The organism is Streptomyces sp. BJ20, assembly GCF_022869105.1.
GTDB lineage: Bacteria > Actinomycetota > Actinomycetes > Streptomycetales > Streptomycetaceae > Streptomyces > Streptomyces griseoincarnatus.
In genome coordinates this window covers 3987177-4043052 of sequence record NZ_CP094918.1, presented here as the reverse complement: position 1 = coordinate 4043052, position 55876 = coordinate 3987177, and the positions used below count along the sequence as shown (strand labels likewise).

At 73.4% G+C, this 55876-nt stretch carries 56 protein-coding genes and 3 pseudogenes (1 of these 59 running past the window's edge); 38 read left to right on the top strand and 21 right to left on the bottom strand.

Annotated features, from left to right (window positions below; translation table 11 throughout):
* The 3 genes and pseudogenes from ctaD to MTR79_RS18010 all read left to right on the top strand — a co-directional run.
* Positions 1 to 1260, top strand: the 3' portion of a protein-coding gene (ctaD, locus tag MTR79_RS18020) for a cytochrome c oxidase subunit I (protein WP_244791273.1). The gene continues 456 nt to the left of window position 1, outside the view; the window shows 1260 of its 1716 coding nt (coding positions 457–1716); its start codon lies off the left edge, out of view; the stop codon is at positions 1258 to 1260.
* Positions 1260 to 1634, top strand: coding sequence for a hypothetical protein (locus tag MTR79_RS18015; protein WP_189364708.1), 375 nt, complete (start codon positions 1260 to 1262; stop codon positions 1632 to 1634). Before ctaD ends, MTR79_RS18015 begins: the two co-directional genes overlap by 1 nt.
* 73 nt (positions 1635 to 1707) lie before the next feature.
* Positions 1708 to 1856: pseudogene (locus tag MTR79_RS18010) on the top strand (AraC family transcriptional regulator); the annotation flags it as partial.
* Positions 1857 to 1892: 36 nt separating this feature from the next.
* On the opposite strand, the gene MTR79_RS18005 reads toward MTR79_RS18010, so the two are convergent.
* A complete protein-coding gene (locus MTR79_RS18005) occupies positions 1893 to 2393 on the bottom strand; it encodes an N-acetyltransferase (protein WP_189364709.1) in 501 nt (166 codons plus the stop codon).
* 183 nt (positions 2394 to 2576) lie between these two features.
* Here MTR79_RS18005 and MTR79_RS18000 point away from each other — a divergent pair, with 183 nt between their 5' ends.
* The gene (locus tag MTR79_RS18000) at positions 2577 to 3155 is read left to right on the top strand and encodes a DNA starvation/stationary phase protection protein (protein WP_048458699.1); all 579 of its coding nucleotides are present in this window, start codon (positions 2577 to 2579) and stop codon (positions 3153 to 3155) included.
* A gap of 59 nt (positions 3156 to 3214) precedes the next feature.
* Here MTR79_RS18000 and MTR79_RS17995 read toward each other — a convergent pair whose 3' ends face one another.
* The 3 genes from MTR79_RS17995 to MTR79_RS17985 form a co-directional block, all read right to left on the bottom strand.
* Positions 3215 to 4357, bottom strand: a complete 1143-nt coding sequence (locus MTR79_RS17995; RefSeq protein ID WP_189364710.1) for a polyprenyl synthetase family protein — start codon at positions 4355 to 4357, stop codon at positions 3215 to 3217.
* A 150-nt stretch (positions 4358 to 4507) separates the two neighbouring features.
* On the bottom strand, positions 4508 to 6067 hold the full coding sequence (locus MTR79_RS17990) for an SDR family oxidoreductase (RefSeq protein ID WP_244791271.1): 1560 nt from the start codon (positions 6065 to 6067) through the stop codon (positions 4508 to 4510).
* A 145-nt stretch (positions 6068 to 6212) separates the two neighbouring features.
* Positions 6213 to 8378: an FUSC family protein gene (locus MTR79_RS17985; protein WP_244791269.1), complete on the bottom strand. Its 2166-nt coding sequence runs from the start codon at positions 8376 to 8378 to the stop codon at positions 6213 to 6215.
* A gap of 254 nt (positions 8379 to 8632) precedes the next feature.
* Between MTR79_RS17985 and MTR79_RS17980 the strand changes: the two genes are divergently transcribed.
* Entirely contained in the window at positions 8633 to 9784 is a 1152-nt protein-coding gene (locus MTR79_RS17980) for a DUF3103 family protein (RefSeq protein WP_244791267.1), read from the top strand.
* 152 nt (positions 9785 to 9936) lie between these two features.
* Positions 9937 to 10404 carry a universal stress protein gene (locus tag MTR79_RS17975; protein ID WP_244791265.1) on the top strand — a complete coding sequence of 156 codons (468 nt, stop codon included), beginning with the start codon at positions 9937 to 9939 and terminating at the stop codon, positions 10402 to 10404.
* A gap of 126 nt (positions 10405 to 10530) precedes the next feature.
* Here MTR79_RS17975 and MTR79_RS17970 read toward each other — a convergent pair whose 3' ends face one another.
* Positions 10531 to 11109: a TetR/AcrR family transcriptional regulator gene (locus MTR79_RS17970; RefSeq protein ID WP_244791264.1), complete on the bottom strand. Its 579-nt coding sequence runs from the start codon at positions 11107 to 11109 to the stop codon at positions 10531 to 10533.
* A 90-nt stretch (positions 11110 to 11199) separates the two neighbouring features.
* On the opposite strand from MTR79_RS17970, the gene MTR79_RS17965 reads away from it, so the two are divergent.
* Positions 11200 to 12240 (top strand): zinc-binding dehydrogenase, encoded by a 1041-nt coding sequence (locus MTR79_RS17965; RefSeq protein WP_244793224.1) that lies wholly within the window; start codon positions 11200 to 11202, stop codon positions 12238 to 12240.
* Between the two features lie 19 nt (positions 12241 to 12259).
* On the opposite strand, the gene MTR79_RS17960 is transcribed toward MTR79_RS17965, so the two are convergent.
* Positions 12260 to 13777 carry an MFS transporter gene (locus MTR79_RS17960; protein ID WP_244791262.1) on the bottom strand — a complete coding sequence of 506 codons (1518 nt, stop codon included), beginning with the start codon at positions 13775 to 13777 and terminating at the stop codon, positions 12260 to 12262.
* A gap of 304 nt (positions 13778 to 14081) precedes the next feature.
* Here MTR79_RS17960 and MTR79_RS17955 point away from each other — a divergent pair, with 304 nt between their 5' ends.
* The 4 genes from MTR79_RS17955 (at position 14082) to MTR79_RS17940 (ending at position 17213) form a co-directional block, all read left to right on the top strand.
* Positions 14082 to 15152 carry a sulfite oxidase gene (locus MTR79_RS17955; protein ID WP_244791260.1) on the top strand — a complete coding sequence of 357 codons (1071 nt, stop codon included), beginning with the start codon at positions 14082 to 14084 and terminating at the stop codon, positions 15150 to 15152.
* A 40-nt stretch (positions 15153 to 15192) separates the two neighbouring features.
* Positions 15193 to 16152: a Rieske (2Fe-2S) protein gene (locus tag MTR79_RS17950; RefSeq protein ID WP_244791258.1), complete on the top strand. Its 960-nt coding sequence runs from the start codon at positions 15193 to 15195 to the stop codon at positions 16150 to 16152.
* Between the two features lie 91 nt (positions 16153 to 16243).
* Entirely contained in the window at positions 16244 to 16540 is a 297-nt protein-coding gene (locus MTR79_RS17945) for a hypothetical protein (RefSeq protein WP_244791256.1), read from the top strand.
* Positions 16524 to 17213 (top strand): phosphodiesterase, encoded by a 690-nt coding sequence (locus tag MTR79_RS17940; protein WP_244791254.1) that lies wholly within the window; start codon positions 16524 to 16526, stop codon positions 17211 to 17213. The genes MTR79_RS17945 and MTR79_RS17940 overlap by 17 nt, the downstream gene beginning before the upstream one ends.
* A gap of 9 nt (positions 17214 to 17222) precedes the next feature.
* On the opposite strand, the gene MTR79_RS17935 is transcribed toward MTR79_RS17940, so the two are convergent.
* From MTR79_RS17935 to MTR79_RS17920, 4 genes are all read right to left on the bottom strand, one after another.
* Positions 17223 to 17909, bottom strand: a complete 687-nt coding sequence (locus tag MTR79_RS17935) for a hemerythrin domain-containing protein (RefSeq protein WP_244791252.1) — start codon at positions 17907 to 17909, stop codon at positions 17223 to 17225.
* Entirely contained in the window at positions 17906 to 18061 is a 156-nt protein-coding gene (locus MTR79_RS17930) for a hypothetical protein (protein WP_189364720.1), read from the bottom strand. The genes MTR79_RS17935 and MTR79_RS17930 overlap by 4 nt, the downstream gene beginning before the upstream one ends.
* A 106-nt stretch (positions 18062 to 18167) precedes the next feature.
* The gene (locus MTR79_RS17925) at positions 18168 to 18701 is read right to left on the bottom strand and encodes an SRPBCC family protein (protein WP_114875827.1); all 534 of its coding nucleotides are present in this window, start codon (positions 18699 to 18701) and stop codon (positions 18168 to 18170) included.
* A 93-nt stretch (positions 18702 to 18794) separates the two neighbouring features.
* Positions 18795 to 19673, bottom strand: a complete 879-nt coding sequence (locus MTR79_RS17920) for a PhzF family phenazine biosynthesis isomerase (protein WP_244791250.1) — start codon at positions 19671 to 19673, stop codon at positions 18795 to 18797.
* A 182-nt stretch (positions 19674 to 19855) separates the two neighbouring features.
* Here MTR79_RS17920 and MTR79_RS17915 point away from each other — a divergent pair, with 182 nt between their 5' ends.
* Complete coding sequence (locus tag MTR79_RS17915; RefSeq protein ID WP_189364723.1) at positions 19856 to 22174, top strand: FdhF/YdeP family oxidoreductase; 2319 nt, start codon at positions 19856 to 19858, stop codon at positions 22172 to 22174.
* Between the two features lie 67 nt (positions 22175 to 22241).
* A complete protein-coding gene (locus tag MTR79_RS33625; RefSeq protein WP_280518339.1) occupies positions 22242 to 23357 on the top strand; it encodes a hypothetical protein in 1116 nt (371 codons plus the stop codon).
* Between the two features lie 273 nt (positions 23358 to 23630).
* On the opposite strand, the gene MTR79_RS17905 is transcribed toward MTR79_RS33625, so the two are convergent.
* A complete protein-coding gene (locus MTR79_RS17905; RefSeq protein WP_189364725.1) occupies positions 23631 to 24242 on the bottom strand; it encodes a TetR/AcrR family transcriptional regulator in 612 nt (203 codons plus the stop codon).
* A 95-nt stretch (positions 24243 to 24337) separates the two neighbouring features.
* On the opposite strand from MTR79_RS17905, the gene MTR79_RS17900 reads away from it, so the two are divergent.
* Entirely contained in the window at positions 24338 to 25087 is a 750-nt protein-coding gene (locus MTR79_RS17900) for an SDR family oxidoreductase (RefSeq protein WP_244791248.1), read from the top strand.
* 75 nt (positions 25088 to 25162) lie between these two features.
* Here MTR79_RS17900 and MTR79_RS17895 read toward each other — a convergent pair whose 3' ends face one another.
* Entirely contained in the window at positions 25163 to 26026 is an 864-nt protein-coding gene (locus MTR79_RS17895; protein WP_114872709.1) for an SDR family NAD(P)-dependent oxidoreductase, read from the bottom strand.
* A 176-nt stretch (positions 26027 to 26202) separates the two neighbouring features.
* Between MTR79_RS17895 and MTR79_RS17890 the strand changes: the two genes are divergently transcribed.
* The 6 genes from MTR79_RS17890 to MTR79_RS17865 all read left to right on the top strand — a co-directional run bounded on the left by MTR79_RS17890 (position 26203) and on the right by MTR79_RS17865 (position 30678).
* Positions 26203 to 27099: a helix-turn-helix transcriptional regulator gene (locus MTR79_RS17890; RefSeq protein WP_244791246.1), complete on the top strand. Its 897-nt coding sequence runs from the start codon at positions 26203 to 26205 to the stop codon at positions 27097 to 27099.
* 81 nt (positions 27100 to 27180) lie between these two features.
* On the top strand, positions 27181 to 27360 hold the full coding sequence (locus MTR79_RS17885; protein ID WP_244791244.1) for a hypothetical protein: 180 nt from the start codon (positions 27181 to 27183) through the stop codon (positions 27358 to 27360).
* A 185-nt stretch (positions 27361 to 27545) separates the two neighbouring features.
* Complete coding sequence (locus tag MTR79_RS17880; protein ID WP_244793222.1) at positions 27546 to 28643, top strand: serine hydrolase domain-containing protein; 1098 nt, start codon at positions 27546 to 27548, stop codon at positions 28641 to 28643.
* Positions 28644 to 28692: 49 nt separating this feature from the next.
* Complete coding sequence (locus MTR79_RS33715) at positions 28693 to 29052, top strand: patatin-like phospholipase family protein (protein ID WP_348538705.1); 360 nt, start codon at positions 28693 to 28695, stop codon at positions 29050 to 29052.
* A 209-nt stretch (positions 29053 to 29261) separates the two neighbouring features.
* Positions 29262 to 30083 (top strand): nucleotidyltransferase domain-containing protein, encoded by an 822-nt coding sequence (locus MTR79_RS17870; RefSeq protein WP_189364730.1) that lies wholly within the window; start codon positions 29262 to 29264, stop codon positions 30081 to 30083.
* Positions 30084 to 30204: 121 nt separating this feature from the next.
* Complete coding sequence (locus MTR79_RS17865; protein ID WP_163041508.1) at positions 30205 to 30678, top strand: SRPBCC family protein; 474 nt, start codon at positions 30205 to 30207, stop codon at positions 30676 to 30678.
* A gap of 89 nt (positions 30679 to 30767) precedes the next feature.
* Here MTR79_RS17865 and MTR79_RS17860 read toward each other — a convergent pair whose 3' ends face one another.
* Both MTR79_RS17860 and MTR79_RS17855 read right to left on the bottom strand, forming a co-directional pair.
* A complete protein-coding gene (locus tag MTR79_RS17860) occupies positions 30768 to 31259 on the bottom strand; it encodes a hemerythrin domain-containing protein (protein WP_102638380.1) in 492 nt (163 codons plus the stop codon).
* Between the two features lie 171 nt (positions 31260 to 31430).
* Positions 31431 to 31538, bottom strand: a pseudogene (locus MTR79_RS17855) (N-acetyltransferase); the annotation flags it as partial.
* Positions 31539 to 31579: 41 nt separating this feature from the next.
* On the opposite strand from MTR79_RS17855, the gene MTR79_RS17850 reads away from it, so the two are divergent.
* The gene (locus MTR79_RS17850) at positions 31580 to 31861 is read left to right on the top strand and encodes an ATP-binding protein (RefSeq protein WP_348538704.1); all 282 of its coding nucleotides are present in this window, start codon (positions 31580 to 31582) and stop codon (positions 31859 to 31861) included.
* Here MTR79_RS17850 and MTR79_RS17845 read toward each other — a convergent pair.
* Positions 31844 to 33136, bottom strand: a complete 1293-nt coding sequence (locus tag MTR79_RS17845; protein WP_244791239.1) for an MFS transporter — start codon at positions 33134 to 33136, stop codon at positions 31844 to 31846. The genes MTR79_RS17850 and MTR79_RS17845 overlap by 18 nt on opposite strands.
* Before the next feature lie 316 nt (positions 33137 to 33452).
* Here MTR79_RS17845 and MTR79_RS17840 point away from each other — a divergent pair, with 316 nt between their 5' ends.
* Complete coding sequence (locus MTR79_RS17840; RefSeq protein WP_244791237.1) at positions 33453 to 34844, top strand: APC family permease; 1392 nt, start codon at positions 33453 to 33455, stop codon at positions 34842 to 34844.
* Positions 34845 to 34859: 15 nt separating this feature from the next.
* Here MTR79_RS17840 and MTR79_RS17835 read toward each other — a convergent pair whose 3' ends face one another.
* Positions 34860 to 35369: a DinB family protein gene (locus MTR79_RS17835; RefSeq protein WP_189364731.1), complete on the bottom strand. Its 510-nt coding sequence runs from the start codon at positions 35367 to 35369 to the stop codon at positions 34860 to 34862.
* 156 nt (positions 35370 to 35525) lie between these two features.
* Here MTR79_RS17835 and MTR79_RS17830 point away from each other — a divergent pair, with 156 nt between their 5' ends.
* The 3 genes from MTR79_RS17830 (at position 35526) to MTR79_RS17820 (ending at position 39054) form a co-directional block, all read left to right on the top strand.
* A complete protein-coding gene (locus tag MTR79_RS17830) occupies positions 35526 to 37301 on the top strand; it encodes an MOSC and FAD-binding oxidoreductase domain-containing protein (RefSeq protein ID WP_244791235.1) in 1776 nt (591 codons plus the stop codon).
* 203 nt (positions 37302 to 37504) lie between these two features.
* Complete coding sequence (locus tag MTR79_RS17825) at positions 37505 to 38476, top strand: sporulation protein (RefSeq protein WP_189364733.1); 972 nt, start codon at positions 37505 to 37507, stop codon at positions 38474 to 38476.
* Positions 38477 to 38598: 122 nt separating this feature from the next.
* Positions 38599 to 39054 (top strand): TerB family tellurite resistance protein, encoded by a 456-nt coding sequence (locus MTR79_RS17820; protein ID WP_244791233.1) that lies wholly within the window; start codon positions 38599 to 38601, stop codon positions 39052 to 39054.
* A gap of 63 nt (positions 39055 to 39117) precedes the next feature.
* Here the strand turns inward: MTR79_RS17820 and MTR79_RS17815 are convergent, their stop codons facing one another.
* The gene (locus tag MTR79_RS17815; RefSeq protein WP_189364735.1) at positions 39118 to 40062 is read right to left on the bottom strand and encodes a M56 family metallopeptidase; all 945 of its coding nucleotides are present in this window, start codon (positions 40060 to 40062) and stop codon (positions 39118 to 39120) included.
* Positions 40063 to 40068: 6 nt separating this feature from the next.
* Positions 40069 to 40458, bottom strand: coding sequence for a BlaI/MecI/CopY family transcriptional regulator (locus MTR79_RS17810; RefSeq protein WP_102637182.1), 390 nt, complete (start codon positions 40456 to 40458; stop codon positions 40069 to 40071).
* Between the two features lie 214 nt (positions 40459 to 40672).
* Here MTR79_RS17810 and MTR79_RS17805 point away from each other — a divergent pair, with 214 nt between their 5' ends.
* Positions 40673 to 41248 (top strand): TerD family protein, encoded by a 576-nt coding sequence (locus tag MTR79_RS17805; protein ID WP_048459697.1) that lies wholly within the window; start codon positions 40673 to 40675, stop codon positions 41246 to 41248.
* 28 nt (positions 41249 to 41276) lie between these two features.
* Positions 41277 to 41516: a twin-arginine translocase TatA/TatE family subunit gene (locus MTR79_RS17800; RefSeq protein ID WP_189364736.1), complete on the top strand. Its 240-nt coding sequence runs from the start codon at positions 41277 to 41279 to the stop codon at positions 41514 to 41516.
* Positions 41517 to 41545: 29 nt separating this feature from the next.
* Here the strand turns inward: MTR79_RS17800 and MTR79_RS17795 are convergent, their stop codons facing one another.
* From MTR79_RS17795 to MTR79_RS17785, 3 genes and pseudogenes are all read right to left on the bottom strand, one after another.
* Positions 41546 to 41899: a GNAT family N-acetyltransferase gene (locus MTR79_RS17795; protein WP_244793220.1), complete on the bottom strand. Its 354-nt coding sequence runs from the start codon at positions 41897 to 41899 to the stop codon at positions 41546 to 41548.
* Positions 41860 to 41991, bottom strand: a pseudogene (locus tag MTR79_RS33620) (DUF5959 family protein); the annotation flags it as partial. The gene MTR79_RS17795 and the pseudogene MTR79_RS33620, both read right to left, overlap by 40 nt.
* Positions 41992 to 42086: 95 nt before the next feature.
* Positions 42087 to 44159: an NPCBM/NEW2 domain-containing protein gene (locus tag MTR79_RS17785; protein WP_244791231.1), complete on the bottom strand. Its 2073-nt coding sequence runs from the start codon at positions 44157 to 44159 to the stop codon at positions 42087 to 42089.
* A gap of 423 nt (positions 44160 to 44582) precedes the next feature.
* Here MTR79_RS17785 and MTR79_RS17780 point away from each other — a divergent pair, with 423 nt between their 5' ends.
* From MTR79_RS17780 to MTR79_RS17730, 11 genes are all read left to right on the top strand, one after another.
* The gene (locus MTR79_RS17780; protein WP_244791229.1) at positions 44583 to 45863 is read left to right on the top strand and encodes an ABC transporter substrate-binding protein; all 1281 of its coding nucleotides are present in this window, start codon (positions 44583 to 44585) and stop codon (positions 45861 to 45863) included.
* Between the two features lie 112 nt (positions 45864 to 45975).
* Positions 45976 to 46803 carry a sugar ABC transporter permease gene (locus MTR79_RS17775; RefSeq protein WP_348538759.1) on the top strand — a complete coding sequence of 276 codons (828 nt, stop codon included), beginning with the start codon at positions 45976 to 45978 and terminating at the stop codon, positions 46801 to 46803.
* Entirely contained in the window at positions 46803 to 47651 is an 849-nt protein-coding gene (locus tag MTR79_RS17770; RefSeq protein WP_244791225.1) for a carbohydrate ABC transporter permease, read from the top strand. The genes MTR79_RS17775 and MTR79_RS17770 overlap by 1 nt, the downstream gene beginning before the upstream one ends.
* Positions 47648 to 49744 carry an alpha-galactosidase gene (locus MTR79_RS17765; RefSeq protein ID WP_244791223.1) on the top strand — a complete coding sequence of 699 codons (2097 nt, stop codon included), beginning with the start codon at positions 47648 to 47650 and terminating at the stop codon, positions 49742 to 49744. The genes MTR79_RS17770 and MTR79_RS17765 overlap by 4 nt, the downstream gene beginning before the upstream one ends.
* A 59-nt stretch (positions 49745 to 49803) precedes the next feature.
* On the top strand, positions 49804 to 50577 hold the full coding sequence (locus MTR79_RS17760; RefSeq protein WP_189364741.1) for a glucose 1-dehydrogenase: 774 nt from the start codon (positions 49804 to 49806) through the stop codon (positions 50575 to 50577).
* A gap of 40 nt (positions 50578 to 50617) precedes the next feature.
* Positions 50618 to 51355, top strand: a complete 738-nt coding sequence (locus MTR79_RS17755; RefSeq protein WP_189364742.1) for a FadR/GntR family transcriptional regulator — start codon at positions 50618 to 50620, stop codon at positions 51353 to 51355.
* A complete protein-coding gene (gene dgoD / locus MTR79_RS17750; RefSeq protein WP_189364743.1) occupies positions 51352 to 52497 on the top strand; it encodes a galactonate dehydratase in 1146 nt (381 codons plus the stop codon). The genes MTR79_RS17755 and dgoD overlap by 4 nt, the downstream gene beginning before the upstream one ends.
* Positions 52498 to 52499: 2 nt before the next feature.
* Positions 52500 to 53321 (top strand): hypothetical protein, encoded by an 822-nt coding sequence (locus MTR79_RS17745; RefSeq protein WP_244791220.1) that lies wholly within the window; start codon positions 52500 to 52502, stop codon positions 53319 to 53321.
* A gap of 73 nt (positions 53322 to 53394) precedes the next feature.
* Positions 53395 to 54027 (top strand): bifunctional 4-hydroxy-2-oxoglutarate aldolase/2-dehydro-3-deoxy-phosphogluconate aldolase, encoded by a 633-nt coding sequence (locus MTR79_RS17740; RefSeq protein WP_244793218.1) that lies wholly within the window; start codon positions 53395 to 53397, stop codon positions 54025 to 54027.
* Positions 54024 to 54893, top strand: coding sequence for an SMP-30/gluconolactonase/LRE family protein (locus tag MTR79_RS17735; protein WP_244791218.1), 870 nt, complete (start codon positions 54024 to 54026; stop codon positions 54891 to 54893). Before MTR79_RS17740 ends, MTR79_RS17735 begins: the two co-directional genes overlap by 4 nt.
* 50 nt (positions 54894 to 54943) lie before the next feature.
* A complete protein-coding gene (locus tag MTR79_RS17730) occupies positions 54944 to 55873 on the top strand; it encodes a sugar kinase (RefSeq protein ID WP_244793216.1) in 930 nt (309 codons plus the stop codon).
* Positions 55874 to 55876 lie beyond the last annotated feature (3 nt).

Genomic DNA, 55876 nt, shown 5'->3' with positions numbered 1-55876 from the left:
CCGCTCAGCGGCGGCGAGCGCACCCCGCAGGAGGGCGGCGACCTGTGGATCATGGGCCTGGCGCTGTCCGGCTTCGGCACGATCCTCGGCGCCGTCAACTTCATCACCACGATCATCTGCATGCGCGCGCCCGGCATGACGATGTTCCGGATGCCGATCTTCACCTGGAACGTGCTGCTCACCTCCGTGCTGGTGCTGCTGGCGTTCCCGGTCCTGGCGGCGGCGCTGTTCGCCCTGGAGGCGGACCGCCGCTTCGGCGCGCAGATCTTCGACCCGGGGAACGGCGGGGCCCTGCTGTGGCAGCACCTCTTCTGGTTCTTCGGCCACCCCGAGGTCTACATCCTGGCGCTGCCGTTCTTCGGCGTGGTCACCGAGATCATCCCGGTGTTCGCCCGGAAGCCGATCTTCGGCTACATGGGACTCGTCGGGGCGACCATCACCATCACCGGCCTCTCCGTCACGGTGTGGGCGCACCACATGTTCGCCACCGGCGCGGTGCTGCTGCCGTTCTTCTCCTTCATGAGCTTCCTCATCGCCGTGCCGACGGGCGTGAAGTTCTTCAACTGGATCGGCACCATGTGGAAGGGCAGTCTGTCCTTCGAACCACCGATGCTGTGGGCGGCCGGCTTCCTCGTCACGTTCCTCTTCGGCGGTCTGACGGGCGTGCTGCTGGCGTCCCCGCCGATGGACTTCCACGTCCACGACAGCTACTTCGTCGTCGCCCACTTCCACTACGTGCTGTTCGGCACGATCGTGTTCGCGATGTTCGGCGGATTCAGTTTCTGGTGGCCGAAGATGACCGGCACCATGCTCGACCACCGTCTGGAGAAGGTGCACTTCTGGACGCTGTTCGTCGGCTTCCACACCACCTTCCTGATCCAGCACTGGCTGGGCGCCGAGGGCATGCCCCGCCGCTACGCCGACTACCTCGCCGCCGACGGGTTCACCACCCTCAACACGGTGTCCTCCATCGGCGCCTTCCTGCTCGGCCTGTCGACGCTGCCCTTCCTCTACAACGTCTGGAAGACCGCACAGAAGGGCGAGAAGATCGCGGTGGACGACCCCTGGGGATACGGGCGTTCGCTGGAGTGGGCCACCTCCTGCCCGCCGCCCCGGCACAACTTCGTCACCCTGCCCCGCATCCGCTCCGAGTCGCCCGCCTTCGACCTGCGCCACCCGGCGCTGGCCGGCGTCGACCAGGCGGAGAACACCGGGCAGCGCGACGTCATCGACCCCGGCGGCCACAAGGGCGACCGCTGATGCCGCGGTCGTGGTCCCGTCGCGGCCACGCGCACGACGCCTCGGCCGTCATGGCCGAGGCGGAGGGCATCGTGATGGCGCGCTCCCACATCGCCGAGGCACGCCGGGAGGCGGAGGCGCTCTGCGCCGACCTGCCGTGGCTGACCACCGGACAGGCGGAGGACCTCACACGGCACTACGTGGACCGGCGCATCGACCTCACCCGGCAGATGCTCCGGACCACGGTGCGCCGCGCCGACGAACTGCGCCGCGAGTACGAGGCGCGGTACGCCGAACTGCGCGGCGCGCTGCTGAGACGTCACGTGGCCTGGGCGTCCGGCCTGCTGGCCTGCGCCACCGGGATCAACGGGGCGCTCTGGCTGTTCACCCGCTGACCCCGGCCGGTCCGCCGGCCGCGGAGCCGCGCGCCGTCGCCGGCCGGCCGTCTGCCGCCTCGCCGGCCGCGGGCCGGCACAGCCCCGGAAACAGATCCGGCTCCAGAAGGCCCCGCTGCTGCCCGCCACACGCCTGGGCGACGGACCGCCGTCGGACGGCGCGTGGGCTACGACAACCCCTCCCCGTTCAGCCGGGAGGACCGGCGCCCGCTCGGCGCACCCGACCGGACAGGAGCCCGTGGCCCTGACGCCCTGACCTCAGGCGAGGTCCGGCAGCTTCAGCCATTCCTCCCAGGTGAGGTCCCGGCCGATGAAGCGGGGCCGCTCGAACGGCCAGTCCTCGGCGATCCACCGCGGGACGAACGCGTCCAGCGCCCGCTCCAGGGGGCCGTCCACCTCGTCGTCCACCACCCACCAGGAGATCTCGGCGTCCGCGCCCTCCTTCTCCGGCGGGTCGATGTAGACGCAGCCGCGCAGCGCGGTGCGCTCCGGGTTCTCGATCGTGTAGTTGAAGGACTCGTGCGCCTCGATCTCGGCCGCGTGCCGCTCGAGGTCGGCGAGGTTCGCCTCGTACGTCATCGTGGCCGAGGGCCAGCCCCAGGCCGGGCCGAAGACGGACCACAGCCGCTCGCGCGACCCCATCACCGCCGGGTAGTCCAGCGGCGCGTCGGCGCCGGCGATCGGGCGCAGCCGATGTCCCGCACCGCCGGGGACGTCGACGTGCAGGGGGTGGACGAAGTCACGCGGAAGCCAGCTCATGGGCGGGAGCCAACCACGCGCCGTCCTCGCACGGCAAAGCAATATGCGAGCGGGCCCCGAGCACCGCGGTCCGCTGCTCCAGACCGGTGAGACGCGCGGGGGTGCGCGAGGGTGAACCGCGCAAACGGCGGACGAACCGCTTATCTGGAGGTCCGAGCATCGGACGATCGCAAGGAGCCTCTCGTGCCGTCACAGCAGGACGACCCCTCATACACCGTGCCGGGCCTGAGCACCCAGGACAGCGGACGGATCATCGAGCTGTTGCAGATGCGACTGCACGCCCTGAACGACCTCCATCTGACCCTGAAGCACGTGCACTGGAACGTCGTCGGACCGCACTTCATCGCCGTGCACGAGATGATCGACCCTCAGGTCGACAAGGTGCGGGGCATGACCGACGACATCGCCGAGCGGATCTCCACCCTCGGCGGCGAGCCGGACGGCACCCCCGGCGCGCTGGTCGCCGCCCGCTCCTGGAACGACTACTCCATCGGCCGGGCCGAGGCGATCGAGCACCTGGGCGCGCTCGACCTCGTCTACACGAACCTCATCGAGGACCACCGGGAGGCGATGCGGGAGACCGAGGAGGCCGACCCGGTCACCCAGGACATGCTCATCGAGCAGCTGCGCGGCCTGGAACTGTTCCAGTGGTTCGTCCGCGCCCACCTGGAGTCCAGCGGCGGCAAGCTGAGCACGCGCGGCGCCACCACCGAGACCGGCGCCGCGGACCAGGCCGCCGAACAGGCCCGCCGCCAGCCCTGACCCGCACCCGGTCGGGCGGCCCGCCACGCTCCCGTCCAGGCCGTGGCGGGCCGCCCGCCTCACACCGCTTCCCGCACCTTCGGCGCCCTGATGCCCGACGCGCGGGCGACCAGCGCGGCGAACTCCCGCCGCACCACGGCGTCCGCGTCCGTCTCGCCGAAGTGCCGCAGAGCCGTGTCCGCCAGCTTGGCGATCTTCGCCTCCACCATGTCCCGGGCGCCCGTCCGCTCCAGCGCGGCCCGCACCCCCTCCACGGCGCGCTCCGGAAGCGCGGGACCGGCGGGGGAGAGGAGCGCCACGGCCTCCTCGTCGCCGGTCGCCCGGCCCATCTCCAGGGCCACGGCCAGCAGATACGTGAGTTTGCGGGCCCGCAGGTCGTCGCCCACCGGCTTCCCGGTCAGCGCCGGATCGCCGAAGGCGCCCAGCAGGTCGTCCCGCAGCTGGAAGGCGAGCCCCGCGCACCGGCCGGCCGCCCGCAGCGCCGCCGTCACCGCCTCGTCCGCCCCGGCCAGCGACGCGCCCAGGGCCAGCGGTCGTTCCACCGTGTAGAGCGCGCTCTTGAGCGTCGCGATGGTCAGCGCCTCGTCGACACCGGACGCGCCCGCCGCCTGCGCCTGGAGGTCGCGGTACTGCCCGGCCACCATCTCCTCGCGCATCGCCCGCCACTCCCGGTACAGCCGGGGTCCGTTGGGGGTGGCGAGCGCGATCTCCGTCATCAGGTCGTCCGCCCAGGCCAGGGCCAGGTCACCGGCGAGCACCGCCGCCGAGTGCCCGAACGACTCGGCGCCGCCCGTCATGCCCTCCGCCCGGTGCATCCGCGCCAGGTCGACGTGCATCGAGGGCGCCCCGCGCCGCAGATGGGACCCGTCCATCACGTCGTCGTGCACGAGCGCGCACGTCTGCACCAGCTCGAGCGCCACGCCCGTCCGCAGCAGCGGACCGGGGTCACCCGTGCCGCCCCCGGCGCGCCAGCCGCACCAGGCGAACGCCGTGCGCAGCCGCTTCCCGCCGCGCCGGGCGAACGCGGAGACACGGCCCGCCACGTCCCGGGCGAACACGGCGTCGAGGTCGTACGCCTCCGACATCCGCTCGTCCAGCACCTCGCCCAGGACCCGCCCCACGGCCCTGGTGGCGGCGTCGGCGGTGAGCGGTCCACCGGCCCGCTCCGCCGGTTCCTCCGTCGCCGACCGCAGTTCACGCATGCACAGCCCCTTTACGTCGTCCGTCGCCCGCACGCTCGCGTCCGCCCCCGGGTACCCGCGATGGAGCCGGATGACCTTCCCCGGTTCCCGCGACGGCCCGGACCGTCGCGCCGACGTGTACGCGAAGCGCCTCCGGCGCGGGCCCGGACATCAGCGGCGGACGCCCTTGCGCAGCCGGCGGGTCCGCCGACTGCCCGGCCCTTCCGCGCCCTCGGCCGCCGCAAGGGCGATGTTCCGGGCCATCCCCCCGAACACGAGGGCGTGGAAGGGCGACACCGACCACCAGTACGCGTGGCCCAGCAGACCCCGCGGGTGGAACAGGGCGCGCTGCCGGTACCGGGTGCGGCCCGCGTCGTCCGTGTCCACGCGCAGCTCAAGCCAGGCCAGGCCGGGCAGCCTCATCTCGGCGCGCAGCCGCAGCAGCCGCCCCGGCTCGATCTCCTCCACCCGCCAGAAGTCGAGCGAGTCGCCCGCCCGCAGCCGGTGCGGGTCACGCCGTCCACGGCGCAGCCCCACCCCGCCGACGATCCGGTCGAGGCGCCCGCGCACCGCCCACGCCAGCGGGAAGGAGTACCAGCCGTGCTCACCGCCGATGCCCTCGATCACCTTCCACAGCGCCTCCGGCGACGCGCGCACCACCTGGTCCCGTTCGTCGCGGTAGAGACTGCCGCCCGCCCACCGGGGGTCGGTGGGCAGCGGGTCGCTCGGCGCGCCCGGCACGGAGGCCGACGACCAGCGGGTGGCGACCTGCGCCTCCCGTACCCGGGCCAGCGCCAGCCGCAGCGCCTCGTCGAACGGCAGGGGCCGGCCGGGGGCGTCGGGCAGGTACCGCGCGATGTCGTGCTCGCGGCACACCACCTCGTGGCGCAGCGACTCGGTGAGCGGCCGGGCGATGGCGGCGGGCACCGGCGTGACCAGCCCGATCCAGTGGCTCGACAGCCGGGGAGTGAGCACCGGCACCGGCACGACGACCCGCCGCCGCAGCCCGGCGACGGCGGCGTAGCGCTGCATCATGTCCCGGTACGTCAGCACGTCCGGGCCGCCGATGTCGAAGGCCCGGTCGACGTCGGGCGGCATCGTGGCCGAGGCGACCAGGTAGCGCAACACGTCGCGCACCGCGATCGGCTGGATGCGGGTGTGCACCCAGCTCGGGGTGACCATCACGGGCAGCCGCTCGGTCAGATAGCGCAGCATCTCGAACGACGCCGATCCCGAGCCGATGACGACGGCGGCCCGCAGCACGGTCGCGGGCACCGGCGAGTCCAGGAAGATCCGCCCCACCTCGGCGCGGGACCGCAGATGCGGCGAGAGGGTCTCCTCCGGCACCCCGTACGGGGTGAGTCCGCCCAGGTAGACGATCCGGCGCACCCCGGCCGCGTGCGCCTGCTCGGCGAACGTGCGGGCGGCGCGGCGGTCGGTGTCCTCGAAGTCCGCGCCGCTGCCGAGGGCGTGCACCAGGTAGTACGCGACGTCGACGTCCTTCATCGCCCCGGCGACGGACGCGGCGTCGGTGACGTCGCCGCGCACCGTCTCGACGTCCGGCGCCCAGGGATGGTCGCGCAGCTTGTCGGGGGAGCGGGCCAGGCAGCGGACCCGGTGACCGGCCTCCAGCAGGTCGGGGACCAGGCGTCCGCCGATGTAGCCGGACGCCCCGGTGACCAGGCAGTGCAGCCCCGTCCCGGTCCCTTGCCCCTGCCCGTCCACGGTCATCCCTCCGCACGCCTCGACGCGACACCTGCGTCGATCCTCACCGCACACGCCCGCCGCCGCGCGCTGTCGGGCGCCGCAAGGGTCGGAGTCGGCAGGCGGGAGGCGTCGTGGCGTGGGGCCGTACGGGTGACCGGGCGGACCGCCGTCACCGGGAGCCCTCCACCGTGCCGCCCGGCCCGACGGCCGCCGTCAGGTCGGAGGCGAGGGCGTGCAGCCACACCTCCACGTCGACCAGATGAGACACGGACGGCGCCGGAAGCCGCGTCAGGACCCCCGGCGGCAGCGGGGCGACCCGTACCGTCACGCTGTCGGCCGGGAAGTGTGCCGCCCGCAGCGTCGCCGACACCACCTCGTCCGTCGCCTCCCGCGCCCAGGACGCCGCGTCCGACGGCCACGCCGTCCCCCGCGACCAGGGCAGCCAGTAGGTGCCGACCAGCACGCGGGAGCCGTGGTTGAGCGCGGCCAGCCAGTCGGCCCCGGCGTCCGCCGCGCGCCGGGGCGGCGGCTCGGTGCGCAGCTGAGCGTACGAGGCGTGGGCGGTGCGCCAGTACCGCATGGCCCGCCGCAGGGCCGCGGCCGCGTCGGCGCGGGTGTCGGGCGCGGAGTGCCCGGCCGCCGCCCGCTCCACGGTGACCCGGATCAGCGGCGCGGTGGCCCGGAACAGGGCGGCGGCGCTGCGCCGCATCTCGCCCCGGGCGCCGGCGGGCCAGGCCAGCACCCCGCACACCAGCCCGATCGCACTGCCCGTCAGCACGTCGACGATCCGCGCCGCCGCCAGCTCCCACGTCACCGGGGCGATCTGCGCGAACGCCGTGGACACCACCAGCGTGAACAGCCCCTGTCCCCAGGCGGGCCCGCCGACGGGCCCCACCGAGAAGGCCACCAGCATCATCGGCACCAGCAGCGCCGCGTAGACCTCGGTCACGTCCCCGGCCGAGATCAGCAGCGCCCCCGCCGCCAGCGACCCGACCAGCGTCCCCACCGCCGCCGACCGCACCGCGGACCAGGTGGCGCCCGCCGTGGTGCGGCCCAGCGTCAGCATGCCCAGCAGCACCCAGAAGCCGTGCGACAGGTCCAGCGACCCCGCCACCAGCCGCGCCAGCGCCAGCCCGGAGGCCGTGCGGACCGCGTTCTGGAACACGACGGAGCGCGGGGTGAGGTGGTCGGCGATCCGCACCCACCACAGCCGGGGCGTGGACGCGCCCGCGTACCAGAACTGCTCCAGCGGCAACCCGGGCATCGAGCGGCGCGGCCCCGTCGCCAGGGCGACCGCCGCGCTCACCGTCACGGCGGACACCGCGGCGGCCAGCAGGGTCGACTGGCGCCGCAGCAGCGCATGCGGGTCCTCGCGCAGGTCCGGGGGCACGCCCCGTACGGCCGCGTACTGCGCGATCATCTCCTCGACCCTCTCGGGGCCGGAGGGAGGGCGGGTGCCGCGCAGCGCGGCGGCCTCGTCGGCGCAGGCCGTGGCGAGACCGCGCAGCAGCATGGCCGACGGCAGGTCGGCCGGCGGGCGCAGCAGCGGGGCGAGGACGGCGAGCAGGTCGAGGAACCTGCGGGTCGCGTAGCCGGCCTGGGCCAGCGCGCGGTCCTTGGCCCCGGCCCCGGTGGGCCGGCAGCCGGCCGCCGTCCGGGAGAAGCGCAGCTCCCGGCCCGCCGCCCGCAGCCGTTCGGCCGTCTCCCGGCCGTCGGCGCCGCCTCGCGGCAGGTCGCGCAGTGTGCGCGCCGCGAGGCCGAGGCCGTCGGCGACCCGGCTGCGGTACGACGTCTGCTCGGGCTCCGGCAGCAGCAGCCACTCGCAGAGCATCGTCAGCGTCGCGCCGACGGCCAGCCCGGCCAGGCGGTCCCCCAGCGTCCCGGGCGCGTACGGCGGGAAGCAGGCCAGGATGTAGCAGAGCTGGAGCGCGGGGGCGACACCCGTCGCCCGGGGCCCGATCGAGGCGCCCGTCACCAGCACGAACCCCACGAGCAGCATGCCGAGCGTCGCCGACCAGGTCGCCGCCGCCAGATACGTGCCGAGCGTGATCAGCACGGCGGCGGCCGGCACGGCGCGCAGCACGCTCCCGGCGCGGCGGCGCCCCGCGCCGGGGAGCGGCGAGAGCAGCCCGAACGCGACGGGGATGAACAGCGTGTACAGCGCGAACACCGGCCGGTCCAGCAGGTGGACCGCGGGGTAGAACCCGGTGACGGCGGCGACCGTGACGCGGACCGCGCGCCGCGCCGCGCCCACGGACTCGGCCCGTGACGACGGCGTCGGCAGCAGAGTCCGCCAGGAACGCGCGTGCCCCTCGGGGCGTCCCCGGTGCCACATGGCGCACCATCCTGCCGGGACACGGACGCCGCTGCTCGCGGGCCGCACCGGCGTCCGCGGCGGGACCGCCCGACCGGCCGACCGCGGCGGAACCGCGCCCGACTCCGGCGCGCGGGCCCTCTTGCGCGTCTGTCATGGCACCGTCATCATCGCTACTCGTGGGTATCTACCCGCATAGATCCCCCGCACGGTCACACCCGCGAGCTCCACACGCAGTGCCCTGTCGACCACTCGTCCCAGGAGGCTCGATCCACGTGAGACCCCGTCACCTCCGCCGCCGCGGCACCCTCGCCGCCGCGGCGACGACCCTGGCCGTCCTGTGCGCCGGCCAGACCCTCGCCGCCCCGCAGGCCGCCGCCGCACCCGCCCCCGCGGCCACCCGGGAAGCCCGCACCTCGACCGCGTCCGAGGTCCACGCGACCGAGGACACGGCCGCGCGGGCGATCGCCGCCGCGCTCACCGACCCCGCCTGGCGCGCCCGCGTCCGCCAGGCGGCCCTGACCTCCGACGAGGTCGCCGTCACGGCCCTCGCCGACGGCGCCCTCCGGACCGCCCTCGCCACGGCCGACCGCCGGATCGCCGCCGCCAAGGGCCTCGCTCCCGACGTCGGTCCGCTGCTGCGGCTGCGACTCGGCGACCCGTCGATGCGCGGCGCGCTCACCGCCGGGACGGAACCCTGGGTGGCGGCCGCCACCTCGGACGACGGCCCCGTCACCGCGTACGACAGCAAGGGCCGGGCCCACACGCTCGACGCCCGCAAGGCCCCCGCGCGTCCCGTGTACGTCGTCGACATCGACGGCTCCCGCGCCCTGGCCGCGGGCCTGGACGTCCTCCACGAGGAACTCGCCCGGCGCGGCGTGCGGTCCGCCGACCCGGGGCCAGAGTCGAAGCAGGCGCGCACCTCGGCCGCCGCCGCGGGCTTCTGGACCACGCGCATCACCGCGGTATCCCTCACCGACGACCAGGAGCCCTGGATCAAGGGCGACGCCGAGATCTACACCCTGGTCACCGGCTTCGGGCACGACGGCAAGGTGCGGGTCGACCCGGTCGACATGCCGTATCTCGACAACGACGGCACCGTCTACCGGCCTCAGCAGATCCTGGTCAACTGGTCGTCGTACAAGTACGACCTGGCCGACGCCGTGATGATGGAGGAGGACGGCTCCACCAACTACCGCGACCTCGCCAAGGCCATCGCCGCCGTCCTGCTCACCGTGACCGACCAGGGTGCCTACGTCCCGCTGGTGAACGCGGTGCTCGACGCGATCCCGGACGACTGGTGGACGGACGACCCGGACTACGTCGACTCCTGGTACACCCTCGCCCGCGCCGACAACGGCACCCGGTACGGGGCGCGCGGCAACGGCTGGATGACCCTGGAGCCGTACTTCGTGCAGGAGCTCTGACCCCTCGGGACCTCGCGGCGGGATCCCTCCGCCGTGCGGCCCCGCTGCCCCGTCCGGACCCGCTGGGCTCGGCATCCGGCGCTTGCCCGCCGGATGCTGGGGCCGGGGGCGCGCGCCGGCCGCCCCGTGGCCGTCGGGCGTGAGGAGAGACCGTGGAGGATCAGGGCCGGGTCGTGGTCGGGGTGGACGGCTCGCCGTCGTCACGGGAGGCGCTGCGCTGGGCGGCCCGTCAGGCCGCGCTCACCGGCGGGACGGTGCTGGCGCTGACCTCCTGGGACTACCCGCAGTACCACGGCGCCCTCGGCTGGCTGCCGCCGTCGAGCGGTGACGAGGAAGCCCTGGAGACCAGGGCGCGGGAGGACCTGACCCGGTGCGTCGAGGAGACGCTGGGCGCGCACCCGTCGGTGGACGTCCGCACCGAGGTGCTGTACGGGACACCGGCCAGCGTGCTGCTGCGCGCGGCCCGTGACGCGTCCCTGCTCGTGGTCGGCAGCCGCGGTCTGGGCGGTTTCGCCGGTCTGCTCCTCGGCTCGGTCGCCCAGCACTGCGTGCAGCATGCCGCCTGCCCGGTCGTCGTGGTCCGCGAGGACACGGTCACCGGCGTCGGCGAGGAGGCCTGAGCGCCGGGTCAGGTCACCCGCGTACGGCCGCCCGCACCAGCTCCCGGGGGCGGTCCGCCCGGTTTTCGTGGTCCGCGAGGAAAACCGCCATCGGCGTCGGCGAGGAGGCCTGAGCGCCGGGTCAGGTCACCCGCGTACGGCCGCCCGCACCAGCTCCCGCGCCAGATCCGCGGCCGCCGCGACCGTCCCGAGGGACAGGGGCGCGGTGGCCACCGCGCCCTCGTGCAGCACGAACAGCCGGGTGGCGAGCGCGGCCGGGCCGTGGCAGCCGGCCTCCGTGGCCAGTGCCTCGAACAGGCCCCGTAGCCACCGCTTCTGGTCTGCGGCGACGCGGTGTCCCGGGTGCTGCGGATCGGGCAGCTCGGCCAGGGCGTTGAGGAACGCGCAGCCCCGGGTGTGCGTCGACGTCCAGCTCCGCAACGCCTCGAACGGCGCGGCGACCGCATCCTCGGCACTGCCGCTCGCGGCGACGGCCGCGCGGACCTCCGACCGCCAGCGCCGGTCGCGCTCGGTGAGGTAGGCCGCCACGAGGTTGTCCTTCGACCCGAAGCGGTTGTACAACGTCCGCTTGGTCACGCCGGAGTGCTCGGCGATCAGATCCACGCCCACCGCCGTGATGCCGCGCTCGTAGAACAGCTCCTCGGCCGCGTCGACGATGCGACGCCCGGCCGGCGTCAGGGGAGGAGCGTCACTGCCGCTGTCCATGGGCACGGACCTTCACTGATCGGTGTACGGTGGAACGAGAGGTATACAGATCAGTATACCCGTGAGGAGGTGAGGACCTTGTCCGAGCACATGCGCGCGGTACGCATCACACGGCACGGCGGACCCGAGGTGCTGGAGGTGACCGAGGTGCCGGTGCCCGTCCCGGGAGCCGGCGAAGCGCTGGTGCGGGTCGCGGCGGTGGCCCTCAACAACACCGACCTGTGGACCCGCGAGGGCGCCTACGGCCGCCCCGGCGACCCGGAGGCCCGCTCGGGCTGGCGCGGACCCGTCGTCTTCCCCCGTATCCAGGGCGCCGACGTGGCCGGCCGGGTCGAGGCCGTGGGCCCCGGCGGCGACACAGGTCTCGTCGGCCGCCGCGTGGTGGTCGACCCGGCGCTCTACGACGGCGACGGCCCCGACGCCCACCCGGTGGGCCTGATGGGCAGCGAACGCGACGGCGGCTACGCCGACTTCGTCGTCGCCCCGCTCGAGCGCCTGCACGACGTCACCGGTTCCCCGCTCACCGACGACCAGCTCACCTCGCTGCCCACCGCCTACGGCACGGCGCTCGGCATGATCGAACGCGCCCGGGTACGTGAGGGGGAGACCGTCCTGGTGACGGGCGCGTCCGGGGGCGTAGGGCTGGCGGCGGTGCAGATCGCCCAGGCCCGGGGCGCCCACGTGGTCGCCGTCAGCAGCGGCCCCAAGACCGACGCCGTGCGCGAGGCGGGTGCGGACGCCGTCGTCGACCGGGCGGGGGACGTCGTCGCGGGGATCCGCGCCGCCGTGCCCGAGGGCGTCGACGTCGCGCTGGACGTCGTCGCCGGTGACCTGGTGAGCGAGGCGGTGCCGCTGCTGCGCGAGGGCGGACGCTGGGTGATCGCCGGGGCGCTCGGCGGCTACCGGGTGACCCTGGACGTACGCCGCCTCTACCTGCACAACGCACAGGTGATCGGCTCCGCGATGCACACACCGGCCCACTTCGGCCTGCTCATGGACATGGCGCGGCGGGCCGCCGTCGAACCGGTCGTCGCCGCCGCCTACCCGCTGGACCAGGCGGCACGGGCACAGGAGGAACTCGCCCGCAGGGAACACGTCGGCAAGATCGTCCTGCACCCGGGCGCGCGGTGACGCGCTGAACCGGCCGGGGTCAGAGCGACCGGGAGTGCACCGGGCTGTTCGCGACCTCCTCCGGGCACGCCCCGTGCGCCGCGCGGCTGCGCCGGTCGCGCAGCCAGTCGTACGCCGCCAGGGCCAGCGACGTCGACATCGTCGCCAGGGCCACGCCCAGCGCCACGAAGAGGGCCACCTGGAAGTCGTCGCTGTGGCTGAGCACCATGTAGAAGAGGCCCGGCAGGGCCGCCGTCCCCACCGCCGCGCCGAGCCGCTGCCCCGTCTGCAGGGCGCCGCCCGCCGCGCCGGCCATCCGCACCGGCACGTCCCGCAGCGTCAGGGTGATGTTCGGCGACACGACGAACCCGCCGCCGATGCCGCCGACGAACAGGGCGGGCGCGGCGAACCAGGGCGCGTGGTCCAGCGGCGCGAACCGCAGCAGCAGGGCTGCCGTGCCGAGGCCCACGATCACACCGGTGAGACCCCACACGGTGAGCCCGCGCCCGAACCGGTCGACCAGCCGACCGGACATCACCGCCGCCCCCGCCGAGCCGATGGCGAACGGTGTCACGGCGAGCCCCGACTCCAGCGGCGAGTAGTCCAGCCCGTTCTGGTAGAACAGCGCGAAGACCAGCCAGACGCCGCTGAAGCCGATGAAGTACAGGGTGCCGACACCCGCGCCGATGGCGTAACCGCGCACGGTGGTGAACAGGCGGGGGTCCAGCAGCGGCGTCGCCCCCCGGGCCAGCAGCCGCCGCTGCCGCCGGACGAACACGGCGAGCACCGCCGCGCCGACCGGGAACAGCCACCACAGCCGGCTCAGCCCGCCCGACTCCGCCTGCACCAGCGGATACATGAACGCCAGGACGCCCAGACCGAGCAGCAGCACACCCGGCCCGTCCACATGGCCCCGCCCCGACTTCCGGGTCCGCGGCAGCAGTCGGCGGCCCAGCAGCACGGCGAGGACGCCGATGGGCACGTTGACGTAGAAGATCCAGCGCCAGCCCTGCATGCCGTCGGCCAGGGCGAGGATCGCTCCGCCGACGATCGGCCCGGAGGCGGAGGAGATGCCGACGGTCGCGCCGAAGTAGCCGAACGCCCGGCCGCGTTCGGCGCCGCGGAACATCTGCTGGATCAGCGCCGAGTTCTGCGGCGCCATGAAACCGGCCGCGAGGCCCTGGGCGAGACGGGCCACGACCAGCAGGGTGATGTCGGGAGCGGCGCCGCAGGCCGCGCTGAACAGCACGAAGCCGCACAGGGCGAGCAGGAAGATCTTCCGCCGGTCGAGCGCGTCACCGAGCCGGCCCGCCGTGACGAGGGCGAGGGCGAAGGTGAGTGCGTAGCCGGACACCACCCACTGCACCTCGGCGGGGGAGGCTCCCAGGTCGCGCTGCACGGTGGGCAGCGCGACCGCCACGATCGTGACGTCCAGCAGGCTCATGAAACCGGCGACCAGGGTCACCCAGAGCGCCCGCCAACGGCGCGGGTCCGGCTCGTACGCGTCCCCCTGGACACCGGGCTGCCGGTCCCCCGACCCTGACGCCGACGCTGTCACACGCAGTCCTCTCGCACCGCCCGGCAGGCCGCACGGCCCACAAGGCGCACGGCTCGAACAGGGCGAACATGTTCCCCGGCCGGGCCCGGCGCACACCCGGCATTCCGTAAAAAGGGCACAGGGGTGTCCGCGCCCGCGGGCCCGCGGTCAGCCTCCGGTGCTTCCGCGCACCACCAGCCGGTGCGGGACGGAACGTCGGCGGGGGCACGTCGTAGCGCGGGCTGTGGACGCGGTCGGCCAGGCACTGCAGGGCCCGCGCCGCGTGACCGGGCGCGTCCCCGGCCACAGGCGGACAATCACGACCATGGGCATGTGGGGCAAGCGCGACGACATGGTGGTCCACGGCCGGGAGCCGTTCAACGCGGAACCGCCCGGAGCCGCGCTCGCCCGCGCCGCGGTCACGCCCAACGACATGTTCTACAGCCGCAACCACGGCCCCGTACCCCGCCTCGACCCGGCGGACTGGCGGCTCGTGGTGGACGGCCTGGTGGCGCGCCCGCTGACGCTCTCCCTCGATCACCTGCGATCCCGCTTCGACGCCACCGAGGCGACCGTCACCCTCCAGTGCGCGGGCAACCGGCGCGCCGACCTGACCGTGGTCCGCCCCGTCCCCGGGGAGACGCCGTGGGGACCGGGCGGCCTCTCGACCGCCCGGTTCCGCGGGGCGCGCCTCGCCGACGTCCTCGCCCACGCCGGTATCGCCCCGGAGGCCGCCCACGTCGCCTTCCAGGCACCCGATGTCTCCCCGTCGGCCGCCCCGCCCCAGCCGTACGAGGTGTCGGTTCCGCGCGACCGCGCGCTGGCCCCGGACGTGCTCCTGGCCTGGGCGATGAACGGCGCCCCGCTGCCGGCCGTCCACGGCGCGCCCCTCCGGGTGGTCGTGCCGGGCTGGATCGGCGCCCGCAGCGTCAAATGGCTCACCCACGTCACCGCGCGCATCACCCCCTCCGACGGCTACTTCCAGGCCACCGCCTACCGACTCCCGCCGACCGGCGACGACCCCGAGGGCGTCGCCCTCGGCCCGCTGCCGCTCAACTGCGCCGTCCTCACCCCGTCCGACGGCGCCGTCCTGCCGCGCGGCCCGGTCGAGGTCACCGGGTACGCCCTCGCCGGCGAGGGCCGCACCGTCGCCCGCGTCGAGGTGTCCACGGACGGCGGCCGCGCCTGGTCCCGCGCCGCGCTCGATGCGCCCGCCGGGCCGGGGGCGTGGCAGCGGTGGCGCACCAGCCTCGACCTGCCGCCCGGCGACGCGAGCGTGCTGGCCCGCGCGTGGGACTCCTCCGGCGCGGGCATGCCGGAGTCCCCGGCCCAGATGTGGAACCCGAAGGGATACGCCAACCATGCCTGGCCCCGCGTGCGGCTGCGCGTACGCTGACCGTTTGTTTGTCCGCGGCGCGTGGGGAAACTCAGCGCCCATGAGCAAGAAGCCTGGGCGTCGCCTCCTCGGACAGAACCGGATGCTGTGGCTGCTGGACGCGCTGGAGCGCGATCCCGGCCGTGACCAGCTGATCGACACGCTCGGCCGGCGCGTACGCGCGCTGCCGCTCGGCCGTGTCCGGGGCGTGCTCCACGGCACGTGGCTCGGCCACCCCGTGCACCCCATGTCCATCCACCTGCCCATCGGCAGCTGGATGTCGGCCGCCGTGCTGGACCTCAAACCCGGCCGGTCCCGGCAGGCGGATCTCCTGGTGGCCCTGGGGCTCGCCGGGGCTGCCCCCGCCGCTCTGTCGGGCCTCGTCGACTGGGCGGAACTCCGCCGGGAGCAGCAGCGCGTGGGCCTGGTCCACGCCTGGGCCAACACCGCCGCCGTGGGCCTCTACGGCGCCTCCCTCGTGATGCGTCTCAGCGGCAAGGGCGCGAAGGGACGCGCCCTCGGCTACCTCGGGCTGACCGCGGTCGGCGTCGGCGGCCTGCTCGGCGGCCATCTGGCGTACCGGCAGGCGGCGGGCGCCAACCACGCCGAGGAGGTGCCGCACGTCGTGCGCGACGGCTGGCACCGCGTCGGCGGCGTCGACGAGTTCCCGGTCGGTGAGGCCGTGCGGTGCGTCGTGGACGACGTGCCGGTGCTGGTGGTGCGGGAGAGCGGCGGGGAGGTCCACGCTCTCGCCGAACGGTGCAGCCACCTGGCGGGACCGCTGTCCGAGGGCACGGTCGCCGACGGCTGCGTCCGGTGTCCCTGGCACGGCAGCGTCTTCCGCCTCTCCGACGGCTGGAACGTCGGAGGGCCCGCCACCGCGCCCCAGCCCGCCTTCGACACCCGGGTGGTCGACGGGCGCGTCGAGGTGCGACTGCCCCTGCACGAGGTGCCGGAGGCGCCCTACGGCAGCGACGCGCTCACGGAGACCTCCGTCGACGGGCACCGGCCCTCGCGGTGAGCGCCCGCGGGGAGAGGCGGCCGTGTCACCGCGCCCGGCGCGGAAACCCGGCGCCGCACGGTGACGGCCGGTGACGAGTGGGAGGCAGTCGATGAAGAGGGCGCTGTGGCACACCGCCGACGACCCGGCCCGCACCGGGCGGCCGGCTCGTCGGACTTTTCGGCCGCCGCTCCGGCGGGGAGGGAGTGCTGCGCCGGCCCTGTACTGGGAAGGCGTCGACAAGCTGTCCGCCGCCGGGGAGATCTCCACCGCCCACCTGGCCACCCACTCGGTGTCCCTGGACGACGCCCCCACCGCGTACGACATGTCCGAACACAAGACCGACGGCTGCGTCCGCGCGGTCATCCGCCCGGGAATCCGAGGGACGTTCCGTGTCGCGTGTGCGTGACACCGCCTACCGGGCCGCCGAACGGGTGGCCCGGTGGCGGGAGGCGCCCGCCGTCCATCCCACCGGCGTGCTGTGCTCCGGCACCCTGCACGTGGTGGGCCGCGGGGAACGGTTCTGGGGCGAGCCCTGGCTGGACCGGCACGCCTCCTATCCGGCCATCGTGCGCTGGTCCCATGCCCTGGGCACGCCCGGACGGCTGCCGGACGCGCTCGGCCTGGCCGTCCGCGTCGAGGACGCGGGCGGACCGGACCGGCCGCTCGACCTGCTGTTCACGTCCAGCGGCGACGGCCGCCTCGGCCGCCATGTGCCACTGCTCCGCCCCGATGCGCTCACCGGGGCGTACTCCACCCTGCTGGCCTACCGGACGGGGGAGTGCGAGCGGGTGCTCGCCGCCTTCCCGATGCTTGACCCGCCGCACACGCCGCGACCGACGTTGTGGCAGGAACTCGCCTGCCGTCCCGTCCTGTTCCGGCTGTGCGCCGCCGCGAGCGACGAGCCCTGGCGGCCGTTCGCGTCGCTCACCCTCGAAGCGGTGCACCCCGCACCGGCGGAGGCCACGGTGTCCTACGACCCCGTCGCCAACAGCCTGCCCGGCCTGCGACCCGCCGGCCGCCTCAACCGGTTGCGCGACGCCGCGTACGCGGGCTCCCGCCGGGGGCGCGGCGCCCTGTGATCCGTTGTCTCAGCCGTGCCGGCGGGCGGACCGCACCGCCAGGACGACCGCGCCTCCCGCGGCGACACCGGCTGCCGCCAGGGAGGCGCGGCGCGCGGCCGGGCCGCTGCCCGGCGCGAGGTCCCGCAGCCGGTCGAAGGCGCTGAGCGGCACGCCCCGCAGCGCGTTGCCCGGCGGACGCCGGGGCACGCCGGGGTGCGGCCGGGTCGGGGCGGTCGCCCGTACGGCCTCCCACGCGGCGCCGATACGCCGCAGCTTGCGGTCGTCGAACGCGGTCCGCAGCCGCGGCAGCAGCTCGTCCTCCTCGTCGCGGATGTCCTGACGGATCAGCGCGAACGCCTGCCGGATCCACTCCGCGCGCCGGGGGTCGTCGGGGAAGCGTTCGATCCGCGCGACGAGGTCGTTGACCGCCTGGTGCTCCGCCTCGACCTGGCGGGTCAGCTCCTCCCCGTCGGGCGAGACGCGCCGCAGCAGCGGCCACAGCACGGTCTCCTCGGCGAAGGCGTGGGAGAAGACCAGCTGGACGATGTCCATCCACAGTGCGTCGAGCTCGCCGGGCGGGAGGTCCTCGGAGAGGCAGCGGTTCATCATCGCGTCGAGCCGTGCGTGGTCGCGGCGCTGGCGCATCAGGATGCTGTCGTCCCCGCCGAGCGCGTCGGCGTCCTGTTCGGAGATCGACACGGCGGGCGCGGTCACGGCCGGTCCCCGGACGTGCTCCCGGAGTCCTGGCCGTCGGCGCCGCCAGGCGTCTCCTGGTCCCTGGTCCCGTCCTCCTCCGGCGGGACGTCCCTCTCGCCCGTCTCCTGCTCCAGCGGGTGGGTGAGGTCCTTGTCGTCAGGGGTGTTCATGGTCGCTCCTCATGTCGGCTCCGGGCGCCGGGTTCCCCCGGAGGGCCGGACCGCGCACCCCGGCACGTGCTTTTTCGCGGCTCCCGCGGGCCTTCGCGCCCGCGCTTCAGCCGACCGGCCAGCCCGCCACCCGGCTCCTCGGCGGCTTCTCCTCCTGGGGCCACACCTGCCCCTTGCGGATGACGCCGCGCCAGGCGCCGGACTCCTGGCCCACCCCTTCGATGAACTGCTTGAAGCGGCCCAGCTCGGACCGGATCAACCGCGGCGTCAGCGGCGTCCGGTGCAGCAGATGCCGCCGCGTGGGCCGGGCCACGGACCGCAGGCGCACCACGATCTCCGTGCGGTTAGGGGCGAGGGCGCGGAAGGCGACCTCGCCCCGGTGCCCGGTCCAGCGGCCGAGGCCCTGCCACGCGATCAGCTCGTCGGGACGCTGTTCGACGACCTCCGCCATGTACGTCCGGGTCGCCCAGCCGGATCCGATCTCCCACCGGGTGAGGTTCGGGCGGAGCTGCTCGACGCCCCTCACCCAGCGCATGAAGCGGGGGAAGGTCTTGAACTGGGTCCACTGGTTGTAGGCGGTGTGCACGGGAACGGCGACCTCGATCGCCTCTTCGACGGACTGCGCGGCTGCTGCTGGCATGGCCCCACCTGTCGTTCGGGTTTCTCCCTCAGTGTGCCCCGCCTGCCGCACCGCTACCACGCGTGTCCACGCGGCCGCCCGCCGCGCCCGCCGTCAGCCGATGTGTACGCCCGCGCCGCTCACCCGCACCCGGGGGTCGCCCGCCCGCAGGGTCACCGTGAGTTCGCCGGGACGCCCCAGGTCCTCGCCCTGACGCAGCGTGAGCACCGCGTCCTCGGGCACCAGGCCCAGCTCACGGGCGTACCCGCCGAACGCGGCGGCCGCCGCCCCCGTCGCCGGGTCCTCGACGACTCCGCCCACGGGGAACGGGTCCCGCACGTGGAACAGCGTCGGCGACTCCCGCCACACCAGCTGCACGGTGGTCAGGTCCAGACGGTGCATCAGCGCTTCGAGACGCGCGAAGTCGTAGTCCAGGTCGGCCAGACGGGCGCGGGTGGCCGCCGCCAGCACCAGATGGCGGGCGCCGGCGTACGCGACACGCGGCGGGAAGGCCGGGTCGAGGTCGGCAGCGGGCCAGTCCAGCGCGGACAGCGCCTCCGCCAGGTCGGCTTCGGCGACCTCCTCGACGTGCGGCTCGACGCTGGTGAGCGTGGCCCGCAGCGTGCCGTCCTCCGCCGCCGTCACCTCGACGGGCACCGGTCCGGCCTGTGTCGCGAACAGCAGCGGCCCCGGACCCTGCCGCTCGGCGAGCGCGACGGCGGCCGCCACGGTCGCATGCCCGCAGAACGGCACCTCGGCCTTGGGACTGAAGTAGCGGATCCGGTACGTCCGTCCCTCGGGACCGTCCAGCCCTTCCGGCGGGCCGGTGAGAAAGGCGGACTCCGAGTACCCGAGTCCGGCGGCGACGGCCAGCATCTCCCCGTCGTCCAGCGCACTGGCGTCCAGCACCACCCCGGCGGGGTTGCCGCCCGCGGGGTCGCTGGAGAAGGCGGTGTAACGCAGCACCTCGGGCCGCGAGCCGTTCGTTGTCATACGCCCGACAACGCGGGCGGAGATCGTGATGTTCCCCCGGCCGCCGAAGGGGAACCCGAGGCCCGCGCTTCCTCCTGGCCGCCCGGCGGCCGGGGCCACCCCATCGGCGGAAGATCATGTGGCCGCCCTCCTGCGGGAGCGTGAGACTGGAGGGCGTCCGCGTGTCCGGTGAAGGAGAGTCCATGCCCGAGCGGCCCGACGACGGTTCCCAGGAGCGGCTCACCGTGACACCGCCCAAGAAATGGGCCACGGGAGCGCCCGCGGTGATGCACGCGCTGGAGTACTCCCTCGAGCAGACCACCCCCGTGCGCACCGGACAGACGCTGCTGACCATGAACCAGGTCGACGGCATCGACTGTCCCGGCTGCGCCTGGGCCGACCCCGCCCCGGGACACCGGCACCGCAACGAGTACTGCGAGAACGGCGCCAAGCACATCAACGACGAGGCGACCACCCGCCGGATCAGCCGCGACTTCTTCCGTGAGCACCCGGTGTCCGAGCTCGCCCGCCGCTCCGACAAGTGGCTGAACGACCAGGGCCGGCTCACCGAACCCATGGTCAAGCGGCCCGACTCGGACCACTACGAACCGATCAGCTGGCACGACGCGTTCGGCCTGCTCGCCCAGGAACTCACCTCCCTGGACTCGCCCGACGAGGCCGTCTTCTACACCTCCGGCCGCGCCAGCAACGAAGCCGCCTTCGTGCTCCAGCTGTTCGCCCGCGCCTTCGGCACCAACAACCTGCCCGACTGCAGCAACCTCTGCCACGAGTCCAGCGGCTACGCCCTGCACGAGACCCTCGGCACCGGCAAGGGCACGGTCAGCCTCGAGGACATGCACCACGCCGACCTGATCTTCGTCGTGGGACAGAACCCGGGCTCCAACCACCCCCGCCAGCTCACCGCCCTGGAGGAGGCCAAGCGCAACGGCGCCCGCATCATCGCCGTCAACCCGCTGCCCGAGGCCGGGCTGCTGCGCTTCAAGAACCCCCAGAAGCCGCGCGGCATCATCGGCCGCGGCACCCCCATCGCCGACCGCTTCCTGCAGATCCGCGTCGGCGGCGACCTCGCCCTGTTCCAGGGCCTCAACCGGCTGCTCCTGGAGGCCGAGGACGCCCGCCCCGGCACCGTGCTCGACCACGACTACATCCGGAACAACACCGAAGGGTTCGAGGCGTTCGCCCGGCACATCCGCTCGGTCGACTGGGACGACGTCGTCGCGGCGACCGGCCTCACCCGCCAGGAGATCGAGCAGGTCCGCGACGAGGTGCTGCGCTCCGAACGCGTCATCGTCTGCTGGGCGATGGGCATCACCCAGCACAAGCACGCGGTGCCCACCATCCGCGAGTTCGTCAACTTCCTCATGCTGCGCGGCAATCTGGGCCGGACGGGCGCCGGAGCGTGCCCCGTGCGCGGACACAGCAACGTGCAGGGCGACCGCACCATGGGCATCTGGGAGCAGATGCCGGACTCCTTCCTCGACTCCCTGCAGGAGGAGTTCGGTTTCGACCCGCCCCGCCACCACGGATTCGACTCCGTGAACGCCATTCGCGCGATGCTCGAGGGCCGTGTCAAGTTCTTCCTCTCCCTCGCCGGCAACTTCGTCCGCGCCGCACCCGACAGCATGGTCACCGAGGAGGCCCTGCGCGCCTGCCGGCTCACCGCCCACATCTCCACGAAGCTCAACCGGACGCACACCGTCTGCGGCCGCACCGCGTTGATCCTGCCGACCCTCGGCCGCACGGAACGGGACGTGCAGTCCGGCGGCGAGCAGTTCGTCACCGTGGAGAACTCGATGAGCGAGGTCCACACCTCGCGCGGACGACTTCAGCCGGCCTCCCCGCTGCTGCTCAGCGAGGTCGCCATCCTCTGCCGCCTCGCGCACCGCACCATCGCCGGGCGCGGCCCCGACATCCCCTGGTCCGTGTTCGAGTCGGACTACGGCGAGATCCGCGACCGCATCGCCAACGTCGTGCCGGGGCTGCACGACTTCAACCGCCGCGTGATGCGCCCCGGCGGCATCCGACTGCCGAACGCCGTCAACGAGGGCGTGTTCCACACCGAGGTGGGCAAGGCCCGGTTCACCCGCAACGAGCACGAGGCGCCCAGCGTCCCCGACGGCCACCTGCTGTTGCAGACGCTGCGCTCCCACGACCAGTGGAACACCGTGCCCTACACGGACGACGACCGCTACCGGGGCATCCACGGCAGCAGGCGCGTCGTCCTCGTCAATCCCGACGACCTCACCGGGCTGGGCCTCGCCGACGGGGACCGAGTGGACCTGGTGGGTGTGTGGAAGGACGGCGCGGAGCGGCGCGCCGACGGCTTCACGATCGTCGCGTACCCGACGAAGACCGGGACGGCGGCCGCCTACTACCCGGAGACGAACGTCCTGGTGCCCCTGGACAGCGTCGCCGACGGCAGCAATCAGCCCGCGTCGAAGAGCGTGATCGTCCGTCTGGAGCCCGCGCCCCGGCCGGCCCCGGTCTCCGTCCCCGGCTGACCGTGCGGCGGCGCGCTGCCCGCCGCAGGATGGGAAGGCGGGGGCCGGCGACCCGGGAGGTGCGGTGATGGGCGACAACGCGGACGACGCCGAATACGACGACTCCGAGTACGACTACTCCGAGTACGGCGACGTCGAGGACGACGACGGCGGCGCGGCCGAGGTCGAGGCAGCCCACGAGGCGGGTGACGAGGAGACCGTCCCCCGGCCTCCGGCCACCCCCACCGACACGGACGTGTTCCTCGACGTCCCGCTTCTCAAGGTCGACGAGATCGACCTGGACGTCGAGGATCTCCGCGCCCATGTGTCGCTCCAGGCCGAGGTGCTCGACCTGCTGAAACTCAGCGTCGGCGCGGACGTCTCCCTGGGCCGGGTGCACCTGGGCATCTCGGGGGTCGAGGCACAGGCGCAGCTCAGGGTGCGCCTCGACAACGTGGCCGTGATCGTCAACCGGGTGCTCACCACCGTGGACCGTAACCCGGAGATCCTCACCGAACTGGCCCGGGGCGTCGGCGCCGCCGTGCGGGACGTCGGCGGCGGAGCCCGCGAAGCCGTCGGCGCGGTGGGCCAGGGCGCCGGACAGGCCGTGCAGGACGTCGGAGCCGGCGCGGGAGGCGCGGTCCGCGACGTCGGCCGGGGCGCGGGCGGAGCCGTCGAGGAGGTCGGCCGGGGCGCCGGAGGCGCGGTGCGGGACGTGGGCGCGGGGGCCGGGGGTGCTGTACGGGACGTCGGCACCGGAGCCGGCGGCGCCGTGCGGCAGGTCGGCGCGGGTGCGGGGGAGGCTGTGCAGGATGTCGGCGCGGGTGCGGGGGAAGCCGTGCAGGGCGCCGGGGAGGCAGTGCAGGGTGTCGGCGGTGTCGCGGAGGGCGTCGGCCGCGGTGCCGGGGCGGCCGTGGAAGAGGCCGGCGGGGGAGTGGCCCGTACCGTCGAGGGTGCCGGCGCGGAGGCGGGTCAGGTCGTCGCGGGTGCGGGGGAGACCGCCACCGGGGCGGCCGGACAGGTCGCGGACACGGCGGGACGAGCGGCGGCGCCCGCCCGCAAGGCGACCCGGTCGGCCGCGAAGAAGCGCACGGCCGCCGAGGGCGCCCCCCGCAAACGCCGGGTGCGCGGCGAGGACGGCACACTGCCTCCGAGGCCGGCCCGGCGGCGCGCGCCCGCGGAAGAACCTGAGGAGCCGCCGTGAACGCGTGACGTCCGGGACGACGAACCGCGGGACATCACGTTCCACTCCACGGTCCGCTCCGGCCGTCTCCGCTTCACCGCCCCACCCCGCACCGCCGTCCGCTTCCCGGGCACGGGCGAGCGCACGTCGGTCAGCCGGAGCGACCGCGTGAATCTCCCCGATACGGTCGAGCCGGACGTGGACTACCGCGACGTCACGGTCCACTACCGCCTGGAGACGGGCATGCGGGAACCTCAGGAGCCCGCGTCCGACTGACCGGGCGGTGCGGGCCCGTCAGGTGAGCGGCCAGGTGCGCAGTGCCGCGTCCGCCATGGCCTGGAGCTCCTCGCGGCCGATCCCGCCCGCGGCCTGGACGGCGATGCCGAAGGCCAGGGTCGTGACGTAGCGGGCGAGCAGTGCCGGGTCGGCGCCGGGCGGCAGGTCGCCCTCGGCGACGGCCCGTTCGAAGCGAGCGCGCACGCTGCCGCAGCCGTCGTTGCGCCAGGCCGTGAGCAGGTCGCGCACGCCCTCTCCGGCGTCGCTGGTGCTCAGGGCGCCCTGCACGCCCATGCATCCCCGGGGAGGCGTCGGGCGAGTGGTGGTGCGCACGGTACCGGCGAGGATCGCGGTCGCGACCTCACGGGCGGTCGGCTCCTCGAGGGCGCGGGTGAGATAGCCGCCGGGGCCCTCCGTGTAGCGCTCCAGCGCCTTGCGGAACAGCTCCTCCTTGTTGCCGAAGGCCGCGTACATGCTGGTGGTGGAGATGCCCATCGTCTGCGTCAGGGTGGCGAGGCTGGCGCCCTCGTAGCCGTGCTCCCAGAAGACGAGCATGGCCTTCTCCAGCGCCTCCTCGGCGTCGAATCCCCGGGGCCGGCCGGTCGGATTCCTGCTCTGTTCGGTTCGCACCCCCGCAGCCTACCTCTTTCGCATCGATCACTTCAGAAGTGTTACCGTTCGACTTCCGCATCGATCGATGCGGAAGTGGGGAAGGGAACCTTCGCATGGGACTGCTCCAGGACAGGACCGCGCTCGTCACCGGCGGCGCGGGCGGCATCGGACTGGCCACCGCCACCCGGCTGGCGGCCGAGGGCGCACACGTCTTCGTCACCGGCCGACGCAAGACCGAACTCGACGCGGCGGTCGAGGCGATCGGCCCCGCCGCCACCGGCATCGTGGGGGACATCGCCGATCCGGCGGACCTCGACCGGCTGTACGAGGCGATCGCCGGCCGGGGACAGGGCCTGGACGTCCTGTTCGCCAACGCCGCCGTCGCCGAGTTCGCGTCGCTCGCCCAGATCACCGAGGAACACTTCGACCGGCTCTTCGGCATCAACGTGCGCGGCACGCTGTTCACCGTCCAGAAGGCGCTGTCGCTGCTCAACGACGGCGCCTCCGTGATCCTCAACGGCTCCACCAACGCCGACGTCGGAGCCGAGGCGTTCGGCGTCTACGCGGCCTCCAAGGCGGCCGTCCGCTCCTTCGCCCGCACCTGGGCCAACGAGCTGAAGGGCCGCGGCATCCGCGTCAACACGGTCACGCCGGGGCCGACCGACACGCCAGGGCTGTCGGGGCTGGCCACGGACGAGGAGGCGGCCGCCCAATTCCGGCGGAACCTCGCCGCCCAGGTGCCGCTGGGCAGGCTCGCCGGCCCGGAGGAGATCGCCGCCGCGGTGGTCTTCCTCGCCTCGGACCAGAGCAGCTTCGTCACCGGCTCCAGCCTGTACGTCGACGGCGGCGTGAACCAGATCTGACCCCGCGGCCCGATCGGGGGCGTACGAACGGGGCGGGTCCGTCGCAGCCGGCGGACCCGCCCCGTCTCGAGGGGTTCACGCGGCGGCGGGGTGGTCCGTCGCCGGTGCCGTCGCGGCCACGGCGTCCAGATTGTCCTGGAGGGCCCGCACCTTGGCGGTGGCGTAGGCGTGCGAGTCGCTGCCCAGCAGCTGGCGCAGCGGGCCCTCGCCGGTGACGACACGGTCGATCACGGCGGCGGCGCCCTTCACCGGGTCGCCGAGCTGCTTGCCCTGGAGCTCCAGGTGCTGGGCGACCATCTCGCGGATCGCCGGGTAGTGCCCGGTCGTGGTCTCCGGCAGGGCCAGGGAGTCACGGGTGAGGAAGTCCGTGCGGAAGTAGCCCGGTTCGACGATCGTCACGTCGATGCCGAAGTCGGCGACCTCCGCGGCGAGGGCCTCGCTGAGCCCTTCCAGGGCGAACTTGCCCGCGCAGTACAGCGCCCAGCCGGGCACGGCCGTCAGACCGAGGACGGACGAGACGTTGACGATGTGCCCCGACCGCTGCGCGCGGAGCACCGGAAGGGCGGCGCGCAGCACGTTCCACACGCCGACGACCTGCACGTCGAGCATGTCGCGCACGTCCCGGCCGCCGGTCTCCTCGACGGCTGCGAGGTAGCCGTAGCCGGCGTTGTTGACGACGACGTCCAGGCCGCCGAAGCGCTCGGTGGTCTTCCGCACGGCGGCCGCCACCTGCTCCTCGTCACGCAGGTCGACGGTGAGGGGCAGCAGCCGGGAGGTGTCGACGCCGTCACCGAGGGCGGCCAGCAGCCGCTCGGTGGACCGGGTGGTGGCGGTGACCGCGTCGCCGCGCTCCAGCAACTGCCGGACCAGGTCCAGTCCCAGGCCGCGGGAGGTGCCGGTGACGAACCAGGTGGCGGGACGGTCGGTGGGGTAGGCCATGAGGCTCAGTCCTTGTCGGGAGGGGTCCGGATCCGCTTTTCGCGGCCGGTGACTCCAGAGTGGGCCGCGGATCCGCCCCGTGGGCCGCCCTGTCGGGCCCCGTGGGGGCCCGGACGCGGCAACCTAGGACGCGGAGGGCCAGGTGGCGCGGACCCCGGTGGGCCACACTGGAGGACGTGGCTGAGACGAACCGTGAACTGGCCGACTTCCTGCGCAGGGCGCGGGCGCAGGTCGATCCCTCGCGAGCCGGCCTCCCCCCGGACAGCAGGGTCCGCCGTGTGCCGGGCCTGCGCCGCGAGGAGGTCGCCCTGCTCGCCGGGGTGTCCACCGACTACTACACCCGGCTCGAGCAGGGCCGCCGGATCACCCCGTCGCCCGCCGTCGTCGAAGCCCTCGGACGCGCCCTCGACCTCGACGAGGCCGGCCGGGCCCATCTCCAGGACCTTTTCGGCCTCACCGCGCCCTCCGCGCGCGGCTCCCGGCGTCCGCCCGCCGTGCAGCGTCTGCGCCCCGGACTGCACCAGCTGATCGACGCGCTCGACGGCGAGCCCGCGCTGGTCCTCGGCCGGCGCACCGACATCCTCGCCGCCAACCGCATGGCGCGCGCCCTCTTCGCCGACTTCGAACGCAAGCCGCGCCCGGAGCGCAACTACGCGCGCTGGATGTTCCTCGACGAGGCGGCCCGCGACCTGTTCACCGACTGGGAGGACCAGGCCCGCACCGCCGTGGAGAGCCTGCGCCTCGAGGTCGGCCGCGACCCCCACGACCGCGCGACCACCGAGCTGATCGCCGAACTGCGCGAGCGCAGCGCCGACTTCGACCGCTGGTGGGAACAGCACCGGGTCCACCAGCGCACCCACGGCTCCAAGCGACTGCGCCACCCCCTCGTCGGCGACCTGACCGTCGCGTACGAGACCCTCACCCTGCCGGGGGACCCCGACACCACCCTCTTCGTCTACACCTGCGAGGCGGGTTCGCCGTCGCGGCGGGCCCTGGACCTGCTGGCCGGCTGGACCCTCGCGGACCCGCCTGCCGGGTCCGGCCCTCAGGAGCAGCGCCCCGGGCGCCCCTGACGGCCCCCGGCCCGGCTCGCATCCTGGACGTCCCAAGAAGCGGCGGCGTGCGCACACCGCCCTGGCCGGGCGCGAGCGCGAGTGACGGACCGTCGCCGGTCTGCTCGCGGACGCCGCGAACGGCCGCGGTGGACCCCCGGTCGTCCTCGGCTGGTCGTCCTCGGCGGACTCCTGGTCGTCCGCGGGCAGCCCGGCATCGGCAAGAGCGCCCTCCACCCCTTCCGCCACGCCACCCTGGACCGTGGGCTGCTGGAGCGCTGAGCCGGCGCTCGCGCGGCCGCGCCAGGTAGCGCTGGGGGTACCGCGATTCGGGGGCTTGCCTGACTGACTCCCCGGGGCCGGCACCGGCATCGTTTCCGGTGCCGACCCACGGAGAAGGAGTGCCGGTGCCACGGAACAAGAAGTCCATCCTGCGCGGAAGTCTGCTCGTCGTTGCGGCCGCGGGCCTGTTCAGCACGACGGTCACGGGCGCCGCGCAGGCGGATCCGCCCCCGCGCTCGCCTCTCCAGCAGAGCCTCGACCGGCTGGTGACGGAGGAGAAGTTCCCCGCCGCGCTCGCCTGGACCAGCAAGGACGGCCGCACCACCTCGCTGGTCGCGGGCTCCTCGCGGCTCGGCCGCAAGGCGCCGGTCCCGCGCGACGGCCAGGTCCGCGCGGGGAGCAACACCAAGACCTTCACCGCCGTCGTGGTGCTGCAACTGGTCGCCGAGGGCAAGGTCCACCTGGACGCGCCCGTCGAGCGGTACCTCCCCGGACTGGTGCGCGGCAAGGGCGTAGACGCCCGGGAGATCACCGTCCGGCACCTGCTCCAGCACACCAGCGGACTGCCCAACTACACCGAGCACATAGGCCTGGAGGACTTCGAGAAGATCCAGCACCGCTTCTTCCACCCGCACGACCTGCTCGCCGCCGCGCTGGCCCACCCGGCCAAGTTCGCCCCAGGCGCCAAGTGGGAGTACAGCAACACCAATTACCTGATCGCCGGACTGATCGTCGAGCGGGTCACGGGACGCCCCGTGCAGGAGGAGATCACCGAGCGCGTCATCGACAAGGCGCGTCTGCGCCACACCTACTGGCCCCAGCCCGGCGACCAGGGCATCCGCGGACCGCACCCGCACGGCTACGCCCTCGCGCGCCTCGACGGCGACCGCGTGGTCGACGCGACCGAGATGGACCCCTCCTGGGGCGGCGCGGCCGGACAGCTGATCTCCACCCCGAGCGACCTCGCCCGCTTCACCCGCGCCCTGCTCGACGGCGAACTCCTGCCGCCCGAGCAGCTGGCGGAGATGCGCAGGACGGTCGCCGCCCCCGTGCTGCCGGGCTGGCGGTACGGACTGGGCGTCGTCAGCGTCCCGCTGAGCTGCGGCGGCGTGTACTGGGGGCACGGCGGTGACATCGACGGCTATGAGACGCGCGGAGGCGCCACGGACGACGGCCGCTCCGTCGGTCTGGCCGTGACCGCGCTGCCGGGGACGTTCGGCGGCGACGAGGAGAAGGCGGCGCTGGCGGTGATGGACGCCGTCGACACGGCGTTCTGCGAGTAAGGCATCCCGTGCGGCCCTAACGGGGAGTGCTCCCCGGCTCGCTGGTGGCGTGCTCGACACGGTCGGCCGGCTCCTCGGCGAGGCGCGCGACTGGCCGGAGCGCGAGCTGCGTGTCACGGCCGTCGAGGCCCGGGCCGGGGAGGTGGAGGCGCTCGACGCGCGCTCCGGGGTGAAGCTGCTCGAAGCGGTAGCGGCCAGTTGCGCCGTCCCCGTCGTCTGGCCGCCGGTCACCGTCGCGGACCGGCGCTGGATGACGGGGGCAGTCGCTCCACCGCCAACCTCCAGCTCGCGCACGGCAGTCGGCGGGTGCTGGCCATCGTGCCGATCCCGCTGGCGGTGGGGCCGCACCCGAGCGCAGCCGACCAGGCCGCGCGGCTCACCGAGGACGGCGCGCGCGTCACCCTGCTGAGCCCGGACGAGGACGCCCGCCGCGCGATGGGCCGCACCATGGCCGACACCGCACGCGGACCGGCCGCGGCACGGGCGGGGTACGAGCAGGCCCTCCGGGTCGTCACCGAGGTGGCCGACACCTGGGGCCGCTGACGCGAGGTCACCGACGGCCGTGCCGGAACGGAAACGCGGTCGCAGCCCCCCGCCCCGTTCGGCACACTCGACCCGATGGACGCCCTCACCCGCATCGCACACCGCCTGCACCAGGTCGACGGAGTCGTCGCGGTCGCCCTCGGCGGCAGCCGCGCCCGCGGCACGCACCGCCCCGACTCGGACGTCGACCTGGGCCTGTACTACCGGGCCCCGCTCGACACAGCCGCCCTGCGCCGCCTGGCCGCCGAGCTGTCCGGACCCACGGCGGAGGTGACCGAGCCGGGCGGCTGGGGCCCCTGGGTGGACGGCGGCGCCTGGCTGACCGTCGACGGAACCCCCGTCGACTGGATCTACCGCGACCTGGACCGCGTCCGCCGCGTCTGGCGGCAGTGCCGGTCCGGACACGTCGAGACAGGCCTCCAGCCCGGCCACCCCTACGGTTTCTCCTCCCACACGTACGCCGGTGAGGTGGCCCTCGCCCACGTCCTCGCCGACCCCACCGGCGAACTGACCGCCCTGCGGGACGAGATCCGCTCGGGGTATCCCCGACCGCTGCGCGACTCCCTCGTGGAACAGGCGCGGTGGGAGACGCCGTTCACGCTGTCCGTCGCCCGCAAGGGCGTCCCGCGCGGCGACGCGTTCCATGTCGCGGGCTGCCTCCACCGCGCGGTCGGGCTCCTCGTGCACGCCCTGCACGCCGACGCCGGAGCCTGGGTGCTCAACGAGAAGGACGCGGTCCGCTCGGCGGGCGCCCTCCCCGCCGCCCCGGCCGGCTTCACCGCCCGCGCCCACGCCCTGTTCGGCACGCTCGACGCGGCCCCTGACCGCCTCACGGCCGCGCTCGACGACGCCGACCGGCTGGCCGCCGACGTACTCGACGCACTCCCCGGGGATTGAGCCGACTTCGACTCGGACCTTTCAGGTGCGGTCTGCCGGGTACCCGCCGTCCCGACGACCCGTACAGGAGGCCGACGTGCCCGGCACGCCGGCCCTTACCGCACAGAACGCAGGAGGATCCATGAGCACGGTCAAGGAAACGGTCGACGTGAACGTCCCCGTCCGCCGGGCCTACGACCAGTGGACGCAGTTCGAGGAGTTCCCGCGCTTCATGGAGGGCGTCGAGGAGGTGACGCAGCTCGACGACCGGCACAACCACTGGACCACCAAGATCGCCGGTGTGAAGCGCGAGTTCGACACCGAGATCGTGGACCAGCTCGTCGACGACCGGGTCACCTGGCGGACCGTCGGTGGTGAGACGCAGCAGCGCGGTTCGGTGCGGTTCGAGCCGCTGGACGACACCCACACCCGCGTGGAACTCACCATGGACGTCGAGCCGACCGGCATGGCCGAGAAGGGCGCGGACGCCGTGGGCGTCATCGACCGCCGGGTCAAGGGGGACCTGCACCGCTTCAAGGAGTACGTCGAGAACGGCGGCAGCGGGGGCGGCTGGCACGGCCGCATCCGCCCGGAGGACCCGGCCGCCGGCCACTGACACGGAACGCACGAAGGCCGGCCCTCCCCGCGGACGCGGGAGGGCCGGCCTTTCGTGTGGCGTGCGGCCGGACGCGTGACGGACGAGCGTCAGGACTCGACGATCTTGCGGACGTTGTCCACCGAACCGCAGCCGGACTTCAGCTGCCGCTCCCGCTCCTCCCAGAACGCCTTGCCCAGCTCCTCACGCCGGTCCATGGCTACGTTCTCCCGGGCGCCGTTGAGGATCGTGCGCTCCTCCTCGTCGGCGTGGTGCGTGACGGCCTCGACGAGCTCCTCCAGCTTCTCGTCCCACTCGTCGCCGCCGATCTCCTCCACCTCCAGCAGCGCCAGCAGGGCCTCGTTGCCCTCGTCGTGTTCCTCCTCGCCGTGCTCGACCTCGTCGTCCTCGATGTTCTTGTACCGCTTCAGCGCGGGGTAGACCTTCGACTCCTCGGCCAGCGCGTGCGCGATCAGCAGGTCCGAGAACTCGCGCAGCGCGGCGCCCCGGTCGTCCTCGACACTGCGCATCCGGCGGAACAGATCCTCCATGCGGCGGTGGTCCTGGAGGATGAGCTCGACGACGTCGGATGTCTCGGGCATGGGACTGCACTCCTTACGTTGAGCGGACTCGGCGCCTACCGAATGCCCCGTCCCGCCGGTCTGAGTACTCCCGATTTCCGCCGCTGTCCTCACCGGGCCGCCCGGCCGGTCACCAGTGCACGGACCGGTGACCTAGCGGACGCCCGCAAGGGCCGCCCGGGCCCTCCCCTCCATGCCCTCCCGCGGGAGGGGACCGCCCAGATCGGCCGTCCTCGCCGGATCGCACCGCATACGGGCGTACGCGTCCACGTCGTCCGGCACGACATCCCTCAGCTGCACGGCGCCCTCCCCGCTCGACCCGCACGTGACCTTGCCGACCCGTGTGTCGCGGCGGGGTCCGGTCCGGTCACGTACCGCTGAGGGGGCGGGAGCCCACCGACGAGGTCCGCGACGGCGGGGGCGCCCTCACACCGCGCCCGCGCCGCGCGCACACCACGGACGAGGGCGGACGGGGCCTCTACCTCGTCGCCGAACTGCGCCTCCGGTGGGGCGTCCGTCCTGGCTCCGGCGGGAAGGTCGTCCGGGCCGGCCTGGGCCACCCCCGCACGCCCCGGCCGTCCGTCCCCGTACGCCCGGCGCCCGCCTCACTGGCCGCCGCCTGAGCCACCGCTCCCCGGCGGCAGCGCCCGCCCCAGCCGGCCGAGCGGCGACACCGCCATCACCACCGGCGACACCAGCATCCCCACGGCCGCCACCGCCAGCGCCGGGCGCGTCCCCCACACCTCCGCGAGCAGCCCGCCGAGCAGCGAACCGAGCGGGGTCGCCCCCATCCCCACGCACGTGACGGTCGCGGCCACCCGCGCCTGCATCCCGTCGGGCGTCACCGTCTGCCGTACGGCCATGACCGTGACGTTCACCAGCTGACCCCCCGCCCCGAACACCAGACCCACCCCGCACAGCACCGGCACGGTGACCGCGGGGGAACCGTGCAGCGCGGGCACGCACAGCCACACCCCGTCACCCACGACCGCGGCCGTGACCAGCACACGCCCGTACCCGAACCGCCGGGGCAGGCGCGCCGCCAGCACGGAGCCCACCAGCGCCCCCGGCCCCACCGCCGCCAGCACCAGACCGACGCCCGCGCCGGACAACGACAGATCCCGCGGCAGGAACAGCAGGTACACGGTCGTCGCCGCGGAGAACGCGAACTGGAACGCCGCCGACGCGACACACACCGCGCGCAGCGCCGCGTCCCCCACCACGAACCGCCACCCGTCCCGCACCCGCGACCACACGCCCGACCCGCCCGGAGCACGCCGCGGGACGGACTCGGCGCGACGGATCCCGCGCACCGACAGGAACGACACCGCGAAGAACACCGCCCCGGACGCCACCGCCACCGGCGCCGACAGCAGGGACACCAGCACACCCCCGAGCGCGGGACCACCGGTCTGGGCCGCGGAACGGCTGCCCTCCAGCGCGCTGTTCGCCCGTACGAGCTCGTCGCGCGCCACCAGCCGCACCGCGGACGCCTGGTACGCCACGTCGAAGAACACCGACAGCGTCCCCACCACGACGGCCGCGACCGCGAGCGACACCAGGTCCAGACGGCCGGTGAACGCCGCCACGGCGACCGCGCATAGCACGACGGCCCGGCCCGCGTCGGCCGCCACCATCACCGTGCGGGTCCGCCACCGGTCCACCCACGCGCCCACCAACAGGGAGAGCAGCAGCATCGGAGCCTGGGACGCGGCCCGCAGCGCCCCCAGCTGGCCGGCTTCGGCGCCCAGGGTCACCACCGCGACGAGCGGCAGCACCACCACGGCCGTGTGCTCACCGAACTGCGAGGCGGTCTGCCCCGCCCACAGCCGGCGGAAGGAACGGTCACGCCACAGTCGCGACGGGGGAGGGGAGGTGGAAGGAGAAGGAGACGGCACGGGATACCCCTGCGGGTGCGCGGGACGGGCCTCGCCGCCCGGGCGCACGCTGATGCGCCCGTGGTGCGAGGGGAGGGGAAGAGCTCGTCGTGCCGCGACAACAGAGGCAGCACGCGATGACGGAGTCAGTGGGCCTACGACGTCAACGCGTGCTCGGGCGACCGGGCATGTGCGCAGCTCCTCACGGGGTGTCCGACGACCCCGGCACCCTAGCGCGGAGCCGCCTTCCGCGTCCCGCGGATTATGTGACGCGGGCCATCCCCGTCCCGTCATACGGGCGAGCGTGTTTCCGCCGGGACGGGGGAGACGGTGCGGTATGGCAAGACGAGTGGGTCACGAGGCAGGCACGCGGGCGCGGGGAACGGCACAGGAGCCGAAGGCCCTCAAGCGCGCGCTGACGACGCCGCTGCTGTACTTCTTCATCCTGGGCGACGTGCTCGGCGCCGGCGTGTACGTCCTGGTCGGACAGGTCGCCGCCGACGCCGGTGGAGCGGTGTGGGTACCGCTCGTCGTCGCCCTCCTGCTGGCGCTGCTGACCGCCGCCTCGTACGCCGAACTGGCGACGAAGTATCCACGGGCCGGCGGCGCATCCCACTACGCGACGCGCGCCTTCGGGCCGTTCGCCGGCTTCGTCGCGGGCTTCTGCATGCTCGCCGCCGGCATCGTCTCCGTCGCGGCCCTCGCCCGCGGCTTCGGCGGCGACTACCTGTCGGCCTTCGTGACCCTGCCGGTCGCGCTCGTCGCCGTCGTCTTCCTCGCCCTGCTCGCCCTGGTGAACGCGCGCGGCATCAAGGAGTCCACGCGCGCCAACGTCGTCGCCACCGTCGTCGAGGTCGGCGGCCTCGCCGTCGTCGTCGTGCTCGGCGCGTGGCTGCTGCTGCGCGGAGACGGCGATCTCGGACGCCTCACCGACCTCGGCACGCCGGAGAAGGGCGCGGCGGCCGCCGTGCTCAGCGGCTCCGTCCTGGCGTACTACTCCTTCGTCGGGTTCGAGACCTCGGTGAACGTCGCCGAGGAGACCCGGAACCCGCGCCGCTCCTACCCCCGGGCCCTGTTCGGCGCCCTCGCCACCGCCGGCGCCGTGTACGTGCTGGTCGGCCTGGCCGCGTCCGCCGCCGTGCCGACCGCCCAGCTGGCCGGCTCGAGCGGGCCGCTGCTGGAGGTGGTGAAGGAGGCGGGCGGTGTGCCGCCCAAGCTGTTCAGCGCCGTCGCGCTCGTCGCCGTGGCCAACGGCGCCCTGCTCACCGGCATCATGTCCTCCCGCCTCGCCTACGGCATGGCGAAGGACGGACTGCTGCCGGGCGTCCTGACCAAGGTGCTGCCCGGCCGCCGCACCCCGTGGGCGGCCATCGCGGTCACCACCGGACTGGCGATGCTCCTCGCCCTCACCGGCAGCGTGGCCACCCTCGCGTCCACCCTGGTCCTGCTGCTCCTCGTCGTCTTCCTCATGGTCAACACCGCGGTCCTGGTACTGCGCCGTGACCCGGGGGAGGGCGACCACTTCCGCACGCCGGTCGTCCTGCCGGTGCTGGGCATCGCGTCGTGCGTCCTGCTCGCCACGCAGATCGAGGCCGCGGTGTGGCTGCGCGGTCTGGCGATCGTGGCGGCCGGCGCGGTGCTGGCGGCCATCAGCGTGGCCCGGCGCTCGCGGAGGACAGACGAGGGCGAGGGCAGGCGCGCGGACGTGGACGCGTCCCGGCCCGGCTGACCAGGGCCACGGTCCTCAGGCGCCCACGGTCCCGTCTACACCCTCGCGCAGGAAGTCGGCGTGCCCGTTGTGGCGGGCGTACTCCATCAGCACGTGCAGTATCACCATGCGCAGCGACACGTCCTCGCCCCACCTCGGCTGGTGCCCGGCCGCGTCGAGTGAGGACGCCTCGCGCTCCACCCGGCGGGAGTTCTCCACCTCCGCCTCCCACGCCGTGAACGCCTCCTGCCGGGTCGACGCGTCGGCGTCGTACGCGGCCTGGAAGTCGGTCTCGTCCGACCAGACCATGGGCGCGTCGTTGTCCTGGAAGACCCGGCGGAACCAGGCGCGTTCGACCTCGGCCATGTGCCGCACCAGCCCGAGCAGCGACAGCGTGGACGGCGGCATCGACCGCTTCCGCAACTCCTCGTCGGTGAGCCCCTCGCATTTCATGGCGAGCGTCGCCCGGTGGTAGTCGAGGCAGGCGCGCAGCGTCTCGCGCTCGCCGCCGAACAGAGGCGGTCCGACCCGGCTGTCGCTCGTCACGGCGATCCGCTCCTTCTCGTCGACGGATGTACGAGTATGCCCTCATGCGACGCACGCCCGGACCGTGGTCCCGCGAGGGCGGACGGCGCTCGCCTCGTTGATCCCGGCGTGACGGCCTAGCCTTTTCAGTAGCGACCGCTGCGGAGAGGTGCGGTGATGGCGCGGCTGCTGTCGGTGAACGTCGGTCTGCCCCGGGACGTGCCCTGGAGGGGCGAGACGGTGTACACCGGGGTCTTCAAGAGCCCGGTCTCCGGGCCGCGCCGCGTCCGTCGCCTCAACATCGAGGGCGACGGGCAGGGGGACCTGCGCGGTCACGGCGGCGAGATGCGGGCCGTGCTGGTCTACCAGGCCGACTCCTACCGCCACTGGGCCGCGCACCTCGGGCGGGACGACCTCGTCCACGGCAACTTCGGCGAGAACTTCACCGTCGACGGGCTCGCCGACGACGAGGTGTGCGTGGGGGACCGCTACCGGATCGGCACGGCGGTCTTCGAGGTCACCCAGCCGCGGGTGACGTGCTACCGCGTGGGCATGCGCCTGGGCGAACCCCGCCTGCCCGCCCTGCTGGTCGCGCACGGCCGTCCCGGCTTCTATCTGCGGGTGATCGACGAGGGCGAGGTGGAAGCGGGCCAGGAGATCGTCAAGGTCGCCGACGGGCCGGAACGCATGACCGTCGCCGAGACCGACGCCCTGCTCTACCGCCCGCCCCACCCCGCCGACCGCCTCGAACGGGCGCTGCGGGTGGACGCCCTCAGCCCGGGCTGGCAGGCGTCGTTCCGCGCTCTGCTCGACCAGGCGCGCGGCGACGGCGACGGGGCCGCCGGCAACGCGGGACTCAGCCCGGTGTCGGTCACCCGTCCGGCATGGGACGGATTCCGGCCCCTGCGCGTCGAACGAGTCGTCGACGAGACGCCGGACGTCCGCTCCCTCTGGCTCACCGACCCTGACGGAACTCCGGTGCCCGCCGCGCGTCCGGGACAGTACCTCACCGTGCGGACCCTGCGGACGGACGACGCACCGGGGACGGTGCGGTCCTACTCCCTGTCCGGACCGCCCGGCGCCCCCGGCTACCGGATCAGCGTGAAGCGGGAGGAACACGGGCGGGCCAGCACCTGGCTGCACACCGGCGTCCGGGCCGGCGACGACCTCCAGGCGGCGGCGCCCCGGGGTGCGTTCGTCCTTCAGGACCTGCGGGAGGACACCCGCCCGGTGGTGCTCGTCTCCGCCGGGGTCGGCGTCACCCCGCTCCTCGCCATGCTGTACGCCCTCGCGGACGACGCCGACGCGGCGCGGCGCCAGGTCTGGTGGCTGCACGCGACGCGGAACGCGCGTACCCACGCCTTCGCCGGCGAGGCCCGCGGCCTGTTGTCCCGGCTGCCCGACGCTCGGCTCCGCGTGTTCTACAGCAGGCCCGAGCCCGACGACCGCCTCGACGCCGGGACCACATCCGGCCGGCTGACCGCCGAGTCCGTCGCGGAACTCGGTCTTCCCCGCGACGCCCAGGCGTACCTGTGCGGACCGGATCTCTTCATGCGGGGCGTCACCGAGGCCCTGCAGCACCACGGCGTCGACCCCCTCCACATCCACACGGAGATCTTCGGGGCCACCCCCGGCTCCACACCGGGCATCGCGGCCAGGAAGCGCCCGAGCCCGCACTCCCTGCCGTCCTCGGGCCCGGGACCACGCGTGGAGTTCGCCCGCAGCCAGGTGAGCGCGACGTGGAACGGCGACCATGACAACCTCCTCGAGCTGGCCGAGGCCTGCGACGTGCCGACCAGGTGGTCCTGCCGCACGGGGGTGTGCCGCACCTGCGAGACGGCGCTGATGTCCGGCGTGGTCGACTACACCACGGAACCCGTGGAGCAGCCCCCGGCGAGTTCCGCCCTCATCTGCTGCTCGCGGCCCGACGGGGACGTCATCCTCGACCTCTGAGACGCGCCGGCGGCCGATGACACGTGGCCGACGCGCCGCCGCCCCGAGCTTCGATGAGCCCGTTTTCGGCCGTTCCCGGCGAGCCCGCCCCTGATCACGCCGTTCACGGGCCGACCGCGCCTATGCTTCTACGCGTCTGTAGAACGGCCCGTCGGGTGGCGGGCCTGACGCATGCACGTACGCACAAAGGAGTGGACGCCGCCATGGTGTTCAAACGACTGCTCGGATCCCTCGGTGTGGGCGGCCCCACGGTCGACACGGTCCTCGACCCGGGTGCGTCCCGGCCCGGTGGCACGCTGACCGGCCAGGTCCATCTCGAGGGCGGGCAGACCGACTTCGACATCGAGCACATCACCCTGGAGCTGGTGGCCCGGGTCGAGGCCGAACACGCCGAGGGGGAGAGCGAGGGCGTCGTCGCCTTCGAACGGTTCACCGTCGGCGGCGGGTTCCGGCTCGCCGCGGGACAGCCGCACAGCGTTCCCTTCACGGTCACGCTGCCCTGGGAGACGCCGGTCACCGAACTGCACGGCCAGCACCTGGGCGTCGTCCTCGGCGTGCGCACCGAACTCGCGGTGGCCGGCGCGCGGGACAAGGGCGACCTGGACCAGCTGAGTATCGCGCCGCTCCCCGTCCAGGAGGCGATCCTCGAGGCGTTCGGACAGCTCGGCTTCGGCTTCAGGTCGGCGGACCTCGAGTACGGCCACATCGCCGGCACCGGCCAGCGGTTGCCGTTCTACCAGGAGGTCGAGCTCACCCCGGCGCCCCGGTACGCCCATCAGGTCAACGAGATCGAGGTGACCTTCCTGGCGAACCCGGGCGGCCTAGAGGTGGTCCTGGAGGCCGACAAGCGCGGCGGCCTCTTCTCCGGCGGCCACGACGCGCTGACCCGCTTCACCGTCGGCCACCACGACTCCCGCGACTGGACCGCCGAAGTGGACGCCTGGGTGCGTCAGCTGACCGAACGCCACGGTGGCGCCCACGTTCACACCGGCCCGTACGCCGTGCACGACCACCATGACCACGGGGGCGACCACCGGAGCGGCCCCGGTATGGGTACCGCCGTCGCGGCGGGCGCCGCGGGCCTCGCCGTCGGTGTCGCCGGCGGCCTGGTCGCGGCCGAAGTCGTCGACGAGGTCGGCGACTTCTTCGAAGGGGACGAGGAGGACGAGGGCTGATCGGGGCCTGCCCGATCGAGGCATCCGTCCCCTGCTGATAACTTCTACAGTAGTGTAGAAATGCCGGGAGCCCGGACGACCCCCTTCCGTCCGGGCTCCCGCCCGACACGTACGGAGCTTCCATGGCCCTGTGGGACCGCCTCAAGGAGTCCGCATCGTCGATGCAGACCCAGCTCATGGCGAAGAAGAACGACCTGAAGAGCGGCGCCTTCCGGGACGCGAGCATGGCGATGTGCGCGCTCGTCGCCGCCGCCGACGGCACCGTCGACCCGGCCGAGCGCCGGCGCGTCGCCCAGCTCATCGCCACCAACGAGGTGCTGCAGAACTTCCCGGCCGACGACCTGCGCCGCCGCTTCGAGGACAACCTGAACAAGCTGACCACCGACTTCGCCTTCGGCAAGGTGAGCGTCGTCCAGGAGATCGCCAAGGCGAAGAAGAAGCCCGCCGAGGCACGGGCCGTGATCCAGATCGGCATCGTCATCGGCGGCGCCGACGGCGACTTCGACAAGGACGAGCGGGCCGTGGTCCGCGAGGCGTGCTACGCCCTGGACCTGCCGCCCCACGAGTTCGACCTCTGACCGACCGCGGCGCACGGAGGGCCGGCACCGCCACGGTGCCGGCCCTCCGCGCATTCCGGTCCTCTACAACGGCGTCGCCGCGTGCAGGATGAGCACCATCGTCACCGCGGAGTTCGCGGACGACATCGCCGACACAACGGCCCCCGTGGCCGCACCCCACGCCGCGACACCCACCGCCGTGAACAGCGACGGCCACGCACGCACCGCCGGCGCGGGCCCGAGCAGCGCGGCCACCCGGCGCGGCACCGGACCCGCCGCGGCCAGACCCGCCAGACCGGCCGGCGTGGCGGACGCGCCGCCCCGCGACACCAGCGCCGCCTTGCCGATCGCACGCGCCACCGTACGGCGGCTGCCGACCGTCTGCGCGGCGTCCTCGTCCGCCCACCGCTCCGTCGTGTACGACACCGCCGTACGCAGCGGACGCAGGAACGGATTGGCCTGCGCGGCCAGCCGCACCGTGAGCAGGAAGCGGTGGTGACGGGCGGACAGATGGGCCCGCTCATGGGCGAACAACGCCCGCCGCTCGGCCGGTTCCAGACACTTCAGCAGCCCCGTCGTGACCACCACACGGTCCTGCCGGCCGCCGCCCGGCAACGCGTACGCGTACGGCTCTCCGTCCGGGAGGACGGCCACCTCCGTGTTCCGCAGCCCCGCCAGCGCCCGATGGGCCCGACGGCGCACCCGCGCGTGCCGCCACCACGTCCGGCCGCACACCACCAGCACGGCGAACAGCGCCGGGATGGCCGCCTTGCCCACCACCTCGTCGTACGGCACCGCCGCCCGCACCTCCGGGTCCGACCAGCCGTCGGGCAGCGGATTGCCGGGCAGCTGGGCCGTGCCGACCACCATCACCAGGGCGAGGCAGAGCGTGCTGCACGCCGCCATCACCGCGGCCACCCCGGTCAGCAGCCGCGTCGCGGTGCGCGGATGCAGATGCTGCTCGGCCAGGCGCGCGATCGGCCACGCCGTCAGCGGCAGCACCAGTGGCAGAAAGACGAAGACCCCCATGAGGCTTCAGTCTTCCCCGTCGTGCCCCGTCGGACGCAGCAGCTCCCGCAGCAGCCGCTCGTCGTCAGGCCCGAGGCCGGTCACGAAGCTGGCCAGTACGGCCTCGCGGTCGGTCTCGGAGTCCAGCACCTTGCGCATCCGCCGGGCGGCCAGCCCCGCCTGGTCCAGCGCGCACGTCCAGGCGAACGACCGCCCGGCCCGCTCGCGCGTGACGGCGCCCTTGGCCAGCAGGCGGGTCAGGATGGTGATCACCGTGGTGTACGCGAGGTCGCCGCCCAGGCGCTCCTGCACCCAGCCGGCGGTGGCCGGACCGTCTGCCTCCCGCAGTGCCGACAGGACCAGAGCCTCCAGCTCACCTTGCCCCCGCCGCCGGGGACGCTGCCGCTGCTCGCCCACGTCCTGTCTCCCTCCTGCCGCCGTGCGTTCGCCGCCCGGACATCGTATAGACGCCCGCGGTCCGTCCGCCCGTGCGCCCCGCACGGGCGCGGGACCGCCATGGTCCGGAACGTACGGTCCCATGCCCTGCCGCGCGATCTCTACAGTGATGTAGATTCGTAGCTCCGGACCCGAGCCGCGGGCCCGGACCGCACCCGCCGAGAAGGAGCACACCGTGGGAGTTTCCCTGTCCAAGGGCGGCAACGTCTCGCTCAGCAAGGAGGCGCCGGGTCTGACCGCCGTCCTGGTCGGCCTCGGCTGGGACGTCCGTACGACCACCGGCACCGACTACGACCTCGACGCGTCCGCCCTGCTCCTCGACGCCTCCGGCAAGGTGCTGTCGGACCAGCACTTCGTCTTCTACAACAACCTGCGCAGCCCCGACGGTTCGGTGGAGCACACCGGCGACAACCTCACCGGTGAGGGCGAGGGCGACGACGAGAGCGTCAAGGTGAACCTCGCGGCCGTACCCGCCGAGGTGGGACGGATCGTGTTCCCCGTCTCCATCCACGACGCCGAGAACCGCGGGCAGAGCTTCGGGCAGGTCCGCAACGCGTTCATCCGGATCGTCAACCAGAACGGCGGCGCGGAGATCGCCCGCTACGACCTCTCGGAGGACGCGTCCACCGAGACCGCGATGGTCTTCGGTGAGCTGTACCGCAACGGCGCCGAATGGAAGTTCCGCGCCGTAGGCCAGGGTTACGCTTCCGGCCTGGCCGGGATCGCCGCCGATTTCGGCGTGAACGTCTGACCCGGAGAGACAGAGGGAGCGGGAGACCATGTTCGGACTGAGCGAACTGGCCATCATCCTCATCGTCGTCATCGCGATCGTGCTGGCCAAGAAGGGTCCCGAACTGGCGCGCAACGCGGGCAAGTCGGCCCGCATCCTCAAGGCCGAGGCGCGCGCCATGAAGGAGGCGGAGGAGAAGCAGGCGACGGACACGCCTCCGCGGGTCATCCAGGGCGAGACGATCCCGAACCGCACGGAGCACCCGCCGACGGACGGTACGCGCCCGTAGTCGGCGAGGAGCGGGGCTGCCGGGACCGATCAGAGGGCGATCAGCCCGGCAGCCGTCGTCCGGAACCCGCAGGCGTCGACGTAGAACGCCCGCAGGCGCTCCTCGAAGTCGACGTGCAGCCACTGACATCCGGCCGCACGGCTCCCCTCGGCGGCGAGACGGACGAGCGAGGTGCCCACGCCGCCACCGCGACACCGCTCCGCGACGACGGTGTCCAACACGAAGGCGTGCGCCCCGCCGTCCCAGGCGACATCGACGAACCCGACCAACACGCCACCGTCCCGGGCACACACCCACCCCAGACTGTGCCGCTCCAGCCGCCCCCGCCGACGGAGTCGTGGACCGTCACCTCGACGGGGTCGTCGGGAACCACGTCCTGCCAGGCGGTGCCGTCACCGGCCGGCCACTCGGCTCCTTCATCGGCCTGCAAGGCGTCCAGGCGGCGTTCCCACTCGTCCAGGTCGGCGGACGACACCTGCAGAGCGGGCCCGGCATGCCGGCAGGGCGTCGCGCAGCCGCACCCCGACCGGCGACCGGGCGGATCGACATGCGGCCGCGACGACACCCCGCTCAGCAGCTCACGCTCAACCCCGCCCAGTCGGCGCGGTCGTTGTACCCCCCGTCCCCGCCGTCCCCGACCACCAGGTCCAACACCCGGACGCCCGTCACGTCCACATCCGCCTCGCGGACCGCGTCCCGGGTCACCACGCCGCTGTCGAACAGCACGCGTCCGTCCCCGATCACCTCGAACGTCGACGTGCCGCCCTCCGGGCCGACGTTCCGGACGGCGTCGTCGATACCGACGGTTGTCCGCAGCCGGGTGCACCGGTCGCCGAGGTAGTAGCGGACGGTGGACGGTGAGGCGACCCCGAGACCGGTCGGGTGGACCTGGCCCAGCATGCTGATCGGCGACCCGCCGCCCACACTCCGGTCGACCGTCGGGCTCATCCAGCCACTCGTGGCGCTGATCCAGTCGTGGTGCGACAGTACGACGTCGTCACCGTCCGGCGCCGGGGGCGCGACCCTGAGCGCCGCTGACGTCGTCAGCCCGAGGCGCCCCTTGCCCGGCACCTCGTACGACGTCCTCGCGGTCAGCGGGGCATCGCCCGGCGCCGCACCGTCGGCCAACGTCACTTCGAAGGCGAAGGTCGCCGCGCGCCCCGGAAGCAGCGACCTCGGTGCCGTACCGACAGCTGACACCGTCCATCCCTCCGGCGCCGCCAGCCCGAGCCGCGGTGCGACGACCGGCCGCGTGCCGTCGTTCCGTACCGTGACCTCGACCTGCGCGTCGTCACCGCCGGCCGCCACCGGAGCGACCCCCGCCGGCACCGCGTCCCCGCCGACCGCCGTCACCTGCGGAAGTCCGGCCACGACGTGGGGTGCGCCCGGCTTGCCCGACGCCCGCCCGACCCGCAACAGAGCGGCACCGTGGGCCGGCACAGCCGCGCTAATGGTCCCCGCGCTCTCCGTGACCCGGTCCGTCCACGCGTCCTTCAGCGTGAAGCGACCACCGGTCAGCCCGACCTTCCTGGCCGTCGTCGTCAGCGTCGCCGGACTGTCGCCCCGGTTCAGCAGCACCACCGCACGGTCACCGTCGGCGAGGCGCTTCACCCACGTCTCCGTCGCCCCGGCGGGGCCGACCCGCACGGCCTGGACGGCGGCCTTGTCCTGGTTGATCGCGAGGACGTCGCGGTCGGTCAGAATGCCGAGCGAGGTCCTGCTCAGCTTCCGTACGTCGCTGCCGATCACCAGCGGCGCCGCCGCCACCGACCAGAGCGTCATCTGCGTACGGAACTCCTCGTCGGACATGCCCAGTTCAGGACCGAGGTAGTCGGGGTCGTTGAAGCGGCCCGGCCCTGCGACCTCGGGATGCCGCGCGTTCGCGTCGTAGTTGCGCAGCACGTCCTTGAACTTGATCTCGCCCACGAACCCGACGTCCGTGTACGTCCGCCAGGACTGCGCGATCCCCGGTGCGTAGGCCCAGGAGTACGTCGACTGCTGCTCCTCCGGGTAGTCGCCCCAGTCGGGGGAGGTCACCGGGTTGCAGAGGTTGAAGATCATGGGCCTGCCGCTGGCGTTGTTCCGCAGCGCCCGCGCGAACTCGGTGAAGACCGTCCTCGGGTCGAGGTCCGCGGCGATCCCGCAAAGGTAGTCCACCTTCACCGCGTCGAACTCCCAGGCGGCGAACTGGTCCGCGTCACGCTGGTAGTGACCGCCGCTGCCGAGCCCGCACTTGCCCGGGATGTAGGGCCCTGCGTCGGTGTAGATACCGGCCTTGAGACCCTTGGAATGGATGTAGTCGACGAGCGGTGCGAGTCCGTGCGGGAACTGGTCGGGGTTGGGGACCAGGTCGCCGGCCCCGCTGCGCGGTGTCGGCGCCGCCCAGTTGCCGTCGATCCACACGTACTCGTAACCGGCGTCGCGCAGACCGCTGCTGACCAGGAAGTCGGCGATCGACCTGATCTCCGCGTCGGTCGGGTCGCCGCCGAGCGCGTAGTACGTGTTCCAGCCCATGTACGGCGTCGGGCTCAGCACCGGTGGTGCGCTCCCGCCGCCGACGGCCGGGGGAGCTGCCTGGGCAGGTGCCTGCACGACCAGCAGGGCCGTCAGGAGGGCGAGCAGTACGGTGAGTTGTCGTTTCACATCGGATCCTTCGCTGTCCGATCAGGCGTGCGCCCGGCTCAGGGGGTCGCGTCATGGTCCGTCAACGGACGTGCGCCTGCGGGATGTTGCCAGGGATCCTGCAGCCCCCTCCCACCCGCGTCAACGATAATTACTAAATTAAGATTTGCCGCCGCGACGAACCGCTCCCGTCGCAGATTAATTAGTAATAATCCTTGACAGTGGCTCCGTCCGCCGCCACAGTCTTCGCCGTGACACCGGCGTCCCGCCCGTCCCTCCGGCGGCCCCGCCCCTGTCTCCGCGTCTCGCCGACCGGGCGACCCGCTCATTAATTAGTAATTATCCTTGACGTGGTGCCCTCGCCACGAGAACCTGTACGCGCCGCGACCAGCGCCCGCCCCCACCGGAGCCGGTCCCCGCCGCGCGGATCCCCAGGGAGTGCTCATGACCCACCACCAGCCCAGCCGACGACGGTTCCTCGCCGGGCTCGGCGCCGCCGGCGCGGCGGCCCTGCTCAGCGGCTGCGTCACCTCCGGCTCCTCCGGCAAGAGCTCCTCCGGCGGCGCGGTGACCCTCCAGTCAAACCTGTCCGCCCCCCAGGCCAAGGCCGCGATGGAAGACCTCGTCGCCGCCTACGGCAAGAAGGGCGAGGTCCGGCTCAACACGGTCGCCGCCGAGACCTTCCGCACCCAGCTGCCGACGTACCTCACCTCCGCCAACCCGCCGGACGTCTACACCTGGTACCCCGGGTCCGTCGCCGACGCCTACGCCCGCAAGAACCTGCTGCTCGACCTGGGGGAGGTCTGGGCGTCTCCCGAACTGCGCGGCTACTCCAAGGCGCTGAACACCCTGTGCACCGCGAGCTCCGGCAAGAAGGTGTTCGTGCCCACCACCTACTACTGGTGGGGCATGTTCTACCGGAAGTCGAACTTCGCGAAGTGGGGCGTCAGCGAGCCCAAGAGCTGGGATGAGTTCCTCGACCTGTGCGACAAGCTCAGGAGCAAGGGCGTCACCCCCGTCGGACTCGGCGCCGGCGGCAACACCGCCTGGGTCGCCTCCGCCTGGTTCGACTACCTGAACATCCGCGTCAACGGCGCCGCGTACCACCGCGACCTCCTGGCCGGACGGCACCGCTTCGACGACCCGGAGGTGCGCAAGGTCTTCGACCGCTGGCAGGAGGTGCTGCCGTACTTCGACCCGGACGGCACCGCCGTCGCCTTCCAGGACGCCTCCACCTCCATGCTCAACGGCCGCAGCGCCATGATGCTCATCGGCACCTTCTTCGCCGACGCCGCCCCCAAGGACGCCCTGGACGACATCGACTTCTTCCGCTTCCCCGTCGTCGACCCGAAGGTCCCGCTCGCCGAAGAGGCGCCTACCGACGGCTACTTCGCCGGCGCCCGTACCGGCCGCCGCGACGAGGTGATCGACCTGATGCGCTTCCTCGGCACCGCCGAGGCCCAGGAGATCTACATCAAGGGCTCCTCCGGCACCGTCCTGCCCTGCCACCCCGACGCCAAGGACGCCGGCACCCCGCTCGTCCTCAAGGGACGCAGGCACGTCGAGGAGGCCGCCGAGATCACCCAGTTCTTCAACCGCGACTCCAGCGACGCTCTCCAGCCCACCGCCGACAACGCGCTCACCCGCTTCATCGCCGAACCCAAGTCCATCGGCTCGATTCTCACCACCTGGCAGCGCGACGCCGAGAAGATCTGGAACGCCTGACGTGGCTGTGCTGACCCCGACCAAGAGCACCTCCCCGGCCCCCTCGCCGCCCGGAGGCGGGCGGCGCCGTGGAGCCGCCCGCCGCACACCCCCGCTGGTGCTCGCCTTCGTCATGGTCCCGCTGCTCGCTGAGGCCCTCTGGGTGTTCTGGCCCGCGTTGCAGGGCTTCTACCTCGCCCTCACCGACTGGGACGGCGTGTCCGCGCCCACCTTCGTCGGACTGGACAACTTCCGGGAGATGGCCGGTGACGACACCTTCCGCAGCGCCACCTGGCACACTGTTCTGTGGCTGGTCCTGTTCGGCGGCCTGTCCGCGCTCCTGGGCCTCGCCACCGCGCTGCTGCTCCAGCAGGAACGCCGCGGGATCGGCTTCTACCGGGCCGCCCTGTTCCTGCCGGTGGTCTTCTCCCTGGTCGCCACCGCCCTCGTCTGGCAGGCGATCTACCAGCCCGACGGCGTCCTGAACCAGGTCCTCGAAGCGGTCGGTCTGGGGAGCCTGCGGCACGCCTGGCTCGCCGACCAGGACACCGCCCTGTACGCGGTCATCGTGCCCGCCCTCTGGCGGCAGATCGGCTACGTCATGGTGCTGTACCTGGCCGGCCTCAAGGGCATCGACCCCGCCCTCTACGAGGCGGCCAAGGTCGATGGCGCCTCCGCCTGGCAACGTTTCCGGCACGTCACCCTGCCCCAGCTGCGCAGCGTCAACGCCGTCGTCCTGTCCGTCATCGTCATCGACTCCCTCCGCTCCTTCGACGTGGTGTGGTCACTGACCCGAGGCGGCCCTTACCACTCGTCCGAGCTGCTGAGCACGTACATGTACTCCACCGCCTTCCAGTCCCTGCGCCTCGGCTACGGCTCCGCCCTCGCCGTCGTCATCTTCGTCCTCGCCTTCGGCGTCATCTGCTCCTACCTCGTCCGCGCCTTCCGGGAGGCCGACTGATGACGACCACCTCTGCGGCCGTACGCCGTCGCCGTGCCGCCACTGCCGGCTTCCACCTCGGCGCCGGCACCCTCGCGCTGCTGTGGCTGCTGCCCATCGGCCTGGTCCTGGTGACCAGCCTGCGCTCTTTCGACGACATCGCCGCCAACGGCCTCGGTAGTTGGCCGCACTCCTTCACCCTCGACAACTTCCGCCAGGCCTGGGTCGACGGCGGCCAGCGGCGCGCCCTGATCAACAGCCTGCTGGTGACGATCCCGGCCGTGCTGGTGACACTCGCCCTCGCCTCCATGGCCGCCTTCGCCCTCAGCCGTTACGAGCTGCCGTTCCGGCGTTCGCTGCTGCTGCTCATGCTCGGCGGCAACCTGCTCCCGCCGCAGATCCTGCTCATCCCCGTGTCCAAGCTCAGCGAACTCATGGGCCTCCACGACACCCTGACCGCCCTGATCGGCGTGCAGATCGGCTTCGGTGTCGGCTTCTACGTCTTCGTCCTGCACGGCTTCATGCGCGCCATCCCCGCCGAGATCCAGCAGGCCGCCGTCGTCGACGGCGCCGGTCCCTGGCAGATCTTCTGGCGGATCATCCTGCCCCTCACCCGCCCCGCGCTGGCCGCGCTCAGCGCCCTGTCGTTCACCTGGGTCTTCAACGACCTGCTGTGGGCCATCACCGTGCTGCGCAGCGACACCAAGATGCCCATCACCGCCGCCCTCATCGGTCTTCAGGGCCAGTACGTGTCCATGTGGAACGTCATCGCCGCCGGTTCCGTCATCGCGGCCGCGCCCACCGTCGCCGTCTTCCTCCGCTTCCAGCGGCACTTCGTGGCCGGCCTCAACCTCGGAGCCGTCAAGTGACGAATGAACACTGGACCTTGCGCACCGACACCACCAGCTACACCGTCCGTCTCTCCCCGGACGGACCCTGGGCCGAACTCGACGCCTGGGGACCGCACGGCTGCGAGGACGGCCCGTCCGCCTTCGACTGGTCCCGGCGCACCCACTTCCTCACCTCCGCCGACGCCGCGCCCGCGGAGTATCTGCCCTACGGGATGCGCCCGTTCACCGGCTCCGACCTCGTGGCGTCCCGCTCTGGCCGTGAGCGCGGGGTGTGGTGGGAGTTCGCCGGCGCCGAGGAGACGGAGGGCTCGCTGCGGCTGGCCTTCACCGACGACGTCCTCGGCCTGCGAACGGTCCTGTGCTACGTCACCGTCCCCGGCACCGACGTCGTCCTCCGCTGGACGGAGCACACCTGCACCGGTGGCGAACCGCTGCGCCTCGAGCGGTTCGACTCCGCCGCCGTCAACGTCCCCGCACCTGACGGCGTACGGCTGACATACCTCGCCGGCCAGTGGTCCCAGGAGTTCCAGCGCACCCAACTCGACCTGAGGCGCGGGACCTTCACCATGGGCAGCGTCCAGGGCGTCCCCGGACACGCCTATGCCCCCTGGCTCGCCGTGCAGGACCGCACCGCACCGCAGGACGGTCCGTCGCCCGCCTACGGCGTGGCCCTGGAGTGGGCCGGCAACTGGCACATCACCGCCGAGGCCGAACCGGGCGGAGCCGTACGCGTCCGCGCCGGACGCGTCCCGCACGAGGGCGTGGTGCTCCTCACCCCCGGTGACACCCTCACCACACCCCGGCTGGCCTGCGCATTCAGTCCGGACGGACTCGACGGACTGGCCAGCGTCCAGCACCGCTACGGACGCCGGCTTTCCGGTGAGCGCCTGCACCGCACCCGCAAGGTGCTCTACAACTCCTGGGAGGCCACCGGTTTCGACGTCGACGCCGCCGGCCAGCTGGACCTGGCGAAGGCGGCCGCCGACATGGGAGTGGAGCTGTTCGTCGTCGACGACGGCTGGTTCACCGGCCGCACCGACGACACCGGCGGACTCGGCGACTGGTACCCGGACCCGAAGGCCTTCCCCGAAGGCTTCGAGACCTTCGTCGCCGAAGTCCGTGCCCTCGGCCTCGACTTCGGCCTGTGGGTGGAGCCCGAGGCGGTCAGCCCGGGCAGCCGCCTGCACTCCGAACACCCCGAGTGGGTCTACCGGATCGACGACCGCCCCGCCCGCCTGGTCCGCAACCAGCTCCTCCTCGACCTCGGCCGCGAGGACGTCCAGGACTTCGTCGTCGGCACCCTCGACCGCCTGCTCACCACGTACGACATCAGCTACCTCAAGTGGGACATGAACCGCCCGCCCACCGAACGCGGCCGCCCCGGCGCGGGACCCGCCGACCGCACGGACCTGGACGCCGCCCATGTCACCGGCTACCTCCGTGTCCTCGACCACCTCCGCACCGCCCACCCGCACGTCACCGTGGAGGGATGCGCGGGCGGCGGCGGACGCGTCGACCACGCCACCCTCGCCCGCACCGACGTCGTCTGGCCCAGCGACAACACTGCCCCGCTCGACCGGCTGCGCATCCAGTTCGGCTTCCTGCATGCTCACGCCCCGCACGTGATGAGCTCCTGGGTCACCGACGCGCCCGGCGTCTTCGACCCGCGCCCGCGCAGCCTCGCCTTCCGCTTCGTCACCGCGATGTGCGGCGTGCTCGGCATCGGCGCCGACCTGCGCGCCTGGAACCCGGAACAGCGCGCCGAGGCGGCCCGGTGGATCGCCCGCTACAAAGAGGTGCGGGACGTGATCCACCACGGCGAGGCACACCTCCTCGGCACCCCGGACGACGCGACCTGCGGCGTCCAGTACGACGCCCCCGACGGAACACGCACCGTCGTCGCCGCCTTCAGCACCGGACGGCTCGACGGCGCCCCGCTGGTCCCCGGCCGCGCCGCCCGGCTGCGGCTGCGCGGACTCGACCCCGCCGCCCGCTACCACGCCCCGCACACCGGCGCCGCGTACACCGGCGTCCATCTGCTCCACTACGGTCTGCCATTCACGTGGACCGCCCGCCACGACGCCGAACTGGTCGAACTGGTAAGGCAATAGACCCCCGCGGCACAGGTTGCCAGAACCCCACCGTCACACCGAAGGAGCCGGACTCCACGATGGACCAGCCAGCACGACGCCATGGTGACCGCTACCAGGGCCGCACCGCCGTGATCACCGGAGCCGCCTCCGGCATCGGAGCCGCCACGGCCGAGCGCCTGGCGCTGGAAGGAGCAGCCGTCGTGCTCGCCGACGTCGCCGGGACTGCGGGTGAGACCGTCGCCGCGCGCATCACCCGCGCCGGCGGCCGCGCGCTGTTCGTCCGCGCCGACGTGTCCGCCGAGGCCGACTGGGACCGCGTCGTGGACGCCGCGCACACCTTCGGCCCCGTGGACCTGCTCGTCGGCAACGCCTACACCGTGGAGGTCGCCCCCGCCCACGAACTCTCCCTCGACTCCTGGCGGCGGCAGCTCTCCGTCAACGTCACCGGCAGCTTCCTCGGCTTCCGCGCCCTCCTCGACGACCTGCGGGAACGTCACGGAGCGGTCGTGCTCACCTCCTCCGTCCACGCCCACGCCGGCATTCCCGGACACCCCGCCTACGCCGCTTCGAAGGGCGCCCTGCTCTCCCTGTGCGGGCAGCTCGCCGTGGAGTACGGACCCGAGATCCGCGTCAACGCCGTCCTGCCCGGACCCATCCTCACCGCGGCCTGGGACAGGGTGTCCGCCGACGAACGAGCCCGCAGCGTCGCCGGGACCGCCGCCCGGCGCTTCGGCACCCCCGCAGAGGTGGCCGCCGCCATAGCCTTTCTGGGCAGCGACGACGCGTCCTTCGTCACCGGCTCGCACCTCGTGGTGGACGGCGGCTGGAGCGTCGTCAAAGCCTCAGCATGACGACCGCCGACCGTACCCCGCAGCAGAAAGGCTCTCCGACATGACGCCCTACGCCCGTCGTGGTGTGCACGGCCAGACCGTGGAAGCCCTGGCCCGCCGCATCCTGGGTGGGGAGATCCCCGAAGGCGCCACGCTCGACCTGGTGGCCCTGCAGAGCGAACTCGACGTGAGCCTCACGGCCCTGCGTGAATCGCTGAAGGTCCTCGCCGCCAAGGGCATGGTCGACGCACGCCAGAAACGCGGCACCTTCGTCCGGGCGCGCGGCGACTGGAACCTGCTCGACGCCGACGTGCTGCGCTGGCAGTTCGAGGGCGGACGCACCACGGAGGCCGACCGTGCCCTGCTGCGCAACCTCGCCGAGGTCCGCGCCATCATCGAGCCGGCCGCCGTCCGGCTCGCCGCCGAGCGGCGGACCCCCGACGACCTCGCAGCCCTCGACGAGGCCATCCGGGCGATGGGGGAGGACGACAGCGACGCCGGCCACGCCGTCGCGGCTGACCTCGCCTTCCACCGGGCCCTGCTGAAAGCCACCCACAACGAACTACTGGAACGCATGGAGATGGTCATCGAGTCGGGCCTGGCCCACCGCGACCGCATCGTGCACAGCTCCCCGCACAGTGAGGACCCCGTACCCGCCCACCAGGCCGTCCTCGACGCTGTGGGCGAGCAGGATCCCGACGCCGCCGAGGCAGCCATGCGGGCCCTGCTCGACCAGGCCGGCCGCGATCTGGAACGGATCGATGGCGACGACGAGACGGAAGGCCCCGGCACGCAGTGAAGATCACCCGCATAGAAACCTTCCTGGTCCCGCCGCGATGGCTGTTCTGCCGCGTGGAGACCGACGACGGGCTCGTCGGCTGGGGCGAGCCCGTCGTCGAGGGCCGCGCCGAAGTGGTGCGCAGCGCCGTCGACGTGCTGTCCGAGCACCTCCTCGGCCAGGACCCGCTGCGCGTCCAGGACCACTGGCAGGTTCTCACCAAAGGCGGCTTCTACCGTGGCGGCCCCGTCCTCTCCAGCGCCGTCGCCGGACTCGACCAGGCCCTGTGGGACATCGCGGGACAGGTCTACGGAGCCCCCGTGTACGCTCTGCTCGGCGGCCCCGTCCGCGACACCGTCCGCGTCTACGCCTGGGTCGGCGGCGACGAACCGGCCGGGCTGCGCGAGCAGATCACCGCCCAGGTCGAGGCAGGCTTCACCGCGGTGAAGATGAACGCCGCCGGCGCCACCTCCCCGCTGTCCACCCCCGCCGAGACCGCCGCCGTCGTCGCGCGGGTCGCCGCGGCCCGCGAGGTGCTGGGCCCCGACCGTGACGTCGCCGTCGACTTCCACGGCCGCTTCACCGCGGCCACCGCACGCCGCGTCCTGACCGAACTCGCTCCCCTGCACCCGCTGTTCGTCGAGGAACCCGTCGTCCCCGAGCAGAGCCACCTCCTGCCCGGCCTGGTCGCCGCCGGCCCCGTGCCCCTCGCCACCGGCGAACGCCTCTACTCACGCGCGGAGTTCCTCCCCGTCCTGAACGCCGGCGTCGCCGTCGCCCAGCCCGACCTCTCCCACGCGGGCGGCATATCCGAGGTGCACCGCATCGCCTCCCTCGCCGAAACCTACGGGGCCTTGCTCGCCCCGCACTGCCCGCTCGGCCCGATCGCCCTCGCCGCCAGCCTCCAGATAGCGTTCGCCACACCCAACTTCCTCATCCAGGAACAGAGCCGCGGCATCCACTACAACAAGGACGCCGACCTCCTCTCCTACGTCGTCGACCCCGAGCCGTTCCGCTTCGTCGCCGGCCACGCCGTACGCGGCGACCGCCCCGGCCTCGGCATCACCGTCGACGAGATCGCCGTACGCGCCGCCGACCGCGCCGGACACGCCTGGCGCAACCCCGTGTGGCGCCATGCCGACGGCTCCTTCGCGGAGTGGTGAGCATGGCAGCACCGCTGCGGATCACCGCAGACCTGGACCACGGCGGACGCTGGACGTCCCTCAGGGCGGGCGACCGCGAATGGCTGTGGCGACGCGACGCGCCGGAACGCGCGGCTGTCCCACCGGGGGCGGCCTTCGTCGACGGGGGCGGTCTGGAGGAGTGCGTCCCCACCGTGCGGGGCACCCCCGACCACGGGGACGCGTGGGCACGCCGCTGGCACCGGGACGGAGACACGGACCGGGTCGACTGCGAGCGCTTCCGTCTCGAACGCCGCATCCGCGTCCTGGGCGACCGTGCGCAGATCGACTACACGCTCACCGCCGACCCCGGGTTCCGCTTCGTCTGGGCGGCCCACGCGCTGCTCGCCCTGTCGGAAGGGGCGGTGCTGGACGCGGCACCGGGGGCGTCAACCCGTCTGTACCCGGAGGCGGCACCTCTGCTGCAGGAGCCGTGGCCCGTCGGCACACCCTGGCTGGAGGGGGAGTGGCCCGCCCCGCACGGACTGCGCCTGGACCGGTTCGGGCCGGACGACGGGACGGCGGTCGGCGCGGTCGTGGTCACCAACCGCGCCTGTGTCCACGACGGCCCGGAGGACCGGCTGGCCCTGTCCGTTCAGGCCGACGGACAGCCGGTGTCGGTCGCCCTGTGGCGGAACCTCGGCGGCTGGCCCGAAGAGCACCCGTATCGCAGCACGGGTGTGGAACCGATGCTGGGGAGAGTCTTCGACCTGGCAGAGGCGGGTGACGGCGACGCGGCGTGCGTGCCGCCCTCCGGGGAGGTCGGTTGGCGTCTCACCGTGACCGCGGACTGCGGCTGTCCGTAAAGGACACCCAGGTCTGAGCCCCGCCCCGACCGACTGTTCTCCGTACCCGAACCCGTACCGAAGGGAATCCGTGGTGGATCTCAAGGCCGCACTGGCCACCCACCGTCTGCTCGCCATCGTGCGCGGCGGCGACGCCGACGCGTCGCTGAGCACCGTGCTGACGCTGGCCGAGGAGGGCGTCGAGCTGATCGAGGTGTCGCTCACCGGGGCCGACGCGTTGACGGTGATCGCCCGGGCCCGAGCCGCCCTGGGCGACGCCCGCCCGCTGGGCGCGGGCACCGTCCTCACCGCCGACGACGCCCGCGCGGCGCGTGACGCGGGCGCCGACTTCGTCGTCACGCCCGCTCTCGGCGAGGCGGTGAACACGGCCCGCGAACTCGAACTTCCGGTACTCGCGGGGGCGTTCACACCGACGGAGATGGTCACCGCCCGTTCGCTGGGCGCAGCGGCGCTGAAGATCTTCCCTGCGGAGCAGGCCGGGGGACCGGCATACGTCAAGGCGCTGCGCGGTCCCTTCCCGCACGAGCTGCTCGTCCCGGTGGGAGGCGTCGACGAGGAAGCGGCCCGCGCCCACCTGGCCGCCGGGGCGACGGCGGTGGGCGTCGGCTCGCCGCTGGCCGGGGACGCGGCCGACGGCGGCAGCCTTGCCGCCCTGCGCACTCGCGCCAAGGCGTTCACGGCAGCCGTGGGGGAGGCGGGCCGGTGACCGACGTACTACGGCCCACGCGCCCCGACCGCCTCGAATTGGGCGAGGGCATCCGCGACGCCGACGGCCGTCTCGTGCTGGTCGACCTCCTCGCAGGCCGCCTGCTGACCGCCCCCGACTACCCGGCGGCGCCCCTCCGCACGCTGATCCGACTGCCGTGCGCGTTGGGTGCGGTGGCCCCAGTGGCCGGCCACCCCGACCACTGGATCGCCGCGGCGGACACCGGGGTGTGCCTGCTCACCCCGGACGGCACGCCGCACTGGCTGGCACGACCCGAGGGGAGGGGCATGCGCATGAACGACGCCACCGCCGACCCGGCCGGTCGCTTCTGGACGGGCAGCATGTCCTACGACGGCGAGAGGAACGCGGGCTCCCTGTACCGCGTCGACCCGAACGGCACGGTCCACCGCGTCCTGGACGGCATCACGACCCCCAACGGACCGGCCTTCACTCCGGACGGTCGCCACCTGTACCTGGCCGACAGCGCCCGGGGCCTCGTCCGCCGGTACCCGGTCGACCCCGCGACGGGCGCGCTCGGCAGCCCGGAGAAGTTCGTGCGCGTCGAGGACGGCAGCCCGGACGGCATGACGGTGGACGTCGAGGGCGCGGTATGGATCGCCGTCTGGGGCACCGGCACCGTCCGCCGTTACCTCCCGGACGGCAACCTCGACCACTCGGTGCGCCTGCCGGCCCGTCAGCCGGCCGGGGTGTGTCTCCAGGGCCACACCCTCCACATCACCTCGGCACACCTGGGCCTTGAGGATCCGGGCCCGGACGACGGAGCGCTCTTCAGTACACGGGTCGCCGTGCCCGGACTCCCCGCCGCTCCGTACCGGCCCGAATTCTCCCTCCCGGAGCCGCTGTGAACACCGCCCTCATCCCCCCCGGGGGTCAAGTCGTCTGCGTCGGCGAGACGATGGCCGCCCTGACCCCCGACCCGTCCGAGCCGCTGGAAGGTGCCGACCGCCTGCGGCTCGCCGTGGCCGGAGCGGAGTCCAACGTCGCCATGTACCTGGCCGACCACGGCATCCCTGCCGTCTGGCTCTCGGCCGTCGGTGACGACCCCCTGGGCCGCCGCGTTCTCACCGCTGTGGCCTCGGCGGGCGTCGACGTGTCGTACGTACGGACCGACCCGCACCGCCCCACGGGCCTGATGGTCAAGAACCCGGGCCCCGACGGCACCCGCGTCCACTACTACCGCTCCGGCTCGGCCGCCTCCGCCCTGGGCCCGGAACTGCTCGACCGGGAACCGGTGACGAGGGCCCGAATGCTGCACTTCTCCGGCATCACCCCCGCCCTCTCGACGTCCTGCCGCGCCCTCATGGACCGCGCGCTGGAACTGGCGGCCGCCCGACGCCCGTATGCCGTCAGCTTCGACGTGAACCATCGCGCCGCCTTGTGGCCCGCGGACGTCGCTGCGCCGGTCCTCCGGCGACTGGCGAACGAGGCGGACATCGTCTTCGTCGGCCTTGACGAAGCACAGGGGTTGTGGGGGAGCGGCCTCACCGCCGAGGAGGTACGGGGGCTGCTCCTTTGCCCACGGGTCGTCGTGGTCAAGGACGGGGCCCGGACGGCCACGGCCTTCACGTCCGACGGCGCGACCACTGTCCCCGCGCTGCGGACGCGGGTGGTGGAACCGGTGGGAGCGGGGGACGCCTTCGCGGCGGGCTTTCTGACGGGCGTGCTGCGCGGCGACACCCTGACCCGCGCCTTGCGCCTGGGCCACATCACCGCGGCGTCGGCCCTCCAGGTGACTGCGGACCACGGCCCGCTGCCCCCTCCGCAGGAGACGGCACGCCTGCTCGGCCTGCGGGAAGAGGAGTGGCGGTCGCTCACCGGGCGGTGACGA

What these genes read in the sequence shown, in the direction of transcription:
- MTR79_RS18015 (WP_189364708.1), top strand. Translation starts at nt 1,260, where the DNA reads ATGCCGCGGTCGTGGTCCCGTCGCGGCCACGCGCACGACGCCTCGGCC.
- MTR79_RS18005 (WP_189364709.1), bottom strand. Translation starts at nt 2,393, where the DNA reads ATGAGCTGGCTTCCGCGTGACTTCGTCCACCCCCTGCACGTCGACGTC.
- MTR79_RS17995 (WP_189364710.1), bottom strand. Translation starts at nt 4,357, where the DNA reads ATGCGTGAACTGCGGTCGGCGACGGAGGAACCGGCGGAGCGGGCCGGT.
- MTR79_RS17990 (WP_244791271.1), bottom strand. Translation starts at nt 6,067, where the DNA reads ATGACCGTGGACGGGCAGGGGCAAGGGACCGGGACGGGGCTGCACTGC.
- MTR79_RS17985 (WP_244791269.1), bottom strand. Translation starts at nt 8,378, where the DNA reads ATGTGGCACCGGGGACGCCCCGAGGGGCACGCGCGTTCCTGGCGGACT.
- MTR79_RS17970 (WP_244791264.1), bottom strand. Translation starts at nt 11,109, where the DNA reads ATGGACAGCGGCAGTGACGCTCCTCCCCTGACGCCGGCCGGGCGTCGC.
- MTR79_RS17965 (WP_244793224.1), top strand. Translation starts at nt 11,200, where the DNA reads ATGCGCGCGGTACGCATCACACGGCACGGCGGACCCGAGGTGCTGGAG.
- MTR79_RS17955 (WP_244791260.1), top strand. Translation starts at nt 14,082, where the DNA reads ATGGGCATGTGGGGCAAGCGCGACGACATGGTGGTCCACGGCCGGGAG.
- MTR79_RS17950 (WP_244791258.1), top strand. Translation starts at nt 15,193, where the DNA reads ATGAGCAAGAAGCCTGGGCGTCGCCTCCTCGGACAGAACCGGATGCTG.
- MTR79_RS17945 (WP_244791256.1), top strand. Translation starts at nt 16,244, where the DNA reads ATGAAGAGGGCGCTGTGGCACACCGCCGACGACCCGGCCCGCACCGGG.
- MTR79_RS17930 (WP_189364720.1), bottom strand. Translation starts at nt 18,061, where the DNA reads ATGAACACCCCTGACGACAAGGACCTCACCCACCCGCTGGAGCAGGAG.
- MTR79_RS17925 (WP_114875827.1), bottom strand. Translation starts at nt 18,701, where the DNA reads ATGCCAGCAGCAGCCGCGCAGTCCGTCGAAGAGGCGATCGAGGTCGCC.
- MTR79_RS17920 (WP_244791250.1), bottom strand. Translation starts at nt 19,673, where the DNA reads ATGACAACGAACGGCTCGCGGCCCGAGGTGCTGCGTTACACCGCCTTC.
- MTR79_RS17915 (WP_189364723.1), top strand. Translation starts at nt 19,856, where the DNA reads ATGCCCGAGCGGCCCGACGACGGTTCCCAGGAGCGGCTCACCGTGACA.
- MTR79_RS33625 (WP_280518339.1), top strand. Translation starts at nt 22,242, where the DNA reads ATGGGCGACAACGCGGACGACGCCGAATACGACGACTCCGAGTACGAC.
- MTR79_RS17900 (WP_244791248.1), top strand. Translation starts at nt 24,338, where the DNA reads ATGGGACTGCTCCAGGACAGGACCGCGCTCGTCACCGGCGGCGCGGGC.
- MTR79_RS17895 (WP_114872709.1), bottom strand. Translation starts at nt 26,026, where the DNA reads ATGGCCTACCCCACCGACCGTCCCGCCACCTGGTTCGTCACCGGCACC.
- MTR79_RS17870 (WP_189364730.1), top strand. Translation starts at nt 29,262, where the DNA reads ATGGACGCCCTCACCCGCATCGCACACCGCCTGCACCAGGTCGACGGA.
- MTR79_RS17865 (WP_163041508.1), top strand. Translation starts at nt 30,205, where the DNA reads ATGAGCACGGTCAAGGAAACGGTCGACGTGAACGTCCCCGTCCGCCGG.
- MTR79_RS17860 (WP_102638380.1), bottom strand. Translation starts at nt 31,259, where the DNA reads ATGCCCGAGACATCCGACGTCGTCGAGCTCATCCTCCAGGACCACCGC.
- MTR79_RS17840 (WP_244791237.1), top strand. Translation starts at nt 33,453, where the DNA reads ATGGCAAGACGAGTGGGTCACGAGGCAGGCACGCGGGCGCGGGGAACG.
- MTR79_RS17830 (WP_244791235.1), top strand. Translation starts at nt 35,526, where the DNA reads ATGGCGCGGCTGCTGTCGGTGAACGTCGGTCTGCCCCGGGACGTGCCC.
- MTR79_RS17825 (WP_189364733.1), top strand. Translation starts at nt 37,505, where the DNA reads ATGGTGTTCAAACGACTGCTCGGATCCCTCGGTGTGGGCGGCCCCACG.
- MTR79_RS17820 (WP_244791233.1), top strand. Translation starts at nt 38,599, where the DNA reads ATGGCCCTGTGGGACCGCCTCAAGGAGTCCGCATCGTCGATGCAGACC.
- MTR79_RS17815 (WP_189364735.1), bottom strand. Translation starts at nt 40,062, where the DNA reads ATGGGGGTCTTCGTCTTTCTGCCACTGGTGCTGCCGCTGACGGCGTGG.
- MTR79_RS17800 (WP_189364736.1), top strand. Translation starts at nt 41,277, where the DNA reads ATGTTCGGACTGAGCGAACTGGCCATCATCCTCATCGTCGTCATCGCG.
- MTR79_RS17780 (WP_244791229.1), top strand. Translation starts at nt 44,583, where the DNA reads ATGACCCACCACCAGCCCAGCCGACGACGGTTCCTCGCCGGGCTCGGC.
- MTR79_RS17775 (WP_348538759.1), top strand. Translation starts at nt 45,976, where the DNA reads ATGGTCCCGCTGCTCGCTGAGGCCCTCTGGGTGTTCTGGCCCGCGTTG.
- MTR79_RS17770 (WP_244791225.1), top strand. Translation starts at nt 46,803, where the DNA reads ATGACGACCACCTCTGCGGCCGTACGCCGTCGCCGTGCCGCCACTGCC.
- MTR79_RS17760 (WP_189364741.1), top strand. Translation starts at nt 49,804, where the DNA reads ATGGACCAGCCAGCACGACGCCATGGTGACCGCTACCAGGGCCGCACC.
- MTR79_RS17755 (WP_189364742.1), top strand. Translation starts at nt 50,618, where the DNA reads ATGACGCCCTACGCCCGTCGTGGTGTGCACGGCCAGACCGTGGAAGCC.
- MTR79_RS17745 (WP_244791220.1), top strand. Translation starts at nt 52,500, where the DNA reads ATGGCAGCACCGCTGCGGATCACCGCAGACCTGGACCACGGCGGACGC.
- MTR79_RS17730 (WP_244793216.1), top strand. Translation starts at nt 54,944, where the DNA reads ATGGCCGCCCTGACCCCCGACCCGTCCGAGCCGCTGGAAGGTGCCGAC.